54 protein-coding genes, 4 tRNA genes and 1 pseudogene (1 of these 59 cut by a window edge) are annotated in these 57,376 nt (G+C 53.1%); 16 read left to right on the plus strand and 43 right to left on the minus strand.

Going from position 1 to position 57,376, the window contains the following annotated elements; all coding sequences use genetic code 11:
- Positions 1 to 106 precede the first annotated feature (106 nt).
- The 4 genes from hemG to pepQ are packed head-to-tail and all read right to left on the minus strand — an operon-like array spanning position 107 to position 4,099.
- Positions 107 to 652, minus strand: a complete 546-nt coding sequence (gene hemG / locus NA624_RS21310) for a menaquinone-dependent protoporphyrinogen IX dehydrogenase (protein ID WP_000853983.1) — start codon at positions 650 to 652, stop codon at positions 107 to 109.
- A gap of 11 nt (positions 653 to 663) precedes the next feature.
- Positions 664 to 2,115 (minus strand): Trk system potassium transporter TrkH, encoded by a 1,452-nt coding sequence (gene trkH / locus NA624_RS21315; RefSeq protein ID WP_000545688.1) that lies wholly within the window; start codon positions 2,113 to 2,115, stop codon positions 664 to 666.
- 38 nt (positions 2,116 to 2,153) lie between these two features.
- The gene (locus NA624_RS21320) at positions 2,154 to 2,768 is read right to left on the minus strand and encodes an IMPACT family protein (protein WP_000378897.1); all 615 of its coding nucleotides are present in this window, start codon (positions 2,766 to 2,768) and stop codon (positions 2,154 to 2,156) included.
- Positions 2,768 to 4,099, minus strand: a complete 1,332-nt coding sequence (gene pepQ / locus NA624_RS21325) for a Xaa-Pro dipeptidase (RefSeq protein WP_000444530.1) — start codon at positions 4,097 to 4,099, stop codon at positions 2,768 to 2,770. The genes NA624_RS21320 and pepQ overlap by 1 nt, the downstream gene beginning before the upstream one ends.
- A 189-nt stretch (positions 4,100 to 4,288) precedes the next feature.
- Here pepQ and fadB point away from each other — a divergent pair, with 189 nt between their 5' ends.
- Positions 4,289 to 6,478 (plus strand): fatty acid oxidation complex subunit alpha FadB, encoded by a 2,190-nt coding sequence (fadB, locus tag NA624_RS21330; RefSeq protein ID WP_000966015.1) that lies wholly within the window; start codon positions 4,289 to 4,291, stop codon positions 6,476 to 6,478.
- Positions 6,479 to 6,487: 9 nt separating this feature from the next.
- Entirely contained in the window at positions 6,488 to 7,651 is a 1,164-nt protein-coding gene (gene fadA, locus NA624_RS21335; RefSeq protein ID WP_000438785.1) for an acetyl-CoA C-acyltransferase FadA, read from the plus strand.
- 196 nt (positions 7,652 to 7,847) lie between these two features.
- On the opposite strand, the gene NA624_RS21340 is transcribed toward fadA, so the two are convergent.
- The 3 genes from NA624_RS21340 to ubiD all read right to left on the minus strand — a co-directional run bounded on the left by NA624_RS21340 (position 7,848) and on the right by ubiD (position 12,190).
- On the minus strand, positions 7,848 to 9,671 hold the full coding sequence (locus NA624_RS21340; RefSeq protein WP_000669888.1) for an aryl-sulfate sulfotransferase: 1,824 nt from the start codon (positions 9,669 to 9,671) through the stop codon (positions 7,848 to 7,850).
- Between the two features lie 253 nt (positions 9,672 to 9,924).
- Positions 9,925 to 10,626 (minus strand): NAD(P)H-flavin reductase, encoded by a 702-nt coding sequence (gene fre / locus NA624_RS21345; protein ID WP_000209838.1) that lies wholly within the window; start codon positions 10,624 to 10,626, stop codon positions 9,925 to 9,927.
- Positions 10,627 to 10,711: 85 nt separating this feature from the next.
- The gene (gene ubiD, locus NA624_RS21350) at positions 10,712 to 12,190 is read right to left on the minus strand and encodes a 4-hydroxy-3-polyprenylbenzoate decarboxylase (protein ID WP_000339760.1); all 1,479 of its coding nucleotides are present in this window, start codon (positions 12,188 to 12,190) and stop codon (positions 10,712 to 10,714) included.
- 185 nt (positions 12,191 to 12,375) lie between these two features.
- Here ubiD and rfaH point away from each other — a divergent pair, with 185 nt between their 5' ends.
- Entirely contained in the window at positions 12,376 to 12,864 is a 489-nt protein-coding gene (rfaH, locus tag NA624_RS21355; protein ID WP_001192410.1) for a transcription/translation regulatory transformer protein RfaH, read from the plus strand.
- Between the two features lie 7 nt (positions 12,865 to 12,871).
- Here rfaH and tatD read toward each other — a convergent pair whose 3' ends face one another.
- The 9 genes from tatD to udp all read right to left on the minus strand — a co-directional run bounded on the left by tatD (position 12,872) and on the right by udp (position 20,924).
- Entirely contained in the window at positions 12,872 to 13,654 is a 783-nt protein-coding gene (gene tatD, locus NA624_RS21360) for a 3'-5' ssDNA/RNA exonuclease TatD (protein ID WP_000459646.1), read from the minus strand.
- 41 nt (positions 13,655 to 13,695) lie between these two features.
- Complete coding sequence (gene tatC / locus NA624_RS21365; RefSeq protein ID WP_000257554.1) at positions 13,696 to 14,475, minus strand: Sec-independent protein translocase subunit TatC; 780 nt, start codon at positions 14,473 to 14,475, stop codon at positions 13,696 to 13,698.
- A 2-nt stretch (positions 14,476 to 14,477) separates the two neighbouring features.
- Positions 14,478 to 15,026 (minus strand): Sec-independent protein translocase protein TatB, encoded by a 549-nt coding sequence (gene tatB, locus NA624_RS21370; RefSeq protein ID WP_000459616.1) that lies wholly within the window; start codon positions 15,024 to 15,026, stop codon positions 14,478 to 14,480.
- Positions 15,027 to 15,029: 3 nt separating this feature from the next.
- Entirely contained in the window at positions 15,030 to 15,284 is a 255-nt protein-coding gene (tatA, locus tag NA624_RS21375; protein ID WP_000508972.1) for a Sec-independent protein translocase subunit TatA, read from the minus strand.
- A gap of 205 nt (positions 15,285 to 15,489) precedes the next feature.
- Positions 15,490 to 17,130, minus strand: coding sequence for a ubiquinone biosynthesis regulatory protein kinase UbiB (gene ubiB, locus NA624_RS21380; protein WP_000187559.1), 1,641 nt, complete (start codon positions 17,128 to 17,130; stop codon positions 15,490 to 15,492).
- A complete protein-coding gene (gene ubiJ / locus NA624_RS21385; RefSeq protein WP_001116091.1) occupies positions 17,127 to 17,732 on the minus strand; it encodes a ubiquinone biosynthesis protein UbiJ in 606 nt (201 codons plus the stop codon). The genes ubiB and ubiJ overlap by 4 nt, the downstream gene beginning before the upstream one ends.
- A gap of 9 nt (positions 17,733 to 17,741) precedes the next feature.
- Positions 17,742 to 18,497: a bifunctional demethylmenaquinone methyltransferase/2-methoxy-6-polyprenyl-1,4-benzoquinol methylase UbiE gene (gene ubiE, locus NA624_RS21390; RefSeq protein WP_000229009.1), complete on the minus strand. Its 756-nt coding sequence runs from the start codon at positions 18,495 to 18,497 to the stop codon at positions 17,742 to 17,744.
- A gap of 95 nt (positions 18,498 to 18,592) precedes the next feature.
- Entirely contained in the window at positions 18,593 to 20,023 is a 1,431-nt protein-coding gene (gene rmuC, locus NA624_RS21395) for a DNA recombination protein RmuC (protein ID WP_000355562.1), read from the minus strand.
- Between the two features lie 139 nt (positions 20,024 to 20,162).
- Positions 20,163 to 20,924: a uridine phosphorylase gene (udp, locus tag NA624_RS21400; protein ID WP_000045169.1), complete on the minus strand. Its 762-nt coding sequence runs from the start codon at positions 20,922 to 20,924 to the stop codon at positions 20,163 to 20,165.
- Positions 20,925 to 21,182: 258 nt separating this feature from the next.
- Between udp and NA624_RS21405 the strand changes: the two genes are divergently transcribed.
- Positions 21,183 to 21,995, plus strand: a complete 813-nt coding sequence (locus tag NA624_RS21405; protein WP_000213956.1) for a dienelactone hydrolase family protein — start codon at positions 21,183 to 21,185, stop codon at positions 21,993 to 21,995.
- 79 nt (positions 21,996 to 22,074) lie between these two features.
- On the opposite strand, the gene NA624_RS21410 is transcribed toward NA624_RS21405, so the two are convergent.
- Both NA624_RS21410 and metE read right to left on the minus strand, forming a co-directional pair.
- Positions 22,075 to 23,418, minus strand: coding sequence for an anaerobic sulfatase maturase (locus NA624_RS21410; RefSeq protein WP_000017946.1), 1,344 nt, complete (start codon positions 23,416 to 23,418; stop codon positions 22,075 to 22,077).
- Between the two features lie 334 nt (positions 23,419 to 23,752).
- Positions 23,753 to 26,017 carry a 5-methyltetrahydropteroyltriglutamate--homocysteine S-methyltransferase gene (gene metE / locus NA624_RS21415; RefSeq protein WP_000154178.1) on the minus strand — a complete coding sequence of 755 codons (2,265 nt, stop codon included), beginning with the start codon at positions 26,015 to 26,017 and terminating at the stop codon, positions 23,753 to 23,755.
- Positions 26,018 to 26,265: 248 nt separating this feature from the next.
- Here metE and metR point away from each other — a divergent pair, with 248 nt between their 5' ends.
- Positions 26,266 to 27,219, plus strand: a complete 954-nt coding sequence (gene metR / locus NA624_RS21420; protein ID WP_000569788.1) for an HTH-type transcriptional regulator MetR — start codon at positions 26,266 to 26,268, stop codon at positions 27,217 to 27,219.
- Here metR and NA624_RS21425 read toward each other — a convergent pair.
- The 3 genes from NA624_RS21425 to pldB all read right to left on the minus strand — a co-directional run bounded on the left by NA624_RS21425 (position 27,107) and on the right by pldB (position 29,919).
- Positions 27,107 to 28,006, minus strand: coding sequence for a carboxylate/amino acid/amine transporter (locus NA624_RS21425; protein WP_001196255.1), 900 nt, complete (start codon positions 28,004 to 28,006; stop codon positions 27,107 to 27,109). The two genes, metR and NA624_RS21425, sit on opposite strands and share 113 nt — an antisense overlap.
- An 80-nt stretch (positions 28,007 to 28,086) precedes the next feature.
- Positions 28,087 to 28,887 carry a sugar/pyridoxal phosphate phosphatase YigL gene (yigL, locus tag NA624_RS21430; RefSeq protein ID WP_000285334.1) on the minus strand — a complete coding sequence of 267 codons (801 nt, stop codon included), beginning with the start codon at positions 28,885 to 28,887 and terminating at the stop codon, positions 28,087 to 28,089.
- 15 nt (positions 28,888 to 28,902) lie between these two features.
- Complete coding sequence (gene pldB / locus NA624_RS21435) at positions 28,903 to 29,919, minus strand: lysophospholipase L2 (protein WP_000487685.1); 1,017 nt, start codon at positions 29,917 to 29,919, stop codon at positions 28,903 to 28,905.
- Positions 29,920 to 30,029: 110 nt separating this feature from the next.
- Between pldB and rhtB the strand changes: the two genes are divergently transcribed.
- A complete protein-coding gene (gene rhtB / locus NA624_RS21440; RefSeq protein WP_000142520.1) occupies positions 30,030 to 30,650 on the plus strand; it encodes a homoserine/homoserine lactone efflux protein in 621 nt (206 codons plus the stop codon).
- A gap of 39 nt (positions 30,651 to 30,689) precedes the next feature.
- On the opposite strand, the gene rhtC is transcribed toward rhtB, so the two are convergent.
- From rhtC to pldA, 3 genes are all read right to left on the minus strand, one after another.
- On the minus strand, positions 30,690 to 31,310 hold the full coding sequence (rhtC, locus tag NA624_RS21445; protein ID WP_000928812.1) for a threonine export protein RhtC: 621 nt from the start codon (positions 31,308 to 31,310) through the stop codon (positions 30,690 to 30,692).
- A 63-nt stretch (positions 31,311 to 31,373) separates the two neighbouring features.
- Positions 31,374 to 33,203, minus strand: coding sequence for an ATP-dependent DNA helicase RecQ (gene recQ / locus NA624_RS21450; RefSeq protein WP_001518200.1), 1,830 nt, complete (start codon positions 33,201 to 33,203; stop codon positions 31,374 to 31,376).
- Between the two features lie 83 nt (positions 33,204 to 33,286).
- Entirely contained in the window at positions 33,287 to 34,156 is an 870-nt protein-coding gene (pldA, locus tag NA624_RS21455; RefSeq protein ID WP_001201692.1) for a phospholipase A, read from the minus strand.
- A gap of 164 nt (positions 34,157 to 34,320) precedes the next feature.
- Here pldA and yigI point away from each other — a divergent pair, with 164 nt between their 5' ends.
- Both yigI and rarD read left to right on the plus strand, forming a co-directional pair.
- A complete protein-coding gene (yigI, locus tag NA624_RS21460) occupies positions 34,321 to 34,788 on the plus strand; it encodes an acyl-CoA thioesterase YigI (RefSeq protein WP_001277140.1) in 468 nt (155 codons plus the stop codon).
- A 43-nt stretch (positions 34,789 to 34,831) separates the two neighbouring features.
- Positions 34,832 to 35,728, plus strand: a complete 897-nt coding sequence (rarD, locus tag NA624_RS21465) for an EamA family transporter RarD (RefSeq protein ID WP_000339079.1) — start codon at positions 34,832 to 34,834, stop codon at positions 35,726 to 35,728.
- A 73-nt stretch (positions 35,729 to 35,801) separates the two neighbouring features.
- Here the strand turns inward: rarD and corA are convergent, their stop codons facing one another.
- The 8 genes from corA to lptM all read right to left on the minus strand — a co-directional run bounded on the left by corA (position 35,802) and on the right by lptM (position 42,905).
- Positions 35,802 to 36,752 (minus strand): magnesium/cobalt transporter CorA, encoded by a 951-nt coding sequence (gene corA, locus NA624_RS21470; protein WP_000947139.1) that lies wholly within the window; start codon positions 36,750 to 36,752, stop codon positions 35,802 to 35,804.
- A 155-nt stretch (positions 36,753 to 36,907) separates the two neighbouring features.
- The gene (gene ysgD / locus NA624_RS21475; RefSeq protein WP_213083418.1) at positions 36,908 to 36,964 is read right to left on the minus strand and encodes a YsgD/CorL family protein; all 57 of its coding nucleotides are present in this window, start codon (positions 36,962 to 36,964) and stop codon (positions 36,908 to 36,910) included.
- Positions 36,965 to 37,223: 259 nt separating this feature from the next.
- Positions 37,224 to 39,386, minus strand: coding sequence for a DNA helicase II (gene uvrD, locus NA624_RS21480; RefSeq protein WP_000383436.1), 2,163 nt, complete (start codon positions 39,384 to 39,386; stop codon positions 37,224 to 37,226).
- A 135-nt stretch (positions 39,387 to 39,521) separates the two neighbouring features.
- Positions 39,522 to 40,238, minus strand: coding sequence for a 5-amino-6-(5-phospho-D-ribitylamino)uracil phosphatase YigB (gene yigB / locus NA624_RS21485; protein WP_001213560.1), 717 nt, complete (start codon positions 40,236 to 40,238; stop codon positions 39,522 to 39,524).
- Positions 40,238 to 41,140: a tyrosine recombinase XerC gene (gene xerC, locus NA624_RS21490; RefSeq protein WP_000132877.1), complete on the minus strand. Its 903-nt coding sequence runs from the start codon at positions 41,138 to 41,140 to the stop codon at positions 40,238 to 40,240. The genes yigB and xerC overlap by 1 nt, the downstream gene beginning before the upstream one ends.
- Positions 41,137 to 41,844: a DUF484 domain-containing protein gene (locus tag NA624_RS21495; protein ID WP_000812760.1), complete on the minus strand. Its 708-nt coding sequence runs from the start codon at positions 41,842 to 41,844 to the stop codon at positions 41,137 to 41,139. The genes xerC and NA624_RS21495 overlap by 4 nt, the downstream gene beginning before the upstream one ends.
- Positions 41,841 to 42,665, minus strand: coding sequence for a diaminopimelate epimerase (dapF, locus tag NA624_RS21500; protein ID WP_001160671.1), 825 nt, complete (start codon positions 42,663 to 42,665; stop codon positions 41,841 to 41,843). The genes NA624_RS21495 and dapF overlap by 4 nt, the downstream gene beginning before the upstream one ends.
- A gap of 36 nt (positions 42,666 to 42,701) precedes the next feature.
- Positions 42,702 to 42,905, minus strand: coding sequence for an LPS translocon maturation chaperone LptM (gene lptM / locus NA624_RS21505; RefSeq protein WP_000799903.1), 204 nt, complete (start codon positions 42,903 to 42,905; stop codon positions 42,702 to 42,704).
- Between the two features lie 185 nt (positions 42,906 to 43,090).
- Between lptM and NA624_RS21510 the strand changes: the two genes are divergently transcribed.
- The 4 genes and pseudogenes from NA624_RS21510 to cyaY all read left to right on the plus strand — a co-directional run bounded on the left by NA624_RS21510 (position 43,091) and on the right by cyaY (position 44,381).
- Positions 43,091 to 43,342, plus strand: coding sequence for a hypothetical protein (locus NA624_RS21510; protein ID WP_001583668.1), 252 nt, complete (start codon positions 43,091 to 43,093; stop codon positions 43,340 to 43,342).
- Positions 43,312 to 43,614 (plus strand): annotated as a pseudogene (locus NA624_RS21515) (hypothetical protein); the annotation flags it as partial. The gene NA624_RS21510 and the pseudogene NA624_RS21515, both read left to right, overlap by 31 nt.
- The gene (locus NA624_RS21520) at positions 43,602 to 43,991 is read left to right on the plus strand and encodes a DUF3021 family protein (RefSeq protein ID WP_001125563.1); all 390 of its coding nucleotides are present in this window, start codon (positions 43,602 to 43,604) and stop codon (positions 43,989 to 43,991) included. The pseudogene NA624_RS21515 and the gene NA624_RS21520, both read left to right, overlap by 13 nt.
- 69 nt (positions 43,992 to 44,060) lie before the next feature.
- A complete protein-coding gene (cyaY, locus tag NA624_RS21525) occupies positions 44,061 to 44,381 on the plus strand; it encodes an iron donor protein CyaY (RefSeq protein WP_000999925.1) in 321 nt (106 codons plus the stop codon).
- A 71-nt stretch (positions 44,382 to 44,452) separates the two neighbouring features.
- Here the strand turns inward: cyaY and NA624_RS21530 are convergent, their stop codons facing one another.
- From NA624_RS21530 to cyaA, 4 genes are all read right to left on the minus strand, one after another.
- Positions 44,453 to 44,815: a hypothetical protein gene (locus NA624_RS21530; RefSeq protein ID WP_001641751.1), complete on the minus strand. Its 363-nt coding sequence runs from the start codon at positions 44,813 to 44,815 to the stop codon at positions 44,453 to 44,455.
- Between the two features lie 11 nt (positions 44,816 to 44,826).
- Entirely contained in the window at positions 44,827 to 45,369 is a 543-nt protein-coding gene (locus tag NA624_RS21535) for an STM3941 family protein (RefSeq protein WP_001549974.1), read from the minus strand.
- A gap of 185 nt (positions 45,370 to 45,554) precedes the next feature.
- Positions 45,555 to 45,908: a hypothetical protein gene (locus NA624_RS21540; protein WP_000752576.1), complete on the minus strand. Its 354-nt coding sequence runs from the start codon at positions 45,906 to 45,908 to the stop codon at positions 45,555 to 45,557.
- Positions 45,909 to 46,015: 107 nt separating this feature from the next.
- Complete coding sequence (gene cyaA, locus NA624_RS21545; RefSeq protein WP_000281719.1) at positions 46,016 to 48,562, minus strand: class I adenylate cyclase; 2,547 nt, start codon at positions 48,560 to 48,562, stop codon at positions 46,016 to 46,018.
- Between the two features lie 376 nt (positions 48,563 to 48,938).
- Between cyaA and hemC the strand changes: the two genes are divergently transcribed.
- From hemC to hemY, 4 genes are read left to right on the plus strand one after another with little or no spacing between them, the layout of a single operon-like run.
- Positions 48,939 to 49,880, plus strand: a complete 942-nt coding sequence (gene hemC / locus NA624_RS21550) for a hydroxymethylbilane synthase (protein ID WP_001521319.1) — start codon at positions 48,939 to 48,941, stop codon at positions 49,878 to 49,880.
- Positions 49,877 to 50,617 (plus strand): uroporphyrinogen-III synthase, encoded by a 741-nt coding sequence (gene hemD / locus NA624_RS21555; protein ID WP_000025502.1) that lies wholly within the window; start codon positions 49,877 to 49,879, stop codon positions 50,615 to 50,617. Before hemC ends, hemD begins: the two co-directional genes overlap by 4 nt.
- Positions 50,618 to 50,638: 21 nt before the next feature.
- On the plus strand, positions 50,639 to 51,808 hold the full coding sequence (gene hemX, locus NA624_RS21560; protein WP_000138958.1) for a uroporphyrinogen-III C-methyltransferase: 1,170 nt from the start codon (positions 50,639 to 50,641) through the stop codon (positions 51,806 to 51,808).
- A gap of 2 nt (positions 51,809 to 51,810) precedes the next feature.
- Complete coding sequence (gene hemY, locus NA624_RS21565; protein ID WP_001546072.1) at positions 51,811 to 53,007, plus strand: protoheme IX biogenesis protein HemY; 1,197 nt, start codon at positions 51,811 to 51,813, stop codon at positions 53,005 to 53,007.
- A 581-nt stretch (positions 53,008 to 53,588) separates the two neighbouring features.
- Here the strand turns inward: hemY and NA624_RS21570 are convergent.
- From NA624_RS21570 to wzyE, 7 genes are all read right to left on the minus strand, one after another.
- Positions 53,589 to 53,665: transfer RNA gene (locus tag NA624_RS21570), tRNA-Pro, on the minus strand.
- 42 nt (positions 53,666 to 53,707) lie between these two features.
- Positions 53,708 to 53,794, minus strand: a tRNA-Leu gene (locus NA624_RS21575).
- Between the two features lie 20 nt (positions 53,795 to 53,814).
- Positions 53,815 to 53,890, minus strand: a tRNA-His gene (locus NA624_RS21580).
- Between the two features lie 54 nt (positions 53,891 to 53,944).
- A tRNA-Arg gene (locus NA624_RS21585) sits at positions 53,945 to 54,021 on the minus strand.
- A gap of 102 nt (positions 54,022 to 54,123) precedes the next feature.
- On the minus strand, positions 54,124 to 55,509 hold the full coding sequence (gene thrP / locus NA624_RS21590; RefSeq protein ID WP_000818377.1) for a bifunctional threonine/serine APC transporter ThrP: 1,386 nt from the start codon (positions 55,507 to 55,509) through the stop codon (positions 54,124 to 54,126).
- 206 nt (positions 55,510 to 55,715) lie between these two features.
- Positions 55,716 to 56,456, minus strand: a complete 741-nt coding sequence (gene wecG / locus NA624_RS21595) for a lipopolysaccharide N-acetylmannosaminouronosyltransferase (protein WP_000183614.1) — start codon at positions 56,454 to 56,456, stop codon at positions 55,716 to 55,718.
- Positions 56,453 to 57,376 carry the 3' portion of an ECA oligosaccharide polymerase gene (gene wzyE, locus NA624_RS21600; RefSeq protein WP_000055605.1) on the minus strand. 435 nt of this gene lie beyond the right edge of the window, so 924 of the gene's 1,359 nt are visible here — the last part of the coding sequence; its start codon lies beyond the right edge, outside the window; its stop codon occupies positions 56,453 to 56,455. Before wzyE ends, wecG begins: the two co-directional genes overlap by 4 nt.

Raw genomic sequence — 57,376 nt, forward strand, 5'->3', positions numbered from 1 at the left:
GTGCCGTTGTTCCGTGTCAGTGGTGGCGCATTATAGGGAGTTATTTCTGCCTGACAAGAGGAAATTTAAAATAATTTTCTGAGTGCGCACTTTTTATTCTTTGCGTTTATTTTGCCGACGATTTGTTGGTTAAATGGGCTATTTCACGGGCAAAGTGCGTAACCTGCTCCCAGTCGGTGTACACCACCTCTTTACTGGTATCCGTTTCGCCGCCCGACATCTTCATAATAAGCTTGATCATCAGACGGTCATACCAGCGATAGCGGGGATAGCGAAGCGCGCCTGCAATGACGGCACAGTAGTCAGGTCGCCACGGAGAGCTCATTAAAAACTTACGCGCGTAGCTGTTAGTCTGCGGCGTCCGTTTTTCAGCTTTACGCGCCACCAGGTTAACGGAATAAAAGGCACTCGGCATTCCGTTCAACCGCGTGGCGTATTTCTTAACGAACTCCTGAAAGGCGCTGTGGTAATGACCATAACGAATAGACGCGCCAATCACTACGCGATCATAGCTATCCCAGTCCGGCTCTTCTGCGCGATGCAGATTAACGACATCGGCCCAGATCCCCATCTCTTTGAGTTCAGAAGCCAGATAAGAGGCAATTTCGCGCGTTTGTCCGTCCCGGGTAGAGAAAAGAATCAATGTTTTCACGTGTTACTCCATTATTCACGCCAGAAAGTCGGGGTAAAAAGTACCAGCAAAGTGAATACTTCCAGACGACCAAATAGCATGTTGGCGATGAGTATCCATTTCGCAACCGGATTCATACTGGCGAAGTTATCAGCAACCACCCCCAGCCCCGGTCCCAGGTTATTAAGCGTAGCCACTACCGAGGCGAAAGCCGAGAAATCATCTACGCCTGTAGCGATAATAGCCAGCATACTGACGATAAATACCAGCGCGTAGGCAGAAAAGAATCCCCAGACGGCTTCCAGAATACGTTCTGGCAGCGCCCGGTTCCCCAGCTTAATACTGTAAACGGCATTCGGATGCACCAGACGTTTGAGTTCGCGGTTCCCCTGTTTAAACAACAACAGAATACGGATGACCTTTAACCCCCCGCCCGTTGACCCGGCGCAACCGCCAATAAACGCGGAACATAGCAGCAAGACGGGCAAAAACAGCGGCCAGCGCGCAATGCTGTCCGTGGTAAACCCTGCCGTTGTCGCCATAGACACGACCTGGAAGAATGCCTGATTTAGCGTTGTCAGCGCCGAGTCGTAGATATTATGGAACCACAGTACCAGCGTGCAGATCACCACCAGCGTCAACTGTACGCCGATGAACATGCGGAATTCCGGATCGCGCCAGTATACTTTCAGGCTACGCCCGCTTAATAAAGAGAAATGCAGGCCATAGTTACAACCGGAGATCAGCAGGAAAATAGCGATGATGGTATTAATAGTGGGACTGTCAAAATAGCCTACGCTGGCGTCATGCGTTGAGAAGCCGCCGATAGCAATAGTGGAGAAGCTGTGTCCGATAGCGTCAAACGCAGGCATCCCTGCAAACCATAGCGCCAGCGCGCAGGCTACCGTTAGCAAGACATAGATAAGCCACAGCGTTTTCGCCGTCTCGGCAATACGCGGGCGCATTTTGTTATCTTTCAACGGCCCCGGCATTTCTGCCCGATAGAGCTGCATCCCCCCGACGCCGAGGATAGGGAGAATTGCCACCGCCAGCACAATGATCCCCATACCGCCAAACCATTGCAGCATCTGACGATAAAAGAGAATGGCGTGCGGTAATGAATCCAGCCCCACCAGCGTAGTGGCGCCCGTGGTGGTTAACCCGGAGAACGATTCAAAAAAAGCATCGGTAATGGTGAGGTTTGGGCTTTCCGAGAAAATAAACGGCAGCGCACCCACGCTGCCCAGCACGGTCCAGAACAGCACCACGATAAGAAATCCTTCGCGGGATTTCAGCTCGCCCTTTTCCCTACGGTTCGGCCACCACAGTATGGAACCGATCGCCAGCGCGACAAAAAAGGTCTGCGTGAACGCTCTTCCTGCGCCATCACGATATATTAGCGCTACCAGTCCCGGGAGAATCATTGTCCCCGAAAATAAGATAACCAGTAGTCCAACGATTCGGGTAATGGCGCGAAAATGCATCTCTGCCGCTTCCTTTATTCTTAAAAATGAGGTGGGGATTATTCTTCAATCGCTAACAATTGCAATGAACCACGGCTAAAATCCGCCAGTTTTGTGGAAAATGCATTCACATGAGCAAAAGGAAGCGCCACCCTGAGCCGAACAGACGCCTGATAATCGCTGGAAACGATCTTCCCGGCAAACTGTCCTAATAATGCTTCGATTCCGGCCAACTGACCGTACTCACACTGCAAAGTATATTCGGTTAATGGCGTCTTGCGTTGTGTGGCAAGCTGACGTAATGCCTGATTCACACCGCCGCCATAGGCTTTTACCAGCCCGCCCGTACCCAGCAGAATACCACCATAGTAGCGCACGACGACGGCAGTAATTTCTCCGACGCCGCTGCCCATCAATTGCGCAAGCATCGGCTTGCCTGCCGTTCCCGCCGGTTCGCCGTCGTCTGAAAAGCCCAGTTGCTGTGAGTCGTCCGGCGCACCCGCCACCCACGCCACACAATGGTGGCGCGCATCAGGGTGCTCAGCTCTGACTGACTCAACAAACGCTTTCGCCGCGTCTACGCCATCGGTATGCGCCAATAGCGTAATAAAGCGGCTTTTTTTGATCTCTTCAACAACGGTGACCGGCGCTGCAGGGATTAACCAACTGTCCATTACGCCAGTTTTAAATCCCGCGTCATGTTTTCCACGCTGTTTTCGTGGATGACCACGTTATCTTCAATGCGAATACCGCCGAAAGGCTTGAGCGCTTCAATTTTCTGCCAGTTGAAGTACTTGCTGAACGGCCCTTCGCGCCACGGCGCTAACAGCGATTCGATGAAGTAAATCCCCGGTTCGATGGTCAACACCATTCGCGGCTGTAACACACGCGTGCAGCGCAGATACGGGTATTTGGACGGCGCGGCGAGATGCGTACCGGAATCATCCTGCATAAACCCGGCCACATCGTGTACCTGCAGACCCAACGGATGACCAATACCGTGCGGCATAAACGGCCCGGTGAGATCATTTTCCACCATCGCCTCTTCACTCATGTCGGTAATGATTTGATGTTTACGCAGCAGCTTAGCGATGCGCTGATGGAACTGAATATGATAATCCACATAGCTGACGCCCGCCTTCATGGTAGCGATCAGCGCCAACTGTTCGTCGTTAACATCTTTCACCAGGTGGGCGTAGTCGTTATCGCTTTTCGCCGACCAGGTCCGCGTCAGATCCGCCGCGTAGCCGTTGTATTCCGCGCCCGCATCCAGCAGGAAACTGCGCATTTCAGACGGTGCCTGATGATCCAGTTTCGTGTAATGCAGCACGGCGGCATGTTCGTTCAGCGCCACAATGTTGCTGTACGGAACATCGGTATCGCGATGTCCCGTGGCGGTCAGGTACGCCAGGTTGATGTCGAACTCGCTCATGCCGGAACGGAAGGCCTCTTCCGCTGCACGATGACCGCTCACCGCCATTTTCTGCGCTTCGCGCATACAGGCCAGTTCATAATCCGTTTTATAGGCACGGTAGTAATGCAGATAGTCGATAACACCTTTCGGGTTGATGTTGCTGGCAGCGATATCCAATTGTAGCGCGCGCTCAGGAACCGGGCCGATATAGCCGATATTGCCACGCGCGGCAGGCAGTTGGCTGCCGATGCCATCCGCTTTCGGTAAGGCGACGACCTCGACTTCTTCTGTCCAGAAGGACGTTGGCAGCGGTTCAACGTTATGCCAGTAATCGACCGGCAGATAAAACCACAATTTGGGTTTGTTGACGCCATCGACCAGCAGCCAGCAATTTGGAACCTGAGTTACCGGCACCCACGCTTTAAACTGTGGATTGACCTTAAACGGATAAGGGTGATCGTCGAGAAAGACGTTGAATAGCTCGCCGGAGTGAATAAGTAACGCATCCAGCTTAAAGCGCGCCAGAACATCGCGCGTCCGTTCTTGTAAGGTAACGATATGATTTTTATAGAGCGCGGCCAGTGATTCCATTTTTTACCCTTCTGCTTTTTTGACCTCAAGTTCCCGCATCTTAGCACATCGCTCCACGAGAGCGTGATCTCTGCCGAGCGTGATCACATCGGCATTTCTTTAATCATTTATTTGCATTTTATTAACACAAAATACACACTTCGCTTCATCTGGTACGACCAGATCACCTTGTGGATTCAGGAGACTGACATGCTTTATAAAGGCGACACCCTGTACCTCGACTGGCTGGAAGATGGCATCGCCGAACTGGTGTTCGATGCTCCAGGCTCGGTCAATAAACTCGACACCGCAACCGTCGCCAGCCTCGGCCAGGCGCTTGAGGTGCTGGAAAAGCAACACGATTTAAAAGGGCTGCTGCTGCGCTCGAATAAAGCGGCCTTTATTGTCGGCGCGGACATCACCGAATTTCTTTCACTGTTCCTCGTCCCCGAAGAGCAGTTAAGCCAATGGCTGCATTTCGCTAATAGCGTCTTTAACCGTCTGGAAGATTTACCCGTACCGACCCTTGCCGCCGTAAACGGCTATGCGCTGGGCGGCGGGTGTGAATGCGTGCTGGCGACCGATTACCGTCTGGCGACGCCAGACCTCCGTATCGGTCTGCCGGAAACTAAACTGGGCATCATGCCGGGCTTTGGCGGCTCGGTGCGAATGCCGCGTATGCTGGGCGCGGACAGCGCGCTGGAGATTATCGCGGCAGGTAAGGATGTCGGTGCTGAACACGCGCTGAAAATCGGTCTGGTCGATGGCGTGGTCAAACAAGAGAAGCTAATTGAAGGCGCGATAGCGGTGTTACGCCAGGCCATTACCGGCGATCTCGACTGGAGAGCTAAACGCCAGCCGAAACTGGAACCGTTGAAACTCAGCAAAATTGAAGCCGCGATGAGCTTTACCATCGCTAAAGGCATGGTCGCACAAACGGCGGGTAAACATTATCCGGCGCCGATGACCGCAGTGAAAACCATTGAAGCCGCCGCGCGTTTTGGTCGTGAAGAAGCGCTGAATCTGGAAAATAAAAGCTTTGTTCCGCTGGCGCATACCAATGAAGCTCGTGCGCTGGTCGGTATCTTCCTCAACGATCAATATGTAAAAGGTAAAGCCAAAAAGCTGACCAAAGATATTGAGACGCCGAAACAGGCAGCCGTACTGGGCGCGGGCATTATGGGCGGCGGTATCGCTTACCAGTCGGCCTGGAAAGGCGTACCGGTCATCATGAAAGATATCAACGATAAATCGTTGAACCTCGGCATGACCGAAGCGGCCAAGCTGCTGAACAAACAGCTGGAGCGCGGCAAGATCGACGGTCTGAAGCTGGCGGGCGTCATTTCGACCATCCACCCGACTCTCGATTATGCCGGTTTCGATCGCGTAGATATTGTTGTCGAAGCGGTGGTCGAAAATCCGAAAGTCAAAAAAGCGGTACTGGCGGAAACCGAGCAGAAAGTGCGCCCGGAAACCGTGCTGGCCTCAAATACCTCCACCATCCCAATTGGCGAACTGGCAAGCGCCCTGGAACGTCCGGAAAACTTTTGCGGAATGCACTTCTTCAACCCGGTACACCGGATGCCGCTGGTTGAAATCATTCGCGGCGAGAAGAGTTCAGACGAAACCATTGCCAAAGTCGTCGCCTGGGCAAGCAAAATGGGCAAGACGCCGATTGTAGTCAACGACTGCCCCGGCTTCTTTGTTAACCGCGTGCTGTTCCCCTATTTCGCCGGTTTCAGTCAACTGCTGCGCGACGGCGCGGATTTCCGCAAGGTCGATAAAGTGATGGAAAAACAGTTCGGCTGGCCGATGGGCCCGGCCTATCTGCTGGATGTTGTCGGCATTGATACCGCGCATCACGCGCAGGCGGTAATGGCGGCAGGCTTCCCGCAACGGATGAAGAAAGAGTATCGCGACGCGATCGACGCATTGTTTGACGCCAGCCGTTTTGGGCAAAAAAACGGTCTGGGCTTCTGGCGCTATAAAGAAGACAACAAGGGTAAGCCGAAGAAAGAAGAAGATGCCGCGGTGGATGACCTGCTGGCAAGCGTCAGCCAGCCGAAACGCGACTTCAGCGACGACGAGATAATCGCCCGTATGATGATCCCGATGATTAACGAAGTGGTTCGCTGTCTGGAAGAAGGCATTATCGCAAGCCCGGCGGAAGCCGATATGGCGCTGGTCTACGGCCTGGGCTTCCCTCCGTTCCACGGCGGCGCATTCCGCTGGCTGGATACACATGGCAGCGCGAAATATCTTGATATGGCGCAGCAGTATCAACACCTCGGCCCGCTGTATGAAGTGCCGGAAGGGCTGCGTAATAAAGCGCGCCATAACGAACCGTATTATCCCCCGGTTGAACCAGCCCGTCCGGTTGGTTCTCTGAAAACGGCTTAAGGAGTCACAATGGAACAGGTTGTCATTGTCGATGCTATTCGCACCCCGATGGGCCGTTCGAAGGGCGGCGCGTTTCGCAACGTGCGGGCAGAAGATCTCTCCGCCCACTTAATGCGTAGCCTGCTGGCGCGTAATCCGTCGCTTACAGCGGCGACCCTCGATGATATTTACTGGGGCTGCGTACAACAAACGCTGGAGCAAGGCTTCAACATTGCCCGTAACGCCGCGCTGCTGGCAGAAATTCCCCATTCGGTACCGGCGGTCACCGTCAACCGTCTGTGTGGTTCCTCGATGCAGGCGTTACACGATGCAGCGCGAATGATCATGACCGGCGATGCGCAGGTTTGTCTGGTTGGCGGCGTGGAGCATATGGGGCACGTGCCGATGAGTCACGGCGTGGATTTTCACCCGGGTCTGAGTCGCAACGTCGCCAAAGCGGCAGGGATGATGGGGCTAACGGCGGAAATGCTCTCCCGCCTGCACGGCATTAGCCGGGAAATGCAGGACCAGTTCGCCGCGCGTTCTCACGCTCGCGCCTGGGGCGCCACCCAGTCTGGCGCATTCAAAACGGAGATTATCCCGACTGGCGGTCATGATGCAGACGGCGTGTTGAAGCAGTTTAACTACGATGAAGTGATCCGCCCGGAAACCACGGTCGAAGCGCTATCAACACTGCGTCCGGCATTTGATCCGGTTAGTGGCACGGTCACGGCGGGCACCTCATCCGCGCTTTCCGATGGCGCAGCCGCCATGCTGGTAATGAGCGAAAGTCGTGCCCGTGAGCTGGGTCTGAAACCTCGCGCCCGTATTCGTTCAATGGCAGTGGTGGGTTGTGATCCGTCAATTATGGGTTACGGGCCGGTTCCGGCGTCAAAACTGGCGTTGAAAAAAGCGGGACTGTCGGCCAGCGATATCGATGTGTTTGAGATGAACGAAGCGTTTGCCGCACAGATCCTGCCATGCATTAAGGATCTGGGATTGATGGAGCAGATAGACGAGAAGATCAACCTCAACGGCGGCGCGATCGCGCTTGGTCATCCGCTCGGCTGCTCCGGAGCACGTATCAGCACCACGCTTATCAACCTGATGGAGCGCAAAGACGCGCAGTTTGGTCTGGCGACGATGTGTATTGGTCTGGGTCAGGGCATCGCCACGGTGTTTGAGCGGGTTTAATCAAAGATAATATCCCCTAAATAACTCGCATTGCAGCGCAGCGGCAACTGAGCGAATCCCCGGGAACATAGATAACTATGTGCCCGGGGTGAGCAAAGGCAGCCAACAAAGAGGCTGCGCGAATTATGACGGGAAACAGTTTAGTTGCCGTTTTTCCCGCCCGTCAGGGGCGGGTTTTTTCACCGTATGGCCCGCTCTACTCAGTAAGCGCTTTGGTCAGGCTAAATGGCATAGCCTGATATCCACGCGCACCATGTATTTGCATTTCGACCACAGGCTCTTTTTCTCCCCATTTGAACTCTTCCAGATACGGATTAGGCAAGCTGGTAAATGCGCCTACCGACAAATCAAACGCACCACCTGCTGTTGCGGAATACACGAACACAGAATTCTTGTCAGTCTGGTACTCGGTGATAGAGGTTACCGGGCTAAACCACTCGTTCCCGCGCTCTTTACCGTATTGCCAGATCTGTTGGACTGTCTTGTTTTTCTGGTCGATTTTGTAAATCACGGAGCGGCTGTATTTCATACTCTGCATAGCAGGCTGTTCTAAGCCGCGGCCATCGCCATTGTCGAAAGCGGAAAGGTATAAGATATCGCCTTTACTCTTACTATCAATTTTAAAGGCCGTATGTTGCGTCCATGTCCAGTCGAAGTCACCCTCGCAGCCACTGTCCTGGCAAGCAATTTTTTGGCCTTTGCTATCCACTGGCGTCAGAATTGCGGCATTAAATGGCGCTTTCCAGCCAGCAGGCGTACCCAGTATCCACTTCACTTTCTTATCGCGGCCGATTTTGATAATCGCACTCTGGTGGCGGGAGCTGATGATGATGGAATCATCTTCACTGTCATAGTCGACGCTGTTGACATGCGCCCAGTTGCGGCCAGCCCCACTACCCACGATATCCCCGAATTTGTCGGAGGAGTCCAGCGCCGCCAGATCTTCTTCGCTCAACGTATGGCCGGACTGGCTGGCGTCGATATTCAGGCACACAGCGCCCTGATCGAGGGTTTTCATTATCACATCACGATAAGGATCGAGGATATCAAACAGACGCCATTCATCCACTACCACGCCGTTCTGATCAACTTCGGCAATCACATCACGCACGGTACGAACATTTTTTCCATCAGGACGTTTATAGTTAGAGCTGGCTACACGCAGGAAGTAGTGACCGTTGGCCGCGTTATCCATTGAGTGTGAAAAATCGTTATAATTATCCGGCAGGCGGCGGTTAAAGATTTCACGCCCCATGATATCGTATTTCACATAACGCTGACCGTAGCCCCATGATAGTGCGCCATCCTGGTTTTGTTTAAAGCCCATCATAACGCCAGCACGATAAATTGACTTTAAATCATAAATTGAACTTGGATTCATAAACCAACGAATATCACCGGAGGTGTCGATAATAGCGTTAGCTGTAGTGAAGTTCCATTCTAATGCACCCCCAGTAGGGTTGTTCCAGACAGTACGCGTTCCATTCCCAGACTTATCTTTCGTATTATTCAAAAGATACAAGCGATCTTTAAATTCTGGGGAAACCTTTTTAACATCGATAGTAAAGAGTGCTGATTGTTCTTCTTTTGTACCCGCTGATTCAATATAGGCAGGCGGTGCATACATTTTATAGCTTTCTTTTATATTTTCGGTTTTACTACCCTGGATTCTTGTATATTCAACTTCAACGGTATTGACATAATCTGGGTAAAGACCAAAGACGGGAATACCGCCATACGTTAAAAGGTATTTATTATTAACTTTATACGCGATCTCCTGGCCATTTTCTTTGGGTACAATCCGTACATGCACGTCACGTAACTGGTAACCGCCATTACGAATAACGGCGGTTAGCGGCGCGATATCATAGGGGTTCATAACAACTTCGCCAATTTTTCCCTGGACCTGATAGTCCACTTTAGCGCCGCTGGCGCCGCCGATGGCGAAAGCAGTAGAAGGTACTGATGACAAAATTGCAACAGATAATGCGAGAGAAGTTAAAGCATATTTAAATTTCATAACACTCTCCATCTTATAAATAAATAACTAACTTTCCATTTTATGTTTCTTTTATAAAAATAAATGAAGCATATATAATTAACTATTTTTATTGATAGCCTCAGGACATAATATTACTTAATTTATTACACGCAATACAAAGCCTGTAGATATTCAATATCATAAGGTTTTATAGTTGACGATTAATTAATATTTAAGAGGACTTTTAGGTAGGCTAACGTAAAAAGGGACGCTACTGCGTCCCATAGAATAGTTAAATAAATGCGAACGCATCGCCAAACAGACGATCTTCCCGCGCGTTACGCTCATGACAGAACAGATCGCGGGCGATTTTCGCCATCTCAAAACGTCCGGCAATATAAATATCGTGCCCCGCCAGCGTACCATAATCCTGCAATACCGCCGTAAGTACCGTTCCTGTACGTCCACGCCAGCCTTCTTCCGGCTGCTCAACAACAGGTTCAATACGCAAATTCGGATGGTTAACAGAGAGTGCTTCCAGCTCAGAGAGATCATAGAGGTGCTTTTCTTCGCGGCCGCCCCAGTAAATAGTAACATCGCGGTTCGGGTTGCGCGCTAACGCCGTCAACAGGATGGAGCGCACATAAGAAAAGCCCGTACCGCCCGCGATCAGAATCAACGGACGCTCTTCATCATCACGTAGCCAGGCGTCGCCATGCGGAATATCGACGACGATTTCCCGGTCTTTTAGAATCCGATCCATGACCGCCATCGCATACAAATTGAGCTCGGAAGCGCCAATGTGTAATTCAATAAACCCTTTCTCGTCCGGCGTTGAGGCCATTGAAAACGGGCGTTTGTCACGCTCGTCCATTACGACCATCAAATACTGACCAGCGCGGAATGTAAACGCCGCGTCCGGCACTAAACGAACCCGATATACGGTATCGGTGATAGCTTCTACCGAGGTCACTTTACAGCTTAAGGTTGTCATGCGCTCCCTCTGTCGGGTGTCGGGTCAATACCGACATTTTTCAAGCCGAGTCGCCGCAGCCTGAAATGTCGATGTCCGCTTTCAGTTATTTAAAGATAGCCAGCTCATCCCAAATCGCATCAATACGCGCGGTAACTTCAGGATCTTTAACAATAGGACGACCCCACTCGCGTTGGGTTTCGCCCGGCCATTTGTTTGTGGCATCCAGCCCCATTTTTGAACCCAGCCCGGAGACCGGCGAGGCAAAATCCAGGTAGTCAATCGGCGTATTTTCAACCAGCACCGTATCCCGCGCAGGGTCCATACGGGTGGTAATCGCCCAGATCACATCATTCCAGTCGCGTGCGTTAACGTCATCATCGCAAACGATAACAAATTTCGTATACATAAACTGGCGCAAAAACGACCAGACGCCCATCATGACGCGTTTCGCATGACCAGCGTACTGCTTTTTCATCGTCACTACCGCCAGGCGGTAAGAACACCCTTCCGGCGGCAGATAAAAGTCGACGATTTCCGGAAACTGTTTTTGCAGAATAGGCACGAAGACTTCATTGAGTGCCACCCCTAATACCGCAGGCTCATCGGGCGGGCGCCCGGTATAGGTGGAGTGATAGATGGCATCCTCACGCTGCGTAATATGCGTGACGGTAAAGACCGGAAAGTTATCCACTTCATTATAATAGCCCGTATGATCGCCATACGGTCCTTCCGGCGCCATCTCTCCCGGCTCAATGTAACCTTCAAGGATAATCTCGGCGCTGGCAGGCACTTCCAGATCGTTAGAAAGGCATTTAACCACTTCAGTTTTCGTGCCGCGCAGCAGGCCCGCAAAGGCATACTCCGACAGAGTATCGGGAACAGGAGTCACGGCGCCAAGAATCGTCGCCGGATCGGCGCCCAATGCGACGGAGACCGGGAAACGTTCACCCGGACGCGCGGCTAACCACTCCTGAAAATCCAGCGCGCCGCCGCGATGAGAAAGCCAGCGCATAATCAGCTTATTTTTACCTATCAACTGCTGACGATAAATGCCCAGGTTTTGCCGCTCTTTGTGCGGACCACGCGTTACCGTCAGTCCCCAGGTAATCAGCGGCGCGGCGTCGTCCGGCCAACAGGTCATGACAGGAAGACGCGTTAAATCGACATCATCGCCAGACGCGATTTTCTGCTGGCAAGGCGCGCCGCGTAACCGTTTCGTCGGCATATTCAGCACTTGCTTAAACTGCGGCAGCTTGTCAAACAGATCGCGAAAGCCTTTCGGCGGCTCAGGTTCTTTCAGAAACGCTAATAATTTACCCACTTCCCGTAATGCGGAAACATCATCCTGCCCCATGCCCATCGCCACGCGTTTTGGCGTGCCAAAAAGGTTGCACAGCACCGGCATGGCGTAGCCTTTAGGATTTTCAAACAGCAACGCCGGTCCACCGGCACGCAGCGTGCGGTCAGCGATTTCCGTGATTTCCAGATGAGGATCCACAGGTAGCGTGATGCGTTTTAGTTCCCCCTGCTGCTCAAGTAGCGTCAGGAAGTCGCGTAAATCGTGATATTTCATGGCGTCCATTGTAGCCTCTTGGTAAGCGCATCATTATACGGCGTTCATCATCGGGATGCTGTATTTTTGTTAAATTAGCGTGAACTCTGGCAACCAACGCTAATCCAGATACGGCTTAAAGGATGAAGTGTATAATTAACTTCGCGCATGGCTTTTGCTATGCTTGCGCCCCGAACAAGCGGATAAGAGTCATTATGCAATCCTGGTATTTACTGTACTGCAAACGCGGGCAACTTCAGCGTGCTCAGGAACACCTCGAAAGACAAGCGGTAAGTTGCCTGACACCGATGATCACCCTGGAAAAAATGGTACGCGGAAAACGTACCTCCGTCAGCGAACCGCTCTTTCCTAATTATCTGTTCGTTGAATTTGATCCGGAAGTGATACATACCACTACAATCAACGCCACGCGCGGCGTCAGCCATTTTGTGCGCTTTGGCGCGCATCCTGCGATCGTGCCTTCCAGCGTTATTCATCAGCTTTCTATCTACAAGCCCGAAGGCGTTGTCGATCCTGAAACCCCCTATCCCGGCGATAGCGTCATCATCACGGAAGGCGCATTTGAAGGGCTGAAAGCGATTTTTACCGAACCGGATGGCGAAACGCGTTCGATGTTACTGCTTAATTTACTCAATAAAGAAGTGAAGCAGAGCGTAAAAAACACCGGTTTTCGCAAGATTTAGCGATCGTTCAGAATACGACCTCAAATAAGGTTCTGGCGTTGGCATCTGTCATCGCCGCTAACCATTGCGGATCTTCACCACGCCATAGCGCAATGCGCTCCAGGATGTGAGGCAGATACGCGGGCTCGTTGCGTCGTGACGTTGGTTTCGGCGTAAGATCGCGAGGCAACAGATACGGCGCGTCGGTTTCTATCAGTAGCTTTTCCGCTGGAATAAACGGTAAGAGTTCACGTAGCTCAAGTCCGCGTCGTTCGTCGCAAACCCACCCGGTAATACCGATATAGAGCCCTCTGTCCACACAGGCCTGCATTTGCTGGCGTGAACCGGTAAAGCAGTGCAGTATTGCACCAGGAAGACTATCCAGCCAGGGATCAAGCAATGCCAGAAATCGCTCATGCGCGTCCCGGCAGTGCATAAAGACTGGCATCTGCAATTCGGCGGCAATTTGTAGCTGCGCCTGAAAGGCACGCTCCTGCTCCTGCGGCGTGGAAAAATTGCGATTGAAATCCAGCCCGCACTCACCGATAGCGACGACTTCCGGCTGGTTCGCCAGCGCAATAATGGCGTCTTCAGACGCGGATGACCACTGACTGCTGTCATGGGGATGGACGCCAGCCGTCGACCAACAATGGGGGTAGCGCCGCGCCAATTTTAACGCCTGCTGACTTTCATGGATGTTCGTTCCGGTCAGTAGCATACCTTTTACTCCCGCCGCAAACGCACGGGCGACCACATCATCACGATCTTTTGCAAACTGGCTACTGGTTAAATTAACGCCAATATCAAACATGCTTGCCCCCATATGACAACCGCCCTGGCGGGCGGTTGTGTTTAGTCTTCAGTGTGCTCGGCCTTTTCGGTTTCGGCCTCGTTATCTTCGTCGCGCGTCCGTCGCTTACCGACATAAAAGCGTGAGCAGAAAACGCCAATTTCAAACAGGCAGTACATCGGTATCGCCAGCAACGTTTGCGAGAAAACATCTGGCGGCGTAAGCAGCATTCCCACAATGAATGCCCCGACCAGGATATAAGGCCGTTTTTTACGCAAATCTTCTGGCGTGGTGATGCCCATCCAGCACAGCAACACAATCGCCACCGGCACTTCAAAGGCTACGCCAAAGGCCATAAAAAGCGCCATAACAAAGCTAAGATAGCTGGCGATATCTGTCGAAACCTGTACCCCTTCCGGCGCCGTATGCGTCAGGAAACCAAAGGCCAAAGGGAATACGACAAAATAGGCGAAGGCCATACCAATGTAGAAAAGCAGCGAGCTGGATACCAGCAGCGGTACGACCAGACGACGCTCATGCTTATACAGCGCCGGGGCGATAAAGGCCCAAACCTGGTACAAAATGACAGGCGCGGATAAGATCAAAGACACCATGAAGGTGAGTTTGATAGGCGTAAAAAACGGCGACGCCACATCCGTCGCAATCATTGTCGCCCCTTGCGGCATCTGTTTAATCAGCGGTGCGGCGACTAAATGATAAATATCATTGGCGAAATAAATTAACGCCAGAAAAATCAGAAGTACTGCGACGATGCAGTTTAGCAGGCGCTTACGCAACTCGATCAGATGCGTGATAAGCGGTTGAGTATCTTCTACAGCCATGTTTACGGTTTATCACTCGACGAGGGGGAAGATTCGACAACAGGCGCAGCGGATTTCTTCTCGGCGTCTATCGTGGCTACGGAAGCGGTTTCCGTCGACTCAGGCTCGTTAGCTTTAACGGGCTCCGGCTTTTGTTCCGGCGCGCTCGCCTGTGTTTCAGCGGCGACAGGGGTGACGCCCTCATGCTGCGTTTCGTTCCCTTTTACCACCGGATTATGGATGGTATGCGCTTCATCGCTCGCTTGTTCGGGATCGTTAGCGCTGTAGGTGCGTTTCATCGACTCCGCCGCCTGACGCAGTTCATCCATAGATGCTTTCAGTTCGGGAGTCAGATTTTCCAGGCTCGCCTTTTCGACTTTTTTCAGACTGTCCTGGAACTCCTGAAGTTTCAGTTCCTGAGTCAGTTCATTCTGAACCGTTGTCGCAAGGGATCGCAACGCGCGAATCCAGCCCGCTACCGTTTTTACCGCTACTGGCAATCGTTGCGGCCCCAACACAATGAGGCCGATAACGAACACTAACAGCAGTTCGCTAAAACCGATATCAAACACGGATTATACCTGCTCTTTATCTTGGCTTTTAGCGTCTTCCTTTTTCGCTTCGCCTTGCTTATCCGCGATAGATTTAGCGGTAAAATCAGCGTCCTGACTGGTTTTATCCTGTTTGGCATCATCATCGCTCATGGCCTTTTTAAAGCCTTTGATAGACGCGCCAAGATCGGAACCGATGGAACCGAGTTTTTTGGTGCCGAACAGCAGTACGACGATAACGGCAACAATCAACAACTGCCAAATACTGATACCACCCATACATGTTCCTCTGTGATAGATGATGAATTATTAGGGCCGCATTATACACATTATCCTTCGCGCTGCCTCTTTGTTAACCGCTTTCGCCCGCCCTATTCACATACTTTTACATACGACCGGGACGACATTGACTTGCGGCCTGAGTACTGCCTCGAGTGATAATATGTACCTGCGTGACACAACCGGCGTTGAGCGATAAAAAATCTCAACGAGTTTTACGCCAGCCAACCAGCCAGACAACTACGCCGCCGACCATGAGCCAGCCAGGCATCAATCCCCATTCAGGGCGGTTGACGAGTAAGAATGACCCGCTCAGTAACAGCGTTGCGCCAATTCCCAATAAATAACGAGACTGACTTTGGCGCACATGGTTTACCTGTAACTCGCGCGCAATCTTATCAACACTGTGCTGTAAATATTTGCCCTGGCGCAAACTGTCGTACACCAGTTCAGGTATTTCTGGCATTTTTTCGACCCAGAACGGCGCTTTTTCTTTAAGAGCCCGCGTGAGAGCCGGAATACCCACCTGATCTTTGATCCAGGACTCAAGAAACGGCTTCGCCGTTTTCCACAAATCAAGCTGAGGATAAAGTTGCCGCCCAACCCCTTCAACATACAATAATGTTTTCTGCAACAACACCAGTTGCGGCTGGACTTCCATGTTAAATCGACGCGCTGTATTGAAAAGGTTTAACAACACATGACCAAACGAGATTTCCGCGAGCGGCTTTTCAAAGATAGGTTCACAGACGGTGCGGATGGCAAACTCAAAATCTTCAACGTTGGTATCTGGCGGAACCCAACCTGAATCGACATGCAGCTCCGCCACCTTTCGGTAATCGCGGTTAAAAAACGCGATAAAGTTTTCTGCCAGATAGCGCTTATCTTCTTTGTTTAGCGACCCGACGATACCGCAGTCAATGCCGATATATTGCGGATTTTCAGGGTGTTCATGGCTGACAAAAATATTTCCCGGATGCATGTCCGCATGGAAAAAGCTGTCGCGGAAAACCTGGGTGAAGAAAACTTTAACCCCGCGTTCCGCCAGCAGTTTCATGTTGGTGCCGTTCTTTTCCAGCGCCGCCACATCCGAAACCGGAATGCCGTATATCCGCTCCATCACCATCATGTTCTGGCTACAGTAATCGGAGTACACCTCCGGGATATACAGCATGGGACTATTTTCAAAATTGCGGCGTAACTGAATCGCGTTGGCCGATTCCCGCAGCAGATTCAGCTCATCGATCAGCGTTTTCTCATACTCACGCACCACTTCCGTCGGGCGCAGACGACGCCCATCCGGCAACAGGCGTGGTACCCAGCGAGCAAGGCGATAAATCAGTTTCAGGTCTGCCTGAATTACCGGCAAAATATCCGGGCGAATGACCTTAATAACCACTTCTTTACCGTTTGATTTCAATCGCGCGGTATGTACCTGGGCGATTGACGCCGACGCTAAAGGCTGGATATCAAAGTCGTCAAACCAGGCTTCGACAGGTAGCCCCCCCATCGCCTCTTCAATCTGGGCTTTCGCCAGCCGACCATCGAATGGCGCGACTTTATCCTGGAGCAAAGCGAGCTGATCGGCGATTTGCGGCGGGAACAGGTCACGGCGCGTGGAAAGCATCTGACCAAATTTGATCCAGACCGGTCCCAGCTCTTGCAATGCCAGTCTTAATCGTTCACCCAGCAATTTATCTTTATGCCGGTTTGGCATCCAGAACAGCGAATAGCGCCATAATCGGAGTGGCAGTGTAAGACGCATTCGGGGGATGAGTTCATCAAGGCCGTAGCTTAAAAACGTGCGGATGATGAAATATAGGCGCCGTACTTCACCTGGCGTCATTTGGCCTCCAGTTTTTCCAGCCGTGTGGTCAGAGAATCTACGGCGCGCTCAATAGCCGCGGTTTCTTCGGCAAACCATGCGACTTCCAGCGGGCCAGGCGCCATACGCCACTCTTCAGTGATCGCTTCAGCGGCATAACGCTGCTGGCGTTGAAACCCGTGGCGCAGGAATTTAGCCCCGCCACGCACGACCTTACCGATACTTTCCGCCGCAATATCACCCGTGTATGGCGCCAACAGCTCCGCAGGATCGAATTCGGCGAGATCGGCGAGCGCCACAAAATTTTGCACGACCTGAATATCGCCCTGCACTTCCAGTTCGCCGCTGCGAATAAGCGCGGCCAACTGCTGACGATCGCGTAGTTTTGGCAAAACGCTAGCTTGAGTGATTACCGTACAGTCCGCTTCGCCTTCCCATGCCCCCAGCACATCAACCTGGCGTTCGCTGAATACCAGGACTAATGGCGTCGAAAATCCCTTTAGCTTCACACACAGTACTTTTCCCTGTAATCGCGTTCTGGCTGATTTCAGCGCTGGCGAACGATACAGAAACGTATTGAGGAGACCTTCAATTCCTGCGGTCACTAAGGGTTTAAAAGGCATTCCACCCTCCTAGAATTTATAACCACGGTGCAATGCCACAACGCCCGCCGTCAGATTGTAATAATCCACGCTCTCAAATCCGGCGTCCTGCATCATGGCTTTTAAGGTATCCTGATCGGGATGCATACGGATGGATTCCGCGAGATACCGATAGCTATCCGCATCGTTCGCGACCATCGAGCCAATACGCGGTAAAATATGGAAAGAATAGGCGTCATACGCTTTACTCAGCGGCTCAATAATAGGCTTGGAAAATTCAAGCACCAGTAAACGTCCGCCGGGTTTCAACACACGGAACATTGACCGCAGCGCTTTTTCTTTTTCCGTTACATTGCGCAAACCAAACGAAATGGTAATGCAATCAAACGTATTATCAGGGAAAGGCAGAGCTTCGGCATTCGCCTGCACATACTCTACGTTGCCGATCACGCCGATATTACGCAGCTTCTCACGCCCCATTTTGAGCATAGAATCATTAATATCCGCCAGGATAACTTTGCCAGTTTCCCCGACCATACGTGAAAATTTCGCGGTAAGATCGCCCGTACCGCCCGCTAAATCGAGAACGGTTTGTCCACGACGCACGCCACTGCAATCAATGGTGAAGCGCTTCCACAAACGATGAATGCCAAATGACATTAAATCATTCATCACATCGTATTTTGACGCCACAGAATGAAAAACGTGGGCCACCATGTCAGCTTTCTGCTCTTTAGCGACGGTCTGAAAGCCAAAGTGCGTCGTTTCTTGTGAATCTTCCACCATCTCAGTGCCTGCTTATCGATAAAAATGTTCAAGAAGTGTAACAGATTGGGCCAATTTGCCCTACTCTGCGCCAGGACTAAACTACTCCGTATGGGTTAACTTAACTGCTGCTTCACCCGTTCATCATTGGGATAATGTTCATCCTGCCGCCCTTCAGGGATCGATCGTAAACGATATTCTTCATCTTGCGTAACGGCCTGTTCCGCTAAATCCGGATTAATCTCGCGTTTGATTTCCACGCCTAGCCCCCGGAAGGCCTCTGCCTGCGCCAAAACGTTGCCACGCCCCGACGCAAGTTTTTTCATCGCCTGGCGGTAGTTATCCTGCGCTTTATCCAGACTCTGACCGATCGCTGACATATCATCAACGAACAACCGCATTTTATCGTAGAGCTTACTGGCTCTGTCTGCGATGTGCTGCGCATTGCGGCTCTGGTGTTCATAGCGCCACAGGTTGGCGATTGTCCGTAACGCCACCAGCAGCGTCGTGGGGCTTACCAGCATAATGTTATTTTTTAGCGCCTCGGTTATCAGTTCGGGCTGTTTATCTAACGCCAGCAGGAAAGCGGGTTCTACGGGGATAAACATCAGAACATAGTCCAGCGAGCGGAGGCCGGGAAGCTGCTGGTAGTCTTTACGCCCCAGTAAGCGAATATGATTGCGCACCGAGGCGATGTGCTCTTGTAAAGCGGCCTCGCGCGTATAGTCATCTTCAGCGTTAAAGTAACGCTCGTAGGCGACCAACGTCATTTTAGCGTCGATGACCACATCTTTGCCCTGCGGCAAGCGGACGATGACATCCGGCTGCATCCGCGAGCGCGCATCGTTCTCAATACTAACCTGGGTTTCGTATTCGTAGCCTTCACGCAGTCCGGATGCCTCCAGCACCCGCGCCAGCACAACTTCGCCCCAGTTTCCTTGCGCCTTATTGTCCCCTTTCAGGGCGCGCGTCAGGTTGATCGCTTCCTGCGCCATTTGCGCGTTAAGCTGCTGCAAATTACGAATTTCGTGCGCCAGCGTATGCCGCTCCTGCGCTTCTTTGCCAAAACTCTCCTGAACCTGGCGGCGAAAACCGTCCAGTTGCTCACGCAGCGGCGTCAGCAGGCTATTCAGGCTTTGTCGGTTTTGTTCGTCTACGCGACGATTACTGTGTTCAAAGATACGGTTCGCCAGATTTTCAAACTGCTCGCTTAAACGCTGTTCGCTGTTGATCATCTGACGGATTTTGTCTTCCGCGTGTTGTTGAGTCGCTTCCAGACGGGTCGTGACTTCACGCAGATCGGCTTCCAGAGAGGTATTAATACTGTGCAGGCTACGCAGTTCGTTATTAAGTAACTCGCATTCACTGCGCCAGTGCGCTTCTTGCGCTAATTGCTGCCGGGCCGCGCTAAGTTCGATATCCAGCTCACGCCGTTCTTCGATAAGATCGGCGCGGATTTGATCGGCGTGCGCTTTCGTCGCCAGCCAGCCAATCACCGCCCCAGCCGCCAGCGCCACGACGGCGCTTATCATAAGAGTAATATCCACAACACCTCTCCTGGAACCACACTGTCCTGCACAAAATAGAATTGTGCTGTATAAACGTCCAGTTTAAAAGGGATTTCCTGCGAGGCGCCACGCAAAAAGAAAAGGCCGAACGCGTCGGCCTTTGCAAAAGAGAGGAGAATTACAGCAGACGACGGGCCGCTTCCACGACGATTTTCACCGCGTGGCTTTCAGTTTGTTTCATCGTTTCCGCATTCGGAATCTCTTGTTGGGTACGGTTGACGATAACGCCCGCCACCATACCTGCGCGTAACCCCTGGCTTGCGCACATGGTTAACAGCGTAGCGGATTCCATTTCGTAGTTCATTACGCCCATCGCCTGCCACTCTTCCATAGAGCCTTTGAAGCGACGAACAACGCGGCCAGAATAGGTGTCATAACGTTCCTGACCCGGATAGAAAGTGTCGGAAGAGGCGGTTACGCCAACGTGAGTCGTGGCGCCAATCGATTTCGCGGCTTCAACCAGCGCAGTGGTGCAGGCAAAGTCGGCAACCGCCGGGAATTCCATCGGCGCAAAATGCAGGCTCGCCCCATCCAGACGTACGGATGCGGTCGTTACCAGAACGTCGCCGACGTTGATGTGCGGCTGAATAGCCCCCGTGGTGCCGATACGCAAGAAGGTACGAATACCCAGTTGCGCCAGTTCTTCCACGGCAATAGAAGTAGACGGGCCGCCGATACCGGTAGAGCAAACGATAACTGCTTTGCCATCCAGCTCAGCGCGCCAGGAGGTGAATTCGCGGTGAGATGCCAGCTTAACCGGCTTATCCATCAGCGCGGCGATCTTTTCCACACGCTCAGGATCGCCAGGGACGATGGCGAGCTGGGCCCCTTGTAAATCGTTTTTGGTGAGGCCGAGATGAAAAACATCAGACTTGGACATATAAAACTCCTCTGTGAATCGGGTTTGTCAGAAGAAGCAAAAAGACACTTTACCTAAGGCATAAAGATATTTTCGTGACAGCCATCACTATGGCGTAAAACAATTGCACTCGCTTACCATTAAAAAGTGATGTACATCACAATAAATAATCAATATCGCCAGGCATTGCACAAAAGATAGCCGCTTTAAGGCAATGTGGTTTGTTACACACTGTCTATAGTTAAGATTGCGCTATTTTTTAAGGGTACGGAGAATACCATGACAACGACACATCCATCCGGCTTTGCACCTGCAGCTTCCCCACTTGCCCCTACGATGATTCATACGCCTGATGGGGCCATTAGCGCGGGGATAACGTCGATTCCCTCTCAGGGCGACGATATGCCAGCCTATTACGCCAGACCAAAGGCAAGCGACGGCGCGCTGCCTGTGGTCATTGTGGTACAGGAAATTTTTGGCGTACATGAACACATTCGCGATATTTGCCGACGACTGGCGCTGGAAGGCTATCTCGCTATCGCGCCGGAGCTCTATTTCCGCGAAGGCGACCCCAATGATTTCGCCGATATACCCACATTATTGAGCGGGCTGGTGGCTAAAGTACCCGATTCGCAAGCCCTTGCCGACCTGGATCACGTCGCCAGTTGGGCTTCGCGCAACGGCGGGGATGCGCATCGGCTAATGATCACCGGTTTTTGTTGGGGAGGCCGGATTACCTGGCTGTACGCCGCGCACAACCCACAGTTAAAAGCGGCGGTAGCGTGGTACGGCAAGCTGGTAGGCGACACGTCACTCAATTCGCCGAAGCATCCCGTTGACATCGCCACCGATCTTAACGCGCCGGTACTGGGTTTATACGGCGGGCAGGATACCAGTATTCCACAGGAGAGCGTGGAAACCATGCGTCAGGCGCTACGCGCCGCTAATGCGAAGGCGGAAATCGTGGTCTATCCCGATGCAGGGCACGCGTTTAATGCCGATTATCGTCCGGGCTACCACGAAGCCTCAGCGAAAGACGGTTGGCAAAGAATGCTGGAATGGTTCGCGCAGTACGGTGGGAAAAAAGGCTAACCACAGCGCATTACGATGTTTGTTGGGCCTACGAGACCGGAGTCGGTGTAGGCTCAACAAAGCGTCATCGCCACGTTAGCTATGCTTTACCACAGCATTTTTTATATTTTTTGCCGCTGCCGCAGGGACAGAGATGGTTACGACTGACGGCTCCTGTATCTTTACGCGCGTCCTGCGCCAGCCAGCGCATGATCGATGCCATCGGATAGCCTTGCGCCAGCAGCTCCCGCCAGACATTCATATACGGCGTAACGTGCTGGAAAAAATGCTTATAGCCCGCACACAAGTAATTATGCGCAGGATGACCGGACGGCGAGACGGCAAAGCGATGCTTCGGACAGCCGCCATGACACGCAAAGCGGTAGTCACAGCGACGACAATCGGCGGTCAGGGTCTCCCGCTTGGCCTCGCCAAACGCAATAGCCCGCTCGCTATTATTTAAGGTTTTGATGCTGTGCTGGTGGATATTCCCCAGCAGATGCTCCGGGTAGACAAAGTGGTCGCAGTTGTAGAGATCGCCGTTCGACTCCAACGCGAAGGCATGTCCACAAGTCTCGGAATGCACACACAGTATCGGCTTCTGCGCCGTCCAGGCGGCTAACGCCACGTCAAACATCTGCACATAGACGCGGTCTACGTCGCGACGAACCCAGATATCAAAGATCTGGTTGAGAAATTCGCCATATTGCCACGACGGTACCGTCCATGGCGCCAGCGTCGCCGCGCTTTCGCCGGGCATCACCAGATTAAGTACCGATGAGTTATCGGTGCTCATTCGCTCCACCAGCGGGATAAACTGAATAAAACGCGATCCCGCCGCCAGAAGAAATTCGTAGACGTCTGCTGCATGACCGACGTTATGTTTTCCCACGACGGTTAAGGTATTAAAGTCGACATGGTGCGCTTTAAGCCGCGCCATTGCTGCGACGACCTGCTCATGAGTTCCTTTTCCAGCGCGATTAAGCCGATAGTGGTTGTGTAACGACGCCGGGCCGTCGATAGAGAGACCGATGAGAAAATGCTGTTCAGCGAAAAAGCGCGCCCACTCGTCATTCACCAGGATGCCGTTCGTCTGCAACGCATGAGTGATTTTTCGCCCATCGCCGTACTTTTCACATAATGCGACAACCCGACGGAAAAACGGTAGCCCCATCATGGTCGGTTCGCCGCCCTGCCAGGCAAAGTCAATGCGGTCGCCACTCTGCGCGGCAATATGCTGGCGTATAAACTGTTCCAGCGTCTCGTCCGACATCCGCCAGTTTTTATTGCGTTCCGGGTACAGCGCCTCTTTTTCAAGATAGAAGCAATATGTGCAATCAATATTGCAGATCGCGCCGCCGGGTTTGGCCATTACGTGACAACCTGCTACCGCCATGTCAGACATCTCCGTTAAAAAATAAGGTTCACCAGCGCCATGAGACAATGCGACGTTTACCGTCGCCAGGGAACATAACAGAATGGAAAACCTCGTTTTGTGCTATGAGAGCGCTGGGCGATCATGACAGGAAAAACGATCTGCGAGGCAATAAAATCCGCCGCGCTGCTTCCGGGGACACTATCCGCCTGATTGTTATTCATACGGAGAACCTTTTTATTATCAAGATCGCCAAATAGCCAGATCCTGAAAAAGACAGCGCGGAAAATAAGAAAAAGGGAAATGAGAAGAAAGAGGCGCTGTTAATCAGGTCAGACACGGGCGCTACCCGTCAAAAGGTAGCGCCGCATTGCTGTCGGATAAACGCAGCGGCCAGGATGGGTTATTTCGCCTGACGCAGATTGTGCGCCGCTTTGACCATGTTCGCTAACGCCGCGCGGGTTTCCGGCCAACCGCGAGTTTTCAGACCGCAGTCCGGATTCACCCACAGGCGTTGTGCCGGAATACGCTGTGCCGCCTTCTTCAGCAGGGCTTCAATCCACTCGACGCTCGGCACGTTCGGCGAGTGAATATCGTACACGCCCGGCCCGATTTCGTTCGGGTAGTCGAACGCTTCGAACGACTCCAGCAACTCCATATCCGAGCGGGAGGTCTCAATGGTGATCACATCCGCGTCCAGCGCGGCGATCGAATCCATAATGTCGTTGAACTCGCAGTAACACATGTGGGTGTGGATCTGAGTTTCATCCTTCGCCACCGCCGCGTTGATGCGGAAGGCTTCCACACCCCATTCCAGATAGGCGTCCCAGTCGCTGCGACGCAGCGGTAGACCTTCGCGCAGCGCCGGTTCGTCGATCTGAATAATCCCAATCCCCGCCGCCTCCAGATCCGCGACTTCATCACGCAGCGCCAGCGCAATCTGTTTCGCAATCGTTTCGCGGGTCACGTCTTCGCGGGGGAATGACCAGCAAAGAATAGTCACCGGGCCAGTCAACATCCCTTTTACCGGCTTGTCGGTCAGCGACTGGGCATATTTCGCCCACTCCACGGTAATCGGTGCCGGACGGCTGATATCGCCAATCACTACCGGCGGTTTCACACAGCGGGAGCCATAGCTTTGCACCCAACCATTCTGGGTAAAGACGAAGCCGTCCAGATGCTCGCCGAAGTATTCCACCATGTCGTTTCGCTCGGCTTCGCCGTGTACCAGCACATCCAGCCCTAAACGCTCCTGCTCAATGATAGCCTGTTTGATATGTTCGGCGATGCCGGTGCGGTAGTGGTTCGCGTCGAGGTTGCCCTTTTTGAAGTCCAGACGCAGACCGCGAATTTCCGTGGTTTGCGGAAACGAACCGATAGTCGTCGTCGGCCAGGCGGGAAGTTTAAAGCGGGCGCGTTGCGCTTCAGCGCGCACCTCATACGGATTCTCACGCTGGCTGTCCTGCGCAGTGATCGCCGCCAGGCGTTTTTCTACCGCGGCATTATGTACGCGGCGGGAGTGACGACGAGCCTGAATCGGTGCGCTCCATTCCTCAAGCGCCGCCGTTTCGCCGCTGTTCAGCGCATCGCGCAGCAACGCCAGTTCACCGCATTTTTGCAGCGCAAAGGCAAACCAGCTTTTTACTTCCGTATCCAGACGCGTTTCAACGCTGAGATCGATCGGGCTGTGCAGTAAAGAGCAGGAGGATGCTACCCACAGCGCGCGTTTGCCCACAATGGCATTAATCTGCGCATATTTTTCGGTCAAATCGGCGCGCCAGACATTACGCCCGTTAATCAAGCCTGCAGAAAGCAGCCAGTCGACCGGCAGACGTTGATGCAGTTCCGCTACATCATCTTTGCCATGAATGAGGTCAACATGTAGCCCCTGTACCGGTAGCGCGATAATAGTGTCCAGGTTTGGCGTCACGCCTTCAAAATAGGTCGTCAGCAACAGCTTCACCTGGCCGGCGAGCGCGTCGTAAGCCGGTTTGAAGGCATCCAGCCACGCCTGCGGCAGTTCCAGCACCAGCGCTGGCTCATCAATTTGGACCCACTCAATACCACGCTTCGCCAGTTCAGCCAGCACGTGCTGATACACTGGCAAAATGTCTTTCAGCAACGTCAGGCGGTCAAACGGCTCGCCTTTCACTTTACCCAGCCACAGATACGTGACAGGCCCCAGCAGTACGGGTTTGATCTTATGCCCCAGCGCCAGCGCTTCGTCCACTTCCTCCAGCAACTGTGTCCAGGTGAGTCTGAACTGCTGGCCTTTGCTGAACTCCGGTACTATGTAGTGATAGTTAGTATTAAACCATTTGGTCATTTCCGCTGCCGCCGCCGGTTCGCCGGTTGGCGCGCGACCGCGGCCAATGCGGAACAGAGTGTCGATGTCCACGGAACCGTCGTTGTTCTGATGACGAGCCGGCACATTGCCTAACAGCAGGCTGGTGGTCAGAACATGGTCGTACCAGGCAAAGTCGCCTACCGGTAACAGGTCAATACCCGCTTGTTTCTGCTGCTCCCAGTGACGCGCGCGCAGTTCGCGCCCCACCGCCAGTAACGCTTCACGCGTTGAGTTCCCCGCCCAGTAGCTCTCTTGCGCTTTTTTCAACTCGCGACGCAGGCCAACGCGAGGAAAACCGAGGGTGTGAGTCAATATTGTCATTTTACTTCCTCTCTTATTTTATTGAATCTGAAAGTAAAACTCTAAATAGTTCGGCTTGCAGGAAGGCGGTGACACAGCGCATCCCCAGGAGCTTACTGAAGTAAGTGACTGGGGTAAGCAAGGAAGCCAACGCATCTGCAAGTCGAAATATGACGAGTTTTAGACGTCTGGATGTTTACACATCCATAATGTAAAGGTACTGTATATTCCTCAAGCGCAATTTGTTCATGGCGAAGTGAAGGACTTTCATGATCGAAATTAAACATCTGAAAACACTCCAGGCATTGCGGAATAGTGGATCGCTGGCTGCTGCTGCTGCGGTGCTGCACCAGACCCAATCCGCTCTGTCTCATCAGTTCAGCGATCTGGAACAACGCCTTGGCTTCCGCCTGTTCGTGCGTAAAAGCCAGCCGCTGCGCTTTACGCCGCAGGGGGAAGTTCTGCTGCAACTGGCAAACCAGGTGCTGCCGCAAATCAGCCGTGCGCTGCAGGCGTGCAACGAACCGCAGCAAACTCGTCTGCGCATCGCTATTGAATGTCATAGCTGTATTCAGTGGTTGACCCCGGCGCTGGAAAACTTCCGTGCAAGCTGGCCGCAGGTAGAAATGGATTTCACATCCGGCGTCACTTTTGATCCGCAACCGGCCTTGCAACAGGGCGAGCTGGATTTGGTGATGACGTCGGATATTTTGCCGCGCAGCGGGCTGCATTATTCGCCGATGTTTGATTTTGAAGTCCGACTGGTGCTGGCGCCCGACCATCCGCTGGCCAGCAAAACGCAGATTACGCCGGAAGATTTAGCCAGCGAAACGCTGTTGATTTACCCGGTGCAGCGCAGCCGACTGGATGTCTGGCGACATTTCCTGCAACCGGCGGGTATCAGTCCGCTGCTGAAAAGCGTGGATAATACGCTACTGCTGATTCAGATGGTGGCGGCCAGAATGGGCATTGCCGCCCTGCCGCACTGGGTGGTGGAAAGCGTTGAGCGCCAGGGTCTGGTGGTGACCAAAACCCTGGGCGATGGTCTGTGGAGCCGCCTGTATGCCGCCGTGCGCGACGGCGACCAGCGTCAGGCGGTGACCGAGGCGTTTATTCGCTCGACGCGGGATCACGCCTGCGATCATCTGCCGTTTGTGCGGAGCGCGGAGCGACCCATTTTCGATGCACCCACAGCGAAGCAAGGATCACAGCCGCGCCTGTAATAAAGCTTGGCCAGTGGGGCTGCTGATGCCAGATGGCAAGATTAACCAGTAGTCCTGCGGGAACATGCATATTATTCATGATACCCAGCGTCCCGGCGTCTACCTGGGTAGCGCCATAGTTCCACATAAAGTAGCCAATGCCGGACGCCACCACGCCGAGAAACACCAGAATGCTCCATTGCAGCGTGGTTTCCGGCAGCTTTTGCGCGTTCCCCAACAGCGACCACGCCACCACCGCCACCAAAAACGCCCCCAGATAGAACCACGCAAAGGCGTTGTGCTGCGGCATGGGACGGGTCTCCATCAGACGTTTATACCCCACCATTCCGATAGCGAAACTGATATTAGAAAGCTGCACCAGGAGCAAACCGACCCAAAAATGGTCGGTCACGCGATCGTAGCGAATAATCCCGGCGCCAATCACCGCCAGCAACGCGCTAAATGCATAGCCCCAGCGCAAACGACGCTGACTCATCACATCGTAAATCAGCGTGATATAGAGCGGCGTCAGAACGGTAAACAGCAACAGTTCGGATACGGTCAGGTAGAGGTAAGCATGGAAGCTCAACATATACATGATGCCAAGCTGCATCGCCCCCACCAGCATATACAGGCTGATGGTTTTTAGGTTGTGCCCGCGAGAACGCAAAAACGGCAGAAAAACGAGCGCCGCCAGCCCAACGCGTATCAGCACCGCGAAATAGCTATCGACATGCCCGGCAAGATACTCGCCAAATAGACTAAAGGAGAAAGCCCACAGGATAGTGGTAATGATGAGTAGCGCCACAATGGATGTCTCTTAAAACAGGGAACACCCATTGTAGCGGAGAGTGAAGTTGACAACTGGTCAACTAACAAACAATCACATCAACGTAAGAAAAGATCGCGCAGGTAATGCGGCACGGCGTTATCCGCGTTGATGCCGATCACCTCAAGTTCGGGATACAGGTCTTTCAGACGCTGGTGCGCATTGCCCATGATGCAGCCTTTGCCCGCCATCGTGAGCATTTCAGCGTCGTTCATTCCGTCGCCAAAGGCGATACACTCTTTCAGGCTGTACCCCATCGCATGAGCGACCGCTTCCAGCGCATGACCTTTCGACACTCCGCCCGCCATCACTTCCAGACAGGTTAGCGTAGAGAAGCTCACGTTTACCCGATCGCCCCAGCGCGCGTTAATCGCCTGCTCCAGCGGCAACAACTTTTCATGAGTGTCGCTGGTGAAAAACACTTTGCTGACGCCCTCCGGCTCCAGCAGCGCAGGCTCAAACAGCGAATAGTTAAATACCGCCTCTTTGAAAAAACGCATTTCATCGGGGCGATGACGATTCATAAACCATTCGTCGTCGCGATAAACGTTAGTCACGATGTCCGGGTTCGCATTCACCACTCCGAACAGGTCTCTGGCAATGTCGCTGTCCAGATTATGCGTAAAAACCAAATTCCCGTCGGTATCGTGCACTCGCGCGCCGTTGGAGGTGATCATGTAAGACTTGATTTCAAGATTATCGCGGATTTGCCCTACATCGACATGATGACGACCAGTGGCAAAGACAAAATGGATGCCGCGTGCGGTCAACAGCTTCAGAGTCTCTTTGGCATAAGGGGACAACGTATGGTCGGGGGAGAGCAGCGTGCCATCTAAATCAGACGCAACAACCTGATACATAATAAAATTTAACCTCTAAGCAAAGCGATTTCCGCTGGATAAATTAGGCTTGTTGAAAAATTCAACAATGGCGTTAAGCGCGACTGAGCGCATGGCGTCCTTTTCAAAAAGGATCTCATGGTACGCGCCTTTGATAACCAGCGGTTTTCCCCCTTCACAAGGGTATCCCGCCGCGGCGCGAATTTCACAAAAACGATCGTGGGTGCGGTTATCCACTACCCGCTCTTCTTCCGCCTGAATCAGTAGCGTAGGCGTCGTGTCATCGCTCGCCCCAGCCAGAACCTGCTCACCCGCCAGAATGCCTTCGCGTACCCAATGCCAGGTGGGGCCGCCAACGCGCAGCTGCGGCTCGTCGGCATAAAATCGTAAGTTGCGCTGATAACGCTGGCGGCTGTGGGTCAGCGCATTCATCCCAAACGGCAACGCCCGCCACTGACCGGTACCAATAGCGTAATCTTCACGGATACGCTGGTGCCCTTCGGCCCAGTCGAGAATATGGCGCACCATAAAGGAAGGCAAGCGTATCACAATACCAAACATCGGCGCGGTGAGCGCAATAGCGTCGCACCGCACACGATGGCGTTGCAGGAACAGAGTGGCTATCGCGCCCCCCATTGAGTGCGCCAGGATATAACGCTTACGCCACGGCCCCGGCTCAATTTCCTGCTGCCAGAACGCCGCTAAGTCCTCAACATAATCGTTAAAATGATCGACATGACCCCGATGCGGGTCCGATAACATCCGCCCGGAGCGCCCTTGACCACGGTGGTCGATGATGAAGATATCAAAACCGAGATGAAAAAGGTCATACGCCAGTTCAGCGTATTTTACATAACTCTCAATGCGGCCAGGACAAATGACGATCGTCCGATCGTTGGAATCATTTCGAAAACGGACAAAGCGCACCGGAATGTTACCCACGCCGATAAACTCCGCCTCTTCCCGCTGACGCCAGAAATCGGTCAGCGGCCCCATAGCAAAAGCGGCAAACGCATTTTCTCTTGTTTCCCAGTCATTTTGCTGCTGAAACATCGGGTTTTCGGCCTCGTTTACCAGGTAAAATCGTTTTTTGCGTCGTGCCTGACACAACACAGCGGCAGTAGCGTATTGTGGCACAAAAACAGACAACCAGGGAGTTTCGCATGACCTTTGAATGGTGGTTCGCCTATCTACTGACCTCAACTCTGCTGAGTCTTTCTCCGGGTTCAGGCGCCATCAATACCATGACGACGTCTATCAACCATGGATATCGTGGCGCAGCGGCTTCTATCGCCGGACTCCAGACCGGGCTGGGGATACATATCGTACTGGTGGGCGTCGGACTGGGTACGCTCTTTTCGCGCTCGCTCATCGCTTTTGAAATTCTGAAATGGGCTGGCGCGGCTTATCTTATCTGGCTGGGTATCCAGCAATGGCGCGCCGCAGGCGCTATCGATCTGCATACCCTCGCCCAGACGCAATCGCGGGGTCGACTGTTCAAACGGGCGATATTTGTCAATCTAACCAATCCCAAAAGCATTGTCTTTCTTGCCGCCCTGTTTCCGCAATTCATCATGCCGCAGCAACCGCAACTGGCGCAGTACCTCATTCTCGGCGTCACCACGATTGTGGTGGATATGATTGTGATGACCGGTTACGCCACGCTGGCGCAGCGCATTGCCGCCTGGATTAAAGGACCAAAGCAGATGAAGGCGCTGAATAAAGCGTTTGGCTCGTTGTTTATGCTGGTAGGCGCGCTCCTGGCGTCGGCAAGACACGCGTGATAGTCGTGCCGGATGATGTTTATCCGGCCCGGAAGTAAATTAGCGCGAAATAATCAGGTGAATACCAAAGCCCGCAAACAGAGCGCCGGCAAAGCCATCAATCCATTTCGCCAGACGCTGATAGCCGCGGCGCATTTTCGGCAGCGCGAACAGGCTGGCGACTACGGTAAACCAGGCCAGCGTTTCCAGGGTAATTAACGCGAAAATACCCCAGCGCGCCGCAGCGCCGACGTTATCGCCGACAAACAGTGAAAAAACGGAACCAAAATAGATAATCGCTTTCGGATTCGACAGATTGGTCAACAGCCCTTTGAGAAAGCTGCGCCCGCTCTGCGCCAGTTCAATATGCGGAGAAGACGCCGCCGCATCCTGTTTTTTCAGCGCGCCGTGCAGCATCTGATAGCCCATCCAGCACAGGTACAGGCCGCCGCCTACCATAATGATCGTATGCAGCCAGGCCATTTTTTCGATGATGAGATGCAGGCCAAGCAGCGCCACGCCCGCCCATACCATCACGCCGCAGGTAATACCCAGTACGCCCATCATCGCTTCTTTACGCGAACGGCTGACGGCAGTTTGAGACACGAAGAAAAAGTCGGGGCCGGGGCTCATTAGCGCAACGATGTGCACCATTGCCACGGTGAAAAATAGCATCAACATAAAAATGGCTCGCGGGGAAATAGTTCAGTGAGTCACCATCCTGGCACTTTTTTGCCGGGCTGACTACTCTTCGTCATCACCATCGACATGCGCGCGGATGAGCGCCATGAATTCTTTCCCGAAGCGCTCCAGTTTGCGCATCCCAACCCCGTTAACGCTTAACATCTCGCCGGCGGAAACCGGCATCTGTTCCGCCATTTCTATCAGCGTGGCGTCGTTAAAGACCACATACGGCGGGATATTCTCTTCATCAGCGATAGCTTTACGCAGCTTGCGCAACTTAGCGAACAATTTGCGATCGTAATTACCGCCGAACGATTTCTGCATCACGCGGGGTTTGAGGGCGACGATGCGCGGCACCGCAAGCTTTAGCGGAACGTCTCCACGGAGTACCGGACGCGCGGCATCCGTCAACTGTAATGCGGAGTGCTGCGCAATATTTTGCATTACCAGCCCCAGATGAATGAGCTGGCGAATCACGCTCACCCAGTGCTCATGGCTCTTTTCGCGTCCCATGCCATAAACCTTGAGTTTGTCATGACCGAAATCGCGGATGCGTTGGTTATTCGCGCCGCGGATCACCTCGACAACGTAGCCCATGCCAAAACGCTGGTTAACCCGACCAATGGTAGAAAGCGCAATCTGGGCATCGTTTAAGCCATCATATTGTTTGGGCGGATCAAGACAGATATCGCAGTTGCCGCACGGTTCTTGTCGGCCTTCGCCAAAGTAATTAAGCAATACCAGGCGTCGGCAGGTTTGCGCTTCGGCAAAAGCGCCCATCGCATTCAGTTTATGCCGTTCAATATCCTGAAGCTGTCCGGCTGGTTTCTCTTCCAGACAACGACGTAGCCAGGCCATGTCAGCCGGATCGTAAAATAGCATGGCTTCCGCAGGCAGTCCGTCGCGCCCGGCGCGGCCCGTTTCCTGATAGTAGGATTCAATATTGCGCGGGATATCGAAATGCACAACGAAACGTACGTTAGGTTTGTTTATGCCCATTCCAAAAGCGACGGTCGCCACCACGATTTGCAGATCGTCGCGCTGAAATTTTTCCTGCACATCGGCGCGAATAGCGTTTTCCAGCCCCGCATGATAGGCCGCCGCGCTAATGCCGCGACTTTGCAAGCGCGCGGCGGTATCTTCCACTTTCGCCCGACTGTTACAGTAGATGATACCCGATTTGCCGCGTTGCTCCTGAACATAGCGCATTAGCTGGTCGAGCGGCTTAAACTTCTCCATCAGCATGTAGCGGATATTCGGTCGGTCAAAGCTACTGATCTGGATTAACGGATCGTTAAGCCCAAGCAGACGAATAATATCCTGACGCGTGGTGTCGTCGGCGGTGGCGGTCAATGCCATAAACGGCAAAGCGGGAAAACGCTGGCGAAGCTGACCGAGAGCCGCATATTCCGGACGGAAATCATGCCCCCATTGCGAGATACAGTGCGCTTCATCCACCGCCAGCAATACCGGATTCCAGTGCGCCAGATGATCAAGAAAGTTGTCCAGCATCAGGCGTTCCGGCGCAATATACAGCAGACGAATCTGTCCGGTACGGCACCCCGCCATCACCTCAAGCTGCTGCTCGCGGCTTTGAGTGGAGTTCAGACAGGCCGCCGCCACCCCGTTCGCCAGTAGCTGATCGACCTGGTCTTTCATCAACGAGATCAGGGGCGAAACGACGACGGTCAACCCGTCCAGCAACAACGCGGGGATTTGATAGCACAGAGATTTGCCGCCGCCGGTGGGCATGACGACCAGACAGTCGCGACCGGAGAGCGCAGTATCAATAATCGCTTCCTGGCCCGGGCGAAACTGTTGGTAGCCAAAGGTTTCCTGCAAAACCTGTTTGGCCCCTGATTCCAGATTCAACACTTCCGCCTGCGCCACATTAACCCCGTTCACCATAAATCAAAACAGGCGCTATTTTCAGCGCCTGCGAGAGAAACTGCAATGTTTAAAACACAATCCAATCAGAAGATATCGTTAAGCATCACGCCGACGCCGACACGTGTCTGATTAAAATTATAGTCGATCAGCGATTCGCCATAGCCGCTGTACACCTGGGTATAAAGCCGGACATGTTTAGTGACCGGATAGCTTAATCCAACTTCCGCGCCGCCGTAGCCTGTATTCCAGTTGTACTGGCCTTTGGCGCTTAATACCGCCTCGCCCAGGTGATAACCGATTTTAAGCTGGTAATAACCCATATATTTGGTGATGTCCGGATTATCGTCGGTACTGCCAATCACGTACCACGGTTTAACCTCTACCAGCCAGTTACCGTTTTCGGCCATCAGACGGGTATACAGACGGTTCCAGCTACGCGAGGTGGGGTCCGAACGTCCGTTAGAGTCATGGTTGTAGCCCATCTCTACGTCGCGCAGTGTCCAGCCGGCAAAGCGATAATCGGTAGCAAAACCAAGAAAAAGCTGCGGTTCGTAGTTGGTTTCGCGAAACGGCGAAGACTCTTTACTGTTGGAAAGCTGCCACCAGGATTTCTGCGTATAGGAAGCGCCCAGTACCGAGTTCGGCCCCAGTATTCCGCGCCACAGCGGAAACGCCAGGCTCAACTGAAATTTCACTTCATCTTTACGTGCGTTTTCAGACCAGTTGTAGGTACTTATGGCCTCTTTGTTCAGATCGCTGGTGTTCGTGTAGATCAAGTAGTTCGTGTCATAAGGGTAAAGCGTAAAAGGGTTATCATGCTCCTGTAGCATGTTAGCGATGATACTTCCCCGTACTGCAGGCGCATCATGAACCTCTTTTATCGTAGCTTCTTGTGCATATGCCGCTAATGGCAGTAGCGTGGCTGGCAACAACCCTCTCAAAATCGCCCGCATTCTTGACGTTCTCCTGACGAAGTATTTTCAGCTTGAATCATTCTCTGCCAACCATTTTTACATATTTACACACATAGCCGTTAGTTATCCCTTCTTAAAGTAGAAAACAACAATTAAGAAGCATAATATCAACATTTCATTAACCAATGGAGTGTCAGGAATCTATGTCCGCTGTACTTACCGCTGAACAAGCTCTGAAATTAGTGGGTGAAATGTTTGTCTACCACATGCCGTTTAATCGGGCGTTAGGGCTGGAGCTGGTACGCTATGAAAAAGCGTTCGCCCAACTGGCCTTCAACAACCAGCCGATGATGGTCGGCAACTGGGCGCAAAGCATTTTACACGGCGGCGTGATCGCCTCTGCGCTGGATGTCGCCGCCGGACTGGTATGCGTCGGCAGCACGCTAACTCGCCACGAAACCATCAGCGAAGATGAACTACGCCAGCGCCTGTCGCGGATGGGAACGATTGACCTGCGCGTTGATTACCTGCGTCCGGGCAGAGGCAACCGCTTTACGGCCACCAGTAGCCTGCTGCGCGCAGGGAATAAAGTGGCCGTCGCCCGCGTGGAATTACACAATGAAGATCAGCTGTACATCGCCAGCGCCACCGCTACTTATATGGTGGGATAAAAGCAGGTAAACTGTTGTTACACTTCAGATACGAGTTTTCCGGATGGACGCAAAACAAACACGGCAGGGCGTATTACTCGCTCTTGCCGCCTATTTTATTTGGGGGATCGCCCCCGCGTATTTCAAGCTGATCTATTACGTTCCCGCAGATGAGATCCTGACGCACCGCGTGATTTGGTCATTTTTCTTTATGGTGGCGCTGCTTAGCGTCAGCCGGCAGTGGCGACAGGTTAAGCGTTTACTGAAAACGCCAAAGAAGATTTTCCTGCTGGCCCTGTCCGCCGTACTGGTCGGCGGTAACTGGCTATTGTTCATTTGGGCGGTAAATAATCACCATATGCTGGAGGCCAGCCTGGGTTATTTCATTAATCCGCTGGTTAACATCTTGCTGGGGATGATTTTTCTTGGCGAACGCTTCCGTCGAATGCAGTGGCTGGCGGTGATTCTGGCGGTGTGCGGCGTGCTGGTGCAACTCTGGACCTTTGGCTCGCTGCCGATTATCGCGCTGGGGCTGGCGTTTAGTTTTGCGTTTTACGGCCTGGTGCGTAAGAAGATCGCCGTTGAAGCGCAGACGGGTATGCTGGTCGAAACGCTATGGCTGTTGCCGGTCGCGGCAATTTATCTGTTTGGCATTGCGGATAGCGCCACCAGCCATATGGGGCAAAACGCACTATCGTTGAACTTGCTGTTAATGGCAGCGGGTGTGGTCACTACGATTCCGCTGCTGTGCTTTACCGGAGCGGCTACGCGTCTGCGTCTTTCTACACTGGGCTTTTTCCAGTATATCGGCCCAACGCTGATGTTTTTACTGGCGGTGACGTTTTATGGTGAAGTGCCGGGCGCGGATAAGATGGTGACATTTGCGTTTATCTGGGTCGCGCTGGCGATTTTCGTGATGGATGCTGTCTATACCCATCGCAGACCGCGCATGAAAATGTAGCGTTTTTTGCCGGATGGCAACGTAAATGCCTGATCCTGTAGGCCTGGTAAGCGTAGCGCCACCAGGCACAATATTACAGCCAGTTCTTGCGCTTAAAGTACAGATACGGCGCAAGCCCCGCCAGAATCATAAAGATAATCGCGCCTGGATAACCAAAGCTCCACTTCAGTTCCGGCATAAACTCGAAGTTCATCCCATAGCTGGAAGCGACCAGCGTCGGCGGCAGGAACACCACGGAAACCACCGAGAAGATTTTGATAATGCGGTTCTGCTCGATGTTGATAAAACCCATCGCCGCCTGCATCAGAAAGTTCACCTTCTGGAACAGCGATTCATTGTGCGGCAGCAGAGATTCGATATCGCGCAGGATCTCACGCGCCTGCTCCAGCTGCCCGCCCGGTAAGCGCGCCTTGCGCACCAGGAAGTTCAGCGCGCGCTGGGTATCCATCAGACACAGGCGTACCTTCCAGCCGATATCTTCCAGTTCCGCCAGCGTGGAGAGCGCTTCGTCGTATTCATCGCCCTGATGCCCTTCCATAATGACGCGGCTCAGTTTTTCCAGATCGCTGTAGATGTTTTCGATTTCATCCGCTAACTGTTCAATTTTGGTTTCGAACAGATCGAGCAGTAATTCGTATGCATTACCGTCGACCATCGCCTGGCTGCGGGCGCGCATACGATACAGACGGAAGGCGGGCAGTTCGCGTTCACGCAGCGTAAACAGACGGCCATCGCGAATAGTGAATGCCACCGTAGAGTTACCGGCATGATCTTCCGCATCTTCGAAGAAGAAGAAGGAGTGGATATGCAATCCGTCTTCGTCTTCAAAGAAGCGCGCGGATGCTTCGATATCTTCCAGTTCAGGACGCGTCGCCAGACTCTGGCCCAGCTCAGATTGTACGCGCAATCGCTCGTCGTCGTCCGGTTCGACCAAATCAACCCATACGGCATCAATCAGGCTTTGTGACTCCTCGACTTCCAGCCGGGTCAGTCGGTTTTTTTCCAGTTGAAATGCGCTCAGCATGACCGGGACTCCCAATGCGTAAAAATATCGGACAGTTCAGATGGGCACACAGAAACAAATTGGGTTTCAGACCATTAAACAGCCTGACTCAACGCGACGGGAAAAAATGAAAGGTCGCTGACAACCGCTAAGGCTATCAGCAAAAAGGGATAGCCTTAGGAGTTGATCCTGGATAACAGGATAATGAGCCAGTATCTACTGGGTGTGTCCAAGGCGAATGTCCTCTTAGCGTAATCGTGGGCGCATGTTACGCCAGCAAAAATTTGCCGTCAACACGCAACGAAACGCGAAAAAGCAATAATTTCCCCTTATGCAGAAAGGTTAGCAGAGTGAGAGTATTTATCTATGATTTCAGAATATTAACATCACTATATCGCCGGATGGCGGCTTCGCCTTATCCGGCCTACAAATCAAAATGTTAGCCAGCGCGTAGGCCGGATAAGAGGTGCCATCCGGCAATATGAGAGCCGGTCAAACCGTTTCCAGCTTCGCATACGCGGCAACCAGCCATTTGATCCCTTGCCCCTGAAAAGCCACCTGCAACCGGCTATGCTCGCCGCTGCCCTCCAGGTTGACAATAGTTCCCTCGCCGAACTTCGCATGGCGCACGCGTTGGCCGAGTTTGTAGCCTGTGTCGTTTTCCGCCAGCGGCGTTCCCATTCGTTGATGGCTCACCGGACGACTGACGGTGGCGCGCAGACGGACCTCTTCCACGCACTCCTCCGGCAGTTCGCCGATAAAACGCGACGGGCGATGGTAGACCTCTTTACCGTACAGACGGCGAGTTTCGGCATAGGTTAGTGTCAGCTTCTGCATGGCACGGGTAACGCCGACGTAGGCCAGACGACGCTCCTCTTCCAAACGCCCGCCCTCATCCAGCGACATCTGGCTGGGGAACATGCCCTCTTCCATGCCGACGATAAACACCTGTGGAAACTCCAGGCCTTTGGCCGAGTGCAACGTCATCAGCTGTACCGCATCCTGCCAGGTATCCGCCTGCCCCTCGCCCGCTTCCAGCGCCGCGTGAGAGAGGAAGGCCTGCAACGGCATCAAATCTTCATCTTCGTCGTTGTAGCTGAACTGCCGCGTCGCCGTCACCAGTTCCTCTAAGTTTTCGATGCGCGTCTGGCCTTTCTCGCCTTTTTCTTGCTCATACATGGTGCGCAGGCCGGAATCTTTGATCACCCGGTCAGTCTGCACATGCAGCGGCATGTCGGCGGTTTCCTGCGCCAGGGCATCGATCAGTTCCATAAAGCGTTGTAGCGCGCTGGCCGCACGCCCGGCCAGGGCTTTTTCCTGTAACAATTCACGGCACGCCTGCCACAATGTTAGCTGGCGATCGCGCGAGGTCTGGCGCACCACGTCCAGCGTGCGGTCGCCGATACCGCGCGTCGGAGTGTTCACCACGCGTTCAAAGGCGGCATCATCGTTGCGATTGGCAATCAAACGCAGATAAGAGAGCGCATCTTTGATCTCCTGGCGTTCGAAGAAGCGCATACCGCCGTAAATCCGGTACGGCATACTGGCCTGTAATAACGCTTCTTCCAGCACGCGCGACTGGGCGTTGCTGCGATAAAGGATGGCGCATTGCGCAAGCGCGCCGCCGTTGTCCTGCCAGGTTTTGATACGGTTAACCACAAAGCGCGCTTCATCCAGTTCGTTGAAAGCGCAGTACAGCGATATCGGTTCGCCATCAACGCCATCAGTCCACAGTTTTTTACCCAAACGCCCATTGTTATTCTCAATCAGAGCGTTCGCCGCGCTAAGGATGTTGCTGGTCGAGCGGTAATTCTGCTCCAGACGAATGGTCTGCGCGCCGGGGAAATCATTGAGGAAGCGCTGGATGTTCTCTACCTGGGCCCCGCGCCAGCCGTAGATCGACTGGTCATCGTCGCCGACAATCATCACTTTACCGGTATCGCCCGCCAGCAGACGAACCCAGGCGTACTGAATGTTGTTGGTATCCTGGAATTCGTCCACCAGGATGTTAGTAAACCGCTCGCGATAGTGTTGCAGGATGTGCGGCTTGTTCAGCCATAGTTCATGAGCGCGCAGCAGTAGCTCGGCGAAATCCACCAGACCAGCGCGATCGCACGCTTCCTGATAGGCCTGATACACCTTCTGCCAGGTCTGCTCCACCGGGTTGCCATAGCTTTGAATATGGTGTGGGCGTAGCCCTTCGTCTTTCTGGCTATTGATGTACCACATCGCCTGACGCGGCGGCCACTGCTTCTCATCAAGATTCATCGCCTTAATCAGGCGTTTAAGCAAACGCATCTGATCTTCGCTGTCGAGAATCTGGAAATCCTGCGGCAAATTAGCGTCCATATGATGCGCGCGCAGCAGGCGGTGCGCCAGACCGTGGAACGTCCCTACCCACATTCCGCCCTGGCTGGTCCCCATCAACTGGCCAATACGATGGCGCATTTCCGCCGCCGCTTTGTTGGTAAAGGTCACCGCCATGATGGAGTATGGCGAGTTGTTTTCTACGCTCAGTAACCAGGCGATACGGTGCACCAGCACGCGGGTTTTCCCGCTTCCCGCGCCCGCCAACACCAGCATGTTGCTACGTGGCGCGGCCACCGCTTCGCGCTGTTTATCATTAAGGCTGTCGAGCAGGTAAGAAACGTCCATTGGCACCGCCGCGTAAAAACATGAAAACTAAAAACGCCCGGTGGCGCTTCGCTTACCGGGGCTACTTATCGTAGGGCGGATAAGCATAACGCCATCCGCCAGAATAACTGGGAATTTATACAGAACTACTGGTGATTATATCAGCGAGGTGAGAGATGCCAACCGCGAAATTTCGATATGCGGCAGTAAACGGCTGTCCTGCGTCCGCATCAGGTCGGCATTTTCAGGTTTAATCCAGCAGGCCTGCATCCCACAGCGAATAGCGCCAGCCACATCGGTAGTCAGATCGTCGCCGACATGCAGGATCTCGCCGATCGGCACATGCAGTTTTTCCGCCGCCAGGAAATACATGTCGCTAAACGGCTTGGAACGTCCATCCGGGCCGGCGCGCAGTACAAACTTAAAGTAATCGCCGAGGCCAAACAGTTCCGGCTGGGCGTTGCCGTTAGTGATCGCCACCAGCGGCCATTTTTTCGCAAGCTGCTGTAACGTCTCATGGGTAGCCTGCGGAACCTCAATCTGGCTGCGCCATTTGGCAAAATGCATCATCGCCGCATTCGCGCCGGCAATGGCCTCCTGCGCCGATAATCCCGCATCCCGCATGGCCTGCTCTATCGCGCGATGGCGCCAGCGGGTAACGTCATGATAGATTTCCGGCTCCGCTTCACGCACCGCCTGCCGTATCCGCTGTAAATCGACGTTTTGAAACGAACGTAGCGACGGGTGATAATTCTGCATAAAAGCGAGCGCTTCCTGCTCAGTACGCAAAATCACCGGACGGTTATCATAAAGGGTATCATCCAGGTCAAAGGTGAGCGCGGCAATACGCCCCAAAGGCCGGTAAAAACGCATTATTTCCCCCGTTTAGCGCGCGGATGCGCCGCGTCGTACACTGAAGCAAGATGTTGAAAATCAAGATGAGTATAAATTTGGGTGGTGGAAAGGTTGGCATGACCCAGCAGCTCTTGCACGCCGCGCAGATCGCCGCTCGATTCCAGCATATGGGTCGCAAACGAATGGCGCAGCTTATGTGGATGCACGTGGCTGTTTAGCCCCTGCTTTATGCCCCATTCGGCGAACCGTTTTTGGACATTGCGCGCGGAGATACGCTTGCCGAGCTTCGACAGGAATAACGCCTCTTCATCGCTGGCGAACAGGCCGCGCAGATCCAGCCAGTGCTCAATCCACGTCACCGCGTTACGGCCAATCGGCAGGCGTCGCTCTTTGCTGCCTTTACCCATTACCCACACTTCTCCGGTATCAAGATCGAGGTGCTTTATATCCAGGCCAACCAGTTCGGATAAACGCAGTCCCGCGCCGTACATGACCTCCAGCATCGCCCGATCACGTACGGCGAGCGGATCGTTAAGATCGATGTCCAGCAGGCGGTTAACGTCGTCGACATCAATATTTTTCGGCAGATGACGCGGCGCTTTCGGTGCGGAGACGCCCTTCGCCGGGTTAGCTTTCAATTCGCCCTGACTGACTAACCAGTCAAAAAAGCTTCGCAATGCCGAGAGACGTAGCGCCAGACTGGCAGGGCCAAGCCCTTTACGCCGACTGCGCACCGCAAAACTGCGCACAATCGCAGCGTCACATTGTTGCCAGCTTTTCAGCCCGGTTTCTCCGGCTAAAGCGATAATGGCATCAAGCTGACGCTGGTAGTTCTGCAGGGTAATGGGGCTAAGCTGGCGCTCCACGCCTAAATAGCGCAGGAACCGCGAGACATCCTGAGAAAGCGCGACATCCGTCATACGCGTTTAATCCAGCGTTCCAGCAGCTCCGGCAGCATCAGCGCGATCTCCTGTAAAAGCTGCGTCCCCTGCCCCGGCTGATAGTGGTGCGGGTCACGGCTGCTGAAGAGAATCACCCCGAGGTCGCCATCGCTGCCCATCATCGACATGGCTACCGAGCCTACAGCCTTCGCCTCCGGCAAGACCACCAGCAGTTCCGGGCCGTTTAGCGGACCAAGATAATGCTGCGACTGTCCCAGTCGTTGAATACGCAGCGGCTCAAAGGCCTGACGGTTTAAAGCCAGATGCGTATAGCGCGATGGCGCGCCAAGACGCCACCGATCCGGGAACAAACGCAGCGTCGCGCCGGCAAGCCCCAAATCGCGCGCCCAGCGGTGAAACCGCATCAGCATCTCATCCAGACTATCCGCGGCGACCAGACGGCTTTGCAGATGCAGCAAGCGATAAAACAGGCTTTCATTGGCATGAGCCTGTTCCATCAGCAGCGTCATATTTTCTTCAAGCACATTGATGTGATTACGCGCGCGGGCCATATGCCACTCAACGAGCGAAACCGTTCCCCGCACGGGATGTGGAACACGCATCGCTTCCACGGCATGGGCGTTACGGATAAAAAACTCAGGGTGGTGGCGCAGGTAATCGACGACCGCTCGATCGTCCAGTTCCGTGAGCGTTTCCTGTAGTTCTTCCTCTGGTTGCTTCATAAATGGATAAATCCGTCGTAGATATGTGCCGCCGGACCAGTCATGTATAACGGATGACCCGGACCTTTCCAGGCGATATCCAGCCGACCGCCCGGTAATTCCACGCGTACCTCTTCAGCCAGCAGTCCCTGCTGAATCCCCACGGCAACGGCAGCGCACGCGCCGCTGCCGCACGCGCGGGTCTCCCCTGCGCCGCGTTCATAGACTCGCAGCCGGATATGCTCACGTCTTACAACCTGCATAAAACCAATGTTGGCGCGTTCCGGAAAACGCTCATGGCTTTCCAGAACCGGCCCCAGTGTTTCAACGGCCGCCGTGTCGACGTTATCAACCTGAATGACACAGTGCGGATTGCCCATTGAAACCACGCCGCACAGTATGGTCTGTTCCGCCGCTCGCATAATATACGTCTTTTCCGCTTTGTTGGCGCGAAAAGGCACCTGCGCGGGTTCAAAGTTTGGCTCCCCCATATTCACCCGCACCAGTTCATCTTCCGTGACGCTCAGTACCATCCGGCCATTCGCGGTACTGACCCGAATGTCGCGTTTATTGGTTAGCCCTTTCAGGCGAACAAATCGCGCGAAACAGCGCGCGCCATTGCCGCACTGCGAGACTTCACTGCCGTCGGCGTTGAAGATGCGGTAATGAAAGTCCAGCTCAGGATCATAGGGCGGCTCAACTACCAGCAGCTGATCGAACCCTACGCCCAGGTGTCTGTCGGATAGCCGACGAATCAGTTCCGGCGAAAAAAAGACATTCTGCGTTACCGCGTCGACGACCATAAAATCGTTGCCAAGGCCATGCATTTTAGAGAATTGCATCATTCACTCCGTTCACGCGGGGACAGAAAACTATCCTCAGTAATTGACCTGGGACGGGCCATCTCCCGTTGCGCGATCGTTCTTATCGGGCATCGTGGACTGCGTTTGCGAATCGACTTTTTTCGTCGGCGGCGGCGCATTTTTATCGGCTGGCGGGAAATAAAGCGGCCCTTTCAAACCGCAGCCCGTCAGGCTGAACAGAGTCAGAAGTACAGCGAGTGTCTTAAACACGTTTTTCATTATGGATTGCCTGTAAGTTCATGCTTTCTATTTTCTATCATCGCAGGAGAAGGCGTAAAAGCAAGCGTTTAGGGACTCTTTATAAAATCTGAAAAGCGGCGCGTTGCCATGATTATTGCGCATTTACATCAGGGAACATGCTTTGCTAATCACTTCAGGTTTACGTACCACGTCCGGATGACCTTATGCAATATCGTAATTTGTTTTGCCTTTTTTCGCTTTCACTTCTGCTGCCTCCCGCCTGGGGATGCCGGCTGAGTGAACCTCCGCACAATGTTTATCAACGGCAAGGCAGCGGCGTGGTTTATCTCCAGCCAGAAGAGGAGAACAATCTTTCGTTGCCGGAGGTGAATTTCAAACGCCTGCGTCGGTTACCCAATTCATTGATTAACCCGGCAACTCAGGGCTGGAACTGGATAGCCCAGCCCCCTTCCTGAACCGGGAAATTAACGCCGGAAAAGAGCACGGCTACTTTATGCATAATAGCCAGCAGGCTCAGGATATTCAGGTCTTTAGCATCAATGGGCCGCTAAAAGTCACCGAACGTTTTGCGTATGATAACCGCTACGTTTATACGTGGATTGGCAGCCAGCTTTACCGAACAGCATCCTCCTGTCCGGATAAGACGCATACTCTGAATAGGAACGTCATGTACACCAATAATAAAGATATCATCATCATAACGCAGGCGCAGGAATGCCAAAAATGACGCCGCTAAACCGTTTTGCGCGTTTGAATAAACATCTGAAAAACGCCCTTCGGGGCGTGGGGATCGGTTCATGCATTTACGTCATTATTGAAAGCGTTATGCACGGCACGATAAACGGTGTTGAAGCTGCCGGGGTTCTGACGATAAGCGCGGTACTCGGTCTGCTTAGCGCTCTTTTGGATATCAAAGCAAAGCCGCGCGCCCCCTTAATCCTGTTGCATTTTCTCCTCTGCGGCGGCTGCGTCGCGCTGATGGTGGCAATGCTGTCGGCGCTGAACCATTTCCCGGTTAACGCGTCCGTTATACTTATCACCAGTGCGCTATTTATCGTCATTTATCTACCGCTGGGTTTTATCCTTTACCGCTCACAACGGTAATTCGTATCGGTTCCAGAAGCTGACGCTTCCCCTTATACTGGCGATATCACTCAATAGCGGGATAAAACAATGAACGACAGTGAATTTCATCGCCTGGCTGACGCCCTGTGGCTCACCATTGAAGAACGCCTCGATAACTGGGACGGCGACAGCGATATCGACTGCGAAATCAACGGCGGCGTGCTGACCCTCAGCTTTGAGAACGGCAGTAAGATCATTATTAACCGTCAGGAGCCGTTGCACCAGGTGTGGCTGGCAACCAAACAGGGCGGCTATCACTTTGACCTGAAAGGTGACGAGTGGGTTTGCGATCGCAGCGGCGAAACCTTCTGGGATCTGCTGGAGCAGGCGGCAACGCAGCAGGCGGGTGAAAAGGTGAGTTTTCGTTAAGTTTTCAATTCCGCAGGAGAGCCAGAAGAATAGCGCTTTCCTGCGTATATTTAACGAGATATGCGGTCGTATTACCAACCCCGGAATGTGAAATACAGCCAGGTTGCCAGAAACAGCGCGGGCCATACACTCAACCAACCAACCCAAAAACCATAGCGTTGCCAAAAGGTTAGGTTAAACAGTGGCTTCTGCTCGGTAAAAAGTTGACGTAACGCTGGTGACCAACGTTTTTCCTTGATTTCATTGCTGCAATGCTTGCATATCGCTAAACCAAACTTATCTCTTTTTCTCGCTTGAGACAAACCACATGTACGGGTCCTTTTTTGGCGAATAATCAACCATACATCCTGATTATTACAATAAGGGCATGTTTCATGTGTGGGTAGGGTTGCCAGAGGCAGCACATCAATATGGTGAGTAATAACAAAAAACATATATCTCTACCCTATTGTTCCAGGTTTCTGGCAACAGCCATTTTAAAAATATCCTGTAACTCATCTGAATCATAATCGAGATCGTTTAGAGAGATATTCATCACGCGATTACTTTCATGCTTATTCAATAATGACAGAAAATTATTACGCATTTTCTCATTAGTAATTCGCTGACAATAAAGCTCAACATCTTTGACAAAAACGGCCAGCACAGGCGCATTATCGCTAACACGCTCACCAACATAGTCGATTTCATGCCAGTAAACTATTGGTAGCCTGGTTGTGTGTAATGTTACTCCCTCCTGGTTCAACGTTAACTGTGGCTTTCCTGAAAAGGCGGAGTACCAGTAAGCACTTGCGCCTGCTATCATGAGGATTATGAAAAAAACACACATCATCTTTAGCATAATACTATAATTTAGAAAGAGGCTCATCATAAGAGCTATAGCTAACACTGAATAAAACAGAGCTAATTTTATTTGTCGTTTCTTATTCACGTAAATAAGAATAGGGTTGTTTCTTGACATATAATATCCTTTTATAAAAACATCCATAAGAAACCATTAAAGAGCTTTTGTTTCTAATATGGTTTTTCAAAACATATTTACGAAAACAATGAAGGACGCGATAGCGTTTTGAACGGTCTGAATATTACTACATAAATTGCATAAGAAAAAATATTGTCTAAACCTTGTTCCGCTCAATGAGCATTCTTCGAATGTAGGCTGGATAAGGCGCGTTAGCGCCGCCATCCGGCACAGTATCGCTCTAAAGCCATAATCATATTGATAAGAATAATGGCCGCACATGTGAGCATTAACGCGGTAAAGAACAAAAAGGCGATACCGTACAATTCCCATCCCAAGTCATAGAGAAAATGGTAATTGTCGCAGGAGATGATCACATCCAGGCCGGGACATACTTTTCCCCATCGCCCCCAGTAAGACGCATCCCAGAGTTGAAAACTGGCCATGCTGGCGCATAACGAGAGCAGGCACCCAGCAGATATAAAACAGAATAACTTATTTATAAGAATGAAGCCGAGGATGACCATCGCCATGACTATCCCTAACAAAATGAACGCATCTGCCACCTCAAACCTCCTCCTGTAAACCAAATGCGGAGGTCACGGTAACGAAGTTGGGTGAAGTTAATGTGAAGCGGTGAACGCCGGCCGGGCAGCGTTGCCCGGCGCAGCACTTACGAAAAATACTGCTGCAATAGCGGCGCGTCATGATCCTGGTTTGCTGGCGGCACGGTGTTGATAGGCTGCGTACGGAATGGGATCACCTGCTCGCGGCCATCGGTTTTCACTATCTGGTAGAACTGCGGCAGGTTAAAGTTGATAAAACTGGAGCCATACGTGAAGCGATCGTGCGATGACGAATAGAAGCGACTGACGTCGCGCACCAGTTCTTCCTTGCTACCCTCGCAGTGGTGATACACTTCCGCCCGGTTACTTTCATCCAGAATATAAATATTAAAGCCTTTCTCATCGCCCGTTTCTTCAAAGAAGAACTGGATAATCCCTTCGCTGGCGAAGCCATCCACCACTGACGGCAATTTCACCTGGTTGGTTTCCACCTGTACCGACAGCCCGTGCAGCTTGTTATGCGAAATCGCGCCGTAGAATTCGATAGCGTTCTCCAGCTTCTGCACCGAGACATTCAAGCGTTCGAAGAATAGCCCCCACGTCTGCCCGGAAACCCGCAGCGCCTTGAAGCGACCGGTCTCCTGACGGGTGCTGGAAAGACGTAGCTCGATACATTCGGAGACCAGTTGCTGCACGCGGGTGCGAATCAGACCGCGAAGATGTTGACTGTAGCAGAACACTTCGACGCTATCCGGCGGCGCGGCATCCTGGTGCATTTTCCCCAGAATCGTTTTCAGCGCTTCGATCATCGCCTGCTCGCCGTTAAAGTGCAGAGTACGCACTTCGTTCCACGAGTTGCGATATAACAAGTCGATACTGCCTATCAGACAGTTTTGCTCTTCGCCAAAGCTGAAAACGTCCAGCTTACGGAAGTCAAAATGGACCACTTTATTGCGAAACGCCGCCGTCGGGTCATATTCGAGGTTAACGATAATCGCCAGATGGCGAATTTCACAGGGGCTGTAGAGCGCTTTCGGCGTCGGAGCAGGCAAGCGCAGCGGGAAATGGTGCGAAACATCGGCGACCATCTCCTGTAACTTAGGCAGGTCGACAATACCGTTGCCCTTAATAAACAGATGCGTTCGCGACGTCAGCAGGCCGTTGAACCACGCCCACGCGACCAGCTTATTAAGATAACGGTTATATTCCAGCGGCTGATGGCTGATGATGGAATCCATGTTCGGCGCACGGTTGTAGAGATACCAGCCTGAACGGTTGGCGCGTCCCGGCGGCACATGGATAAAGGTTAAATTCGGCTCGGACAGATCCGGCGATATCTGCGGGTTCACCAGCGTGACTTTACCCGGCAACGCTTCAAACGCCGCGTACAGCTTACGCGTCAGTACGCCGATATCCTGCGGGCTGGCACTCACGCTGAGGTTGTTGCGCCGCGCAAAGCGAATCAGATTACGATAGCTTTGCATCATGGCGTCGAGCAATTCGTTGTGAGCTTCGCGCACCTGATCGATTTTCCAGTTTGCGCGATTATCGAGCATGGTCAGACGCGCGTCGTCCCATCCCCACTCGCTGACTAACTGGCTTAATACTTCCCGACGCCAGCCTACGCAGGCACGCTCGCGACTTAATTTCTCGCACACTTTCAGGTAAAAGCAGCGGCGGACTAAATCCAGCCGCGTCGGATCTTCAATCGCCGTCAGGTATTCAGTGACCCGTTCCAGCATCATGCAGTAGGGATCGAGTCCAAACGATACGATTTCACCGTCATGCAGACGTTGTTTAATATCTTTCGCCAGCAGACGTGGGTTGGGATATTCCCATGAGTAGGCTTCCAGCAGCAGCGTTTTCAGCACCGCTTTGTACGGCGAGTCAATGCTCTTGTATAGCTGCCACAGGCTGGCGCCAAAGTACTCTTCGGCGGAGAGCGAGCTTAAGCCCCCCAGATCCAGCCATTCATTTGGCGTTAATACGCCCTGCGCGTAGAGCGTCATGACATAGTCGTCGTAATGCTCTTCTTCGTCGCACGGCACCATACTCCACAGGATACGCTTCCCGGCCAGGCGCACAGCGGTACGATAAAACTCATCAAGCAACAGGATATGCTGCGTAGAACCACAGTCTTCCCCGCCCAGACTGCCGCTTTCGTTATGGCGGAAACGGTTCTCGTCGATCAGGAAGAAGCTCACCTCAACGCCAAGCGAGGCGGCCCAGCTTTCCAGCAGGCTACACTTACGTTGCAGCAACTGACGCTCTTCACCGTCGAGCCAGGACTGATGGCACACCCAGATATCCAGGTCGGACGAGCAGCTCTGCCCGACCGAGGAGGTGCTGCCCATGGTGTAAACACCGGTAATCGGCAGCTCGCCCTTCGGCGGGTCCTGCGGCGTCATACCGCGGTACAGCTCAAGTTCGTTCAGATAGTGGCGTTGGGTTTCATCAGGCGTGTAGAAGCAAATACCGCTGGGAACGTTACCATCAAGGTAACCCGGCATCAGTGGATGGTGATAGTGCAATAATGTCGGCAGAAGACTGTAAACCTGCTGAAAAGCGGGTCCCATGGCAGCAAGCGCGCGATCCACACGCAGTTGATTTATGGCATCCAGTCTCTGTTTCAGAGTCTCAATATAGAGGTACAAGACGTATCGCCTGATGTTGCTACCCGTCATGGTGCAGGTCAGTACTTGACCGTCGCCATTCGGGATAAACCGTATGTCAAAAATAACCGTTACCCTTTCTCGCCTGCATATTTTTATCTAATACCGACGAAAAAATGGTCTAAAACGTGATCAATTTAACACCTTGCTCATTGACCGTAAAGAAAGATGCGCTACATACAAGTGTAGCACCGTTCGCTGCGTGTAAATTCTTAAATACGGGCTGGCGGTTTCTCGTCATTATTCACTGTCATTGACGACACTGCGCCTTATCCTCTCACTCACGGTGACCGGAAAACTAACATACTCTCTATAAGGATGTTAGGATGGTCAATGATTGATAATGACGGTAACAAGCATGTTAGACAATGTTTTAAGAATTGCCACACGCCAAAGTCCCCTTGCGCTTTGGCAGGCACATTATGTCAAAGACGCATTGATGGCAACCCATCCGGGACTGACGGTAGAACTGGTGCCGATGGTCACACGCGGCGACGTGATCCTTGATACTCCCCTGGCGAAAGTGGGCGGTAAGGGACTGTTTGTTAAAGAGCTTGAAATCGCGCTGCTGGAAAAACGCGCTGATATCGCCGTGCACTCTATGAAAGACGTTCCGGTGGCCTTCCCGGATGGTCTCGGTCTGGTGACCATTTGCGAGCGCGAAGATCCGCGCGACGCGTTTGTCTCGAATAAATATCACAGTCTGGACGATCTGCCCGCGGGTAGTATCGTCGGGACGTCCAGTTTGCGTCGTCAGTGTCAACTGGCGGAGCGCCGTCCGGACCTCATTATCCGTTCGTTGCGCGGCAACGTCGGCACACGTCTCGGCAAGCTGGACAACGGCGACTATGACGCCATTATCCTGGCCGTGGCCGGTCTGAAACGCTTAGGTCTGGAGTCGCGCATTCGCACAGCCTTGCCGCCCGACGTTTCACTTCCTGCCGTAGGCCAGGGCGCCGTCGGGATTGAGTGTCGTCTTGACGACGCGCGAACACAGGCGCTGCTCGCACCGTTGAATCACTCGCAAACCGCGCTGCGCGTAACGGCGGAACGCGCTATGAACACCCGCCTGGAAGGCGGTTGTCAGGTGCCGATTGGCAGCTATGCAGAAATCATCAACGGTGAAATTTGGCTACGCGCGCTGGTTGGCGCGCCGGACGGTTCGGTGATGGTGCGCGGCGAACGTCGTGGTTCTCCCGAGCAGGCGGAGCAAATGGGCATCTCGCTTGCAGAGGAACTGCTGGAAAACGGCGCGCGCGCGATTCTGACGGAAGTTTATAACGGCGAGACGCCCGCATGAGTATTCTGATCACCCGCCCCTCTCCCGCAGGGGAAGCGTTAGTGAGCCGTCTGCGCGCACTGGGGCAGGTGGCCTGGAGTTTTCCACTGATTGAATTTGTCGCCGGTCGGGAGCTACCCACCCTGGCCGACCGCCTGACGACGCTGACGGAAAACGATCTGGTTTTTGCCCTTTCACAGCACGCCGTCGCCTTTGCTCACGCCCAGCTCCAGCGGGATGGCCGAAACTGGCCTGCGTCGCCGCGCTATTTCGCGATTGGCCGCACCACGGCGCTCGCCCTTCATACCGTTAGCGGGTTCGATATTCGTTATCCATTGGATCGGGAAATCAGCGAAGCCTTGCTACAATTACCTGAATTACAAAATATTGCGGGCAAACGCGCGCTGATTTTGCGTGGCAATGGCGGCCGCGAACTGCTGGGCGAAACCCTGACAGCTCGCGGAGCCGAAGTCAGTTTTTGTGAATGTTATCAACGATGTGCGAAACATTACGATGGCGCGGAAGAAGCGATGCGCTGGCATACTCGCGGCGTAACAACGCTTGTTGTTACCAGCGGCGAGATGTTGCAACGGCTCTGGTCGCTGACTCCCCAGTGGTATCGTGAGCACTGGTTACTACGCTGTCGGCTATTGGTCGTCAGTGAGCGTCTGGCGCACCTCGCCCGGGAACTGGGCTGGCAAGATATTAAGGTCGCTGATAACGCCGACAACGATGCGCTGTTGCGCGCATTACAATAACTCTCATAATGGGATGCCATAATGACGGAACAAGAAAAATCCTCCGCCGTGGTTGATGAGACCAGGGAGAGCGTGGAAACCACGCCACAGCCAGTTAATACCGAGAAAAAAAGTAAGAACGGCGCCGCGCTGGTATTAAGCGCGGTGGCGATCGCGATTGCCCTGGCGGCAGGTATTGGGCTTTATGGCTGGGGGAAACAGCAAGCAACCGCGCAAACGGAAACCAGCGATGCGCTGGCGACGCAACTGACCGCCTTGCAAAAGGCGCAGGAGAGCCAAAAAGCGGAGCTGGAAGGGATTATCAAAAAACAAGCGGCGCAGTTAGATGACGCGAATCGCCAACAGGCGGCGCTGGCGAAACAGCTTGATGAAGTACAACAAAAAGTCGCCACTATTTCCGGCAGCGATGCTAAAACCTGGCTGCTGGCGCAGGCTGATTTCCTGGTGAAACTCGCCGGACGCAAGCTGTGGAGCGATCAGGACGTCACTACCGCCGCTGCGTTGCTCAAAAGCGCTGACGCCAGTCTGGCGGACATGAATGACCCCAGCCTCATTACCGCACGACGCGCGATTACTGACGATATCGCCAGCCTGTCATCCGTTGCGCAGATCGACTACGACGGCATTATTCTCAAACTCAATCAGCTCTCTAACCAAATCGATAACCTGCGTCTGGCGGATAACGATACCGATGGTTCGCCGATGGATTCAGACAGCAGCGAGCTGTCCAGCTCGCTAAGCGAATGGCGCGTTAACCTGCAAAAAAGCTGGCAGAACTTTATGGACAGCTTTATTACCATTCGTCGCCGCGATGATACCGCCATACCGCTGTTGGCGCCCAACCAGGACGTCTATTTACGCGAAAATATTCGCTCCCGCCTGTTAGTCGCCGCGCAGGCCGTGCCACGCCATCAGGAAGAAACATACCGTCAGGCGCTGGATAACGTTTCGACCTGGGTTCGCGCTTATTACGATACTGACGACGCCGCGACAAAAGCCTTCCTGGAGGAGGTCGATAAATTAAGCCAGCAAAATATCACGATGGATCTGCCGGAAACCCTGGAAAGCCAGGCGATTCTTGAAAAACTGATGCAAACCCGCGTGCGTAATCTACTGGCGCAACCGACAGTCTCTACGGCAGCGCCTGCCACGCAGACAGACGCTCCGGCAGCCGCGCCGCAAGGAGAATAATGATGCTAAAAGTATTATTGCTCTTTGTGTTGTTGCTCGCGGGTATCGTGGTCGGCCCGATGATAGCCGGTCACCAGGGCTATGTGTTAATCCAGACCGATAACTACAACATTGAAACCAGCGTCACCGGCCTGGCGATCATTCTCATCGTCGCTATGGTGGTGCTATTCGCCATTGAGTGGTTGCTACGCCGTCTGTTTCGTACCGGCGCGCACACCCGCGGTTGGTTTGCCGGCCGTAAACGCCGTCGCGCCCGCAAGCAGACCGAACAGGCGCTGCTGAAGCTGGCGGAGGGCGACTATCAGCAGGTTGAAAAGCTGATGTCAAAAAATGCCGACCATGCTGAACAACCGGTGGTAAATTATCTGCTGGCGGCAGAAGCGGCGCAGCAGCGCGGCGATGAAGCACGCGCTAATCAGCACCTTGAACGTGCGGCAGAGCTGGCGGGGAACGACACCATCCCGGTCGAGATCACACGCGTGCGCTTACAGCTGGCGCGCAATGAAAATCACGCGGCGCGTCACGGCGTGGACAAACTGCTGGAGGTCACGCCGCGTCACCCGGAAGTTCTGCGTCTGGCGGAGCAGGCCTATATTCGCACCAGCGCATGGAGTTCTTTACTGGATATCATCCCATCCATGGCGAAAGCGCACGTCGGCGATGAAGCGCATCGCGCCATGCTCGAACAACAGGCGTGGATAGGACTCATGGATCAGGCGCGCGCCGAGCAGGGCAGCGAAGGATTACGCACCTGGTGGAAAAACCAAAGCCGTAAAACCCGCCATCAGGTGGCGCTGCAGGTCGCGATGGCCGAGCATCTGATCGAATGTGACGATCATGATATGGCGCAGCAGATTATCATCGACGGTCTGAAACGCCAGTATGACGATCGACTGGTGCTGCCCATTCCTCGCCTCAGAACCAATAATCCGGAACAACTGGAGAAAGTGCTGCGCCAGCAAATTAAGACAGTAGGCGATCGCCCGCTGTTATGGAGCACACTCGGTCAGTCGCTAATGAAACACGGTGAATGGCAGGAGGCGACTCTGGCTTTCCGCGCCGCGCTGAAACAACGCCCGGACGCGTATGATTATGCCTGGCTTGCCGATGCGCTTGATCGACTGCATCAACCGGAAGAGGCCGCCGCCATGCGGCGCGACGGCCTGATGCTGACATTACAGAACAATCCCCCGCAGTAATCCCCCCTTGCCCGGTGGCGCTTCGCTTACCGGGCCTACCGCCTACACAAAATCATTCGGGATGCATAAAAAAACGCCTGCCCGGTTAAGGGGCAGGCGTCAAAACAGGTCTGTATGACAACATAAAGGGGTGCTTCACTCAACGTTGTGTCCAGGGTGTTTGATGAGGCGTAAGCGACATCTGTCAGTGGACGATAAGCACCGTAAACGGCTCTGCATCATTCCTGAGTTTATGAGGCCAGAAGGCGAACATAAGAGATGGAATGAGCATCTACCCGTACATTATTGCACATAACGTGCCATCTTTGCACCGCTAAAAAACAGGCGCAGGCGTTAAAAAAACGTAGAGAATTCACGCGATTGTCATCCCCCCGCCGCTGGCGAGGTTTTAGCGTGTCGCCTGGCGGAGACAGAACAGGATGTTTTTTATAAAGTGATTATAAATCAATAGATTATTCGTCACCGAATAGCGACAAATAAAGTCTGGGATATCGCCAATAAACCATAATGGCAACACGTGCGGGATAAGTAGTTGAAAATGAACAGAAAACAAAAAACCCCGCCGAAGCGGGGTTCAAAATTGGTCGGCGAGAGAGGATTCGAACCTCCGACCCACTGGTCCCAAACCAGTTGCGCTACCAAGCTGCGCTACTCGCCGATATACTGCTTTTTTGAATTTTTAGTTCAATTCATTGAGTCGTGGTGCGAGGGGGGGGACTTGAACCCCCACGTCCGTAAGGACACTAACACCTGAAGCTAGCGCGTCTACCAATTCCGCCACCTTCGCGTTTCACAACTCTATATTAATGGGGTGGCTAATGGGATTCGAACCCACGACAACTGGAATCACAATCCAGGGCTCTACCAACTGAGCTATAGCCACCACTGAAACTTTTTACGCGGTATTAAACCACCGCAGCTCAAGCACCTAAATAAATGGTACGCCCGACAGGATTCGAACCTGAGACCTCTGCCTCCGGAGGGCAGCGCTCTATCCAGCTGAGCTACGGGCGCTTAGCGCCGTTGCGGGGGTGGATAATACGGACTTCACACCCCGCTGTCCAGTGCCTTTTTAAATAAAATGCGCGTTTGGTTATGCTTTGCGCATTTTGGCGCTTATTCCCCCACCTTGTGGGCGGTTCCGTGACGATTCAGACCGAAAACTTTGTAGACCAGCGTGACGGCCAGCAGGAAGATGACGCCGACAAACAGCGACATGCGCGTATCTTCATTAAAGTACATGCCGATTAAAACGCAAAACAGAAACGCCATCGTCAAATAGTTCGCCCACGGGAACATAATGGAACGAAAAGGATGATCCGCAATCGCTTCTTTATGCGCCCGACGAAAGCGCAGTTGGCTAATCAGAATGACAAACCACGGCACCATCCCCGGCAGTACGCTGGCGCTATAAACGTAAACAAAGACGCGCTGCGGATTGGGGATGATGTAGTTCAGGCAAGAACCTACCAGCAAAATCAAAATAGAGAGCGCCACGCCCGCGACCGGCACGCCGTGGCGAGAGACTTTCGCGACTGCCGCCGGCAGTTGACGGTTTTTCGCCAGCGCGTAAAGCATACGCCCACAGCTATACATTCCGCTGTTACAGCCGGAGAGCGCCGCCGTCAGCACGACAAAGTTGATAATGCCCGCCGCAGCGGTGATGCCGATTTTCGCGAAGGTGAGCACAAAGGGACTGCCGTTGCTGCCAATCTCATTCCACGGGAAAATGGTGACGATCACGAAAATCGCGCCAACATAAAAAATCAGGATACGCCACAGCACTTTACCCACCGCGCTACGCAACGTCACCTGCGGATTCTTCGCTTCACCGGCGGTAATACCGATCAACTCAACCCCCTGATAAGAGGCCACCACGATACATAATGCGGTCAGAAAGCCTTTCCAGCCGCCGGCAAAAAAGCCGCCATGCTCGGTCAGATTACCAAAGCCAATCGCCTGGCCGCCGTTACCAAAACCGAAGAAAATCACCCCCAGGCCGATGATGATCATCACAATAATCGTGGTGACTTTGATCATCGCAAACCAGAACTCGATTTCACCATACAGGCGCACCGCAGCCAGATTCGCCAACGCGACCAGTCCGACGGCAATCAGCGCCGGTATCCACTGCGCCATCTCCGGAAACCAGAACTGGACGTAGACCCCAATGGCGGTAATTTCCGAGATCCCGACCGCCATCCACATAAACCAGTATGACCAGGCGGTAAGATAGCCAAAAAAAGGACTCATATACCGGTGGGCGTACACGGCAAAGGAGCCGGTAACAGGTTCCAGAAAGAGCATCTCCCCCATCGAACGCATGATGAAAAAGACGAACAATCCGGCGATGATATACGCCAGCAGCACTGACGGGCCCGCCCATTTCAGCGTACTGGCGGCGCCCATAAAGAGTCCGACGCCGATGGTGCCCCCGAGGGCAATCAATTCAATATGACGAGCTTCCAGCCCACGCTGTAGCTCCGGTTTTTTCTCTGCCATAAATCCTCATGTCGTGTTTGCAACGGTTCCGGTAGTACCGGTTATTGTTATGGGTACATCGATTGTTGCGAATATTTTCTTAAATTTGGACAAATGGCAAATGGAGCATTAAAAAAATGCACTTATTGTGTAAGAAATCATCGATTATGTTGTAAATGAGCAGCGCCATAAGCACAATCCGCTGCTCAAGTCATCAGAAGGGAGAATTAGAGATCGCCAGTATAGTGCCAGCGAAGGTAGCGCAGCAGACGCATCTGGCGGGTAATACGCTTCGGTTGAGAAAGCAGACGATACAACCACTCCAGCCCCAGGTTCTGCCATATTTTTGGGGCGCGTTTGACGTGACCGGTAAACACATCATAGGTACCGCCCACCCCCATATATAGCGCATGGGGATGCACTTCCCGACAATCGCGCATGAGCAATTCCTGTTTTGGCGATCCCATCGCGACGGTGACAATTTTCGCGCCGCTGGCATGGATACGCGCAAATAGCGCCTGACGCTGCTCCGGCGTAAAGTAACCGTCCTTGCTACCCACAATATTGACGTTCCACTGCGTCCGCAGTTTTGCTTCCGTCTGCGCCAGCACCTCAGGCTTGCCGCCGACAAGAAATACCGGCGTGCCTTCTTTACCCGCGCGCGCCATTAACGCTTCCCAAAGGTCAGCGCCAGCCACACGAGAAACCTGCGCCTGCGGAAATTTTTTACGTATTGAACGCACCACGCTGATGCCATCGGCATATTTAAATTCCGCCGCCGCTATCAACGCGCGGACTTCCGGATTATCTTCCGCCGTCAGCAGCTTTTCGGCGTTGATCGCCACCAACGTGCCTTGCTTCAGTTGACCATCGGCAAACAGATAATTCAGCGCATGTGACATGTCGCGCCAGCCAATCAGAGGTAACCCGCGCAGCGAGTAAAGGGGCGCAGCGGCATTATTGGTCATAGTTTTCCTTCCACCTGTGCCTGAGGGAGCGAAGTTGTACGTTTATGAATCAGTCCGGCGCTATCAAATAACCAGAACAGAAGCTTAGCGACCAGCAGGCTGGCGCCAAAAACCACCAGGAAGAAAACCACGCGCGAGACAAACGAATCCAGCCCTTCTCGCGCCAGCACAATCATATTAAAGATGGCGCCAAAGCAGAAACTGTGCAGAATCGCCGCCTTATAGCGATTGGGCTCCCGGTTACCCAGTTCATATAGCCAGTCGAACCATTTGATAATCAGCCCGACGACGATCGCGCCGAGCGGAATAAACAGCGCCCCGCCCATGACCACCAGCGATCCGATAAGCGTTGGCGATATCGCCAGGCCAGAATGGTTGTTCAGGACTTCCCAGGTGAAGTAATTCGCAGAATTCAGCACGATACTGGGTCGTCCCGGCCATAACCAGGTGGGAATAAAGACGTAGAAATCACGCACGATAGGGGCCAGCCCCTGAAAATCGATATTGTGGTAATTTTGCAACAGCAGCGCCAGATTCTCCCACGGCGAAAAGGTATCGCGCGTCAGATAAAGAAACGTATAGAACGCCTCATCGCCGCTCACATTTAATCCGTAGCGTTTGAGCGCCAGCCAGAACATACCAACAATCCCCAGCACGCCCGCCGCTGCCAGCATCCACAGGCTGATCCAGCCCCGAATAATGCCGATAAACAGGAAGATAGCAAACGCAATAATGATGTTAGCGCGCGTGCCGCCGACAATCATGTAGGTCAACAGACCAAACGCGACGGTGCTCACCAGAAAGAACAGCCACGCTTTGCTGTCCTGGCGCAGGAAATAGACCACCAGCATCGCCGGAATGAAGAAATAGAAGAACCGTTTTAACGCCACGCCGGAGACTTCGCTGGAAAAGATCTGGCT

The sequence above is a fragment of the Salmonella sp. NW38 genome, assembly GCF_051807745.1.
Lineage (GTDB): Bacteria > Pseudomonadota > Gammaproteobacteria > Enterobacterales > Enterobacteriaceae > Salmonella > Salmonella enterica.

What these genes read in the sequence shown, in the direction of transcription:
- rfaH (WP_001192410.1), top strand. Translation starts at nt 12,376, where the DNA reads ATGCAATCCTGGTATTTACTGTACTGCAAACGCGGGCAACTTCAGCGT.
- tatC (WP_000257554.1), bottom strand. Translation starts at nt 14,475, where the DNA reads ATGGCTGTAGAAGATACTCAACCGCTTATCACGCATCTGATCGAGTTG.
- NA624_RS21520 (WP_001125563.1), top strand. Translation starts at nt 43,602, where the DNA reads ATGCCAAAAATGACGCCGCTAAACCGTTTTGCGCGTTTGAATAAACAT.
- ubiJ (WP_001116091.1), bottom strand. Translation starts at nt 17,732, where the DNA reads ATGCCTTTTAAACCCTTAGTGACCGCAGGAATTGAAGGTCTCCTCAAT.
- ubiB (WP_000187559.1), bottom strand. Translation starts at nt 17,130, where the DNA reads ATGACGCCAGGTGAAGTACGGCGCCTATATTTCATCATCCGCACGTTT.
- pldB (WP_000487685.1), bottom strand. Translation starts at nt 29,919, where the DNA reads ATGTTTCAGCAGCAAAATGACTGGGAAACAAGAGAAAATGCGTTTGCC.
- tatD (WP_000459646.1), bottom strand. Translation starts at nt 13,654, where the DNA reads ATGTTTGATATTGGCGTTAATTTAACCAGTAGCCAGTTTGCAAAAGAT.
- ubiE (WP_000229009.1), bottom strand. Translation starts at nt 18,497, where the DNA reads ATGGTGGAAGATTCACAAGAAACGACGCACTTTGGCTTTCAGACCGTC.
- lptM (WP_000799903.1), bottom strand. Translation starts at nt 42,905, where the DNA reads ATGAAAAACGTGTTTAAGACACTCGCTGTACTTCTGACTCTGTTCAGC.
- rhtC (WP_000928812.1), bottom strand. Translation starts at nt 31,310, where the DNA reads ATGTTGATGCTATTTTTCACCGTGGCAATGGTGCACATCGTTGCGCTA.
- uvrD (WP_000383436.1), bottom strand. Translation starts at nt 39,386, where the DNA reads ATGGACGTTTCTTACCTGCTCGACAGCCTTAATGATAAACAGCGCGAA.
- yigB (WP_001213560.1), bottom strand. Translation starts at nt 40,238, where the DNA reads ATGCGTTTTTACCGGCCTTTGGGGCGTATTGCCGCGCTCACCTTTGAC.
- hemX (WP_000138958.1), top strand. Translation starts at nt 50,639, where the DNA reads ATGACGGAACAAGAAAAATCCTCCGCCGTGGTTGATGAGACCAGGGAG.
- rarD (WP_000339079.1), top strand. Translation starts at nt 34,832, where the DNA reads ATGGACGCAAAACAAACACGGCAGGGCGTATTACTCGCTCTTGCCGCC.
- ubiD (WP_000339760.1), bottom strand. Translation starts at nt 12,190, where the DNA reads ATGGACGCCATGAAATATCACGATTTACGCGACTTCCTGACGCTACTT.
- wecG (WP_000183614.1), bottom strand. Translation starts at nt 56,456, where the DNA reads ATGACCAATAATGCCGCTGCGCCCCTTTACTCGCTGCGCGGGTTACCT.
- NA624_RS21340 (WP_000669888.1), bottom strand. Translation starts at nt 9,671, where the DNA reads ATGAAATTTAAATATGCTTTAACTTCTCTCGCATTATCTGTTGCAATT.
- fadA (WP_000438785.1), top strand. Translation starts at nt 6,488, where the DNA reads ATGGAACAGGTTGTCATTGTCGATGCTATTCGCACCCCGATGGGCCGT.
- metR (WP_000569788.1), top strand. Translation starts at nt 26,266, where the DNA reads ATGATCGAAATTAAACATCTGAAAACACTCCAGGCATTGCGGAATAGT.
- udp (WP_000045169.1), bottom strand. Translation starts at nt 20,924, where the DNA reads ATGTCCAAGTCTGATGTTTTTCATCTCGGCCTCACCAAAAACGATTTA.
- tatA (WP_000508972.1), bottom strand. Translation starts at nt 15,284, where the DNA reads ATGGGTGGTATCAGTATTTGGCAGTTGTTGATTGTTGCCGTTATCGTC.
- hemY (WP_001546072.1), top strand. Translation starts at nt 51,811, where the DNA reads ATGCTAAAAGTATTATTGCTCTTTGTGTTGTTGCTCGCGGGTATCGTG.
- thrP (WP_000818377.1), bottom strand. Translation starts at nt 55,509, where the DNA reads ATGGCAGAGAAAAAACCGGAGCTACAGCGTGGGCTGGAAGCTCGTCAT.
- hemC (WP_001521319.1), top strand. Translation starts at nt 48,939, where the DNA reads ATGTTAGACAATGTTTTAAGAATTGCCACACGCCAAAGTCCCCTTGCG.
- fadB (WP_000966015.1), top strand. Translation starts at nt 4,289, where the DNA reads ATGCTTTATAAAGGCGACACCCTGTACCTCGACTGGCTGGAAGATGGC.
- pepQ (WP_000444530.1), bottom strand. Translation starts at nt 4,099, where the DNA reads ATGGAATCACTGGCCGCGCTCTATAAAAATCATATCGTTACCTTACAA.
- NA624_RS21530 (WP_001641751.1), bottom strand. Translation starts at nt 44,815, where the DNA reads ATGTTTTTTGTTATTACTCACCATATTGATGTGCTGCCTCTGGCAACC.
- yigI (WP_001277140.1), top strand. Translation starts at nt 34,321, where the DNA reads ATGTCCGCTGTACTTACCGCTGAACAAGCTCTGAAATTAGTGGGTGAA.
- NA624_RS21510 (WP_001583668.1), top strand. Translation starts at nt 43,091, where the DNA reads ATGCAATATCGTAATTTGTTTTGCCTTTTTTCGCTTTCACTTCTGCTG.
- NA624_RS21495 (WP_000812760.1), bottom strand. Translation starts at nt 41,844, where the DNA reads ATGAAGCAACCAGAGGAAGAACTACAGGAAACGCTCACGGAACTGGAC.
- metE (WP_000154178.1), bottom strand. Translation starts at nt 26,017, where the DNA reads ATGACAATATTGACTCACACCCTCGGTTTTCCTCGCGTTGGCCTGCGT.
- pldA (WP_001201692.1), bottom strand. Translation starts at nt 34,156, where the DNA reads ATGCGGGCGATTTTGAGAGGGTTGTTGCCAGCCACGCTACTGCCATTA.
- corA (WP_000947139.1), bottom strand. Translation starts at nt 36,752, where the DNA reads ATGCTGAGCGCATTTCAACTGGAAAAAAACCGACTGACCCGGCTGGAA.
- yigL (WP_000285334.1), bottom strand. Translation starts at nt 28,887, where the DNA reads ATGTATCAGGTTGTTGCGTCTGATTTAGATGGCACGCTGCTCTCCCCC.
- NA624_RS21320 (WP_000378897.1), bottom strand. Translation starts at nt 2,768, where the DNA reads ATGGACAGTTGGTTAATCCCTGCAGCGCCGGTCACCGTTGTTGAAGAG.
- cyaY (WP_000999925.1), top strand. Translation starts at nt 44,061, where the DNA reads ATGAACGACAGTGAATTTCATCGCCTGGCTGACGCCCTGTGGCTCACC.
- hemD (WP_000025502.1), top strand. Translation starts at nt 49,877, where the DNA reads ATGAGTATTCTGATCACCCGCCCCTCTCCCGCAGGGGAAGCGTTAGTG.
- dapF (WP_001160671.1), bottom strand. Translation starts at nt 42,665, where the DNA reads ATGCAATTCTCTAAAATGCATGGCCTTGGCAACGATTTTATGGTCGTC.
- fre (WP_000209838.1), bottom strand. Translation starts at nt 10,626, where the DNA reads ATGACAACCTTAAGCTGTAAAGTGACCTCGGTAGAAGCTATCACCGAT.
- xerC (WP_000132877.1), bottom strand. Translation starts at nt 41,140, where the DNA reads ATGACGGATGTCGCGCTTTCTCAGGATGTCTCGCGGTTCCTGCGCTAT.
- trkH (WP_000545688.1), bottom strand. Translation starts at nt 2,115, where the DNA reads ATGCATTTTCGCGCCATTACCCGAATCGTTGGACTACTGGTTATCTTA.
- NA624_RS21405 (WP_000213956.1), top strand. Translation starts at nt 21,183, where the DNA reads ATGACAACGACACATCCATCCGGCTTTGCACCTGCAGCTTCCCCACTT.
- NA624_RS21535 (WP_001549974.1), bottom strand. Translation starts at nt 45,369, where the DNA reads ATGGATGTTTTTATAAAAGGATATTATATGTCAAGAAACAACCCTATT.
- rhtB (WP_000142520.1), top strand. Translation starts at nt 30,030, where the DNA reads ATGACCTTTGAATGGTGGTTCGCCTATCTACTGACCTCAACTCTGCTG.